The sequence below is a fragment of the Streptomyces sp. 130 genome (genome assembly GCF_007096885.1).
Lineage (GTDB): Bacteria > Actinomycetota > Actinomycetes > Streptomycetales > Streptomycetaceae > Streptomyces.
Genome location: NZ_VJNO01000026.1, coordinates 1 through 57,671, shown reverse-complemented (window position 1 = coordinate 57,671; position 57,671 = coordinate 1). Strand labels below are relative to the sequence as shown.

At 73.5% G+C, this 57,671-nt stretch carries 36 protein-coding genes, 1 pseudogene and 1 riboswitch (1 of these 38 running past the window's edge); of the genes and pseudogenes, 20 read left to right on the top strand and 17 right to left on the bottom strand.

Annotation, left to right across the window (positions count from 1 at the left end; translation table 11 throughout):
* Positions 1 to 2,892: the 3' portion of a bifunctional nitrate reductase/sulfite reductase flavoprotein subunit alpha gene (locus FKN01_RS21585; protein ID WP_143623103.1), read on the top strand. It extends 1,161 nt beyond the left edge of the window; the window shows 2,892 of its 4,053 coding nt (coding positions 1,162–4,053); its start codon lies off the left edge, out of view; its stop codon occupies positions 2,890 to 2,892.
* 3 nt (positions 2,893 to 2,895) lie between these two features.
* Here the strand turns inward: FKN01_RS21585 and FKN01_RS21580 are convergent, their stop codons facing one another.
* Together FKN01_RS21580 and modA are read right to left on the bottom strand one after the other, a co-directional pair.
* Positions 2,896 to 4,803 carry an ABC transporter permease gene (locus FKN01_RS21580; RefSeq protein WP_143623101.1) on the bottom strand — a complete coding sequence of 636 codons (1,908 nt, stop codon included), beginning with the start codon at positions 4,801 to 4,803 and terminating at the stop codon, positions 2,896 to 2,898.
* Positions 4,804 to 4,821: 18 nt separating this feature from the next.
* Positions 4,822 to 5,601 (bottom strand): molybdate ABC transporter substrate-binding protein, encoded by a 780-nt coding sequence (gene modA / locus FKN01_RS21575; protein WP_398932903.1) that lies wholly within the window; start codon positions 5,599 to 5,601, stop codon positions 4,822 to 4,824.
* A gap of 165 nt (positions 5,602 to 5,766) precedes the next feature.
* Between modA and cbiE the strand changes: the two genes are divergently transcribed.
* Positions 5,767 to 7,041: a precorrin-6y C5,15-methyltransferase (decarboxylating) subunit CbiE gene (gene cbiE, locus FKN01_RS21570; protein WP_143623099.1), complete on the top strand. Its 1,275-nt coding sequence runs from the start codon at positions 5,767 to 5,769 to the stop codon at positions 7,039 to 7,041.
* Positions 7,038 to 7,787 (top strand): precorrin-4 C(11)-methyltransferase, encoded by a 750-nt coding sequence (cobM, locus tag FKN01_RS21565; protein WP_143623097.1) that lies wholly within the window; start codon positions 7,038 to 7,040, stop codon positions 7,785 to 7,787. The genes cbiE and cobM overlap by 4 nt, the downstream gene beginning before the upstream one ends.
* Before the next feature lie 20 nt (positions 7,788 to 7,807).
* Here the strand turns inward: cobM and FKN01_RS21560 are convergent, their stop codons facing one another.
* Positions 7,808 to 8,923, bottom strand: coding sequence for a cobalt-precorrin-5B (C(1))-methyltransferase (locus FKN01_RS21560; RefSeq protein WP_143623095.1), 1,116 nt, complete (start codon positions 8,921 to 8,923; stop codon positions 7,808 to 7,810).
* 11 nt (positions 8,924 to 8,934) lie between these two features.
* Here FKN01_RS21560 and FKN01_RS21555 point away from each other — a divergent pair, with 11 nt between their 5' ends.
* Positions 8,935 to 9,684 (top strand): cobalt-precorrin-6A reductase, encoded by a 750-nt coding sequence (locus tag FKN01_RS21555; RefSeq protein WP_143623093.1) that lies wholly within the window; start codon positions 8,935 to 8,937, stop codon positions 9,682 to 9,684.
* Here FKN01_RS21555 and FKN01_RS21550 read toward each other — a convergent pair.
* Genes FKN01_RS21550 through cobG form a run of 3 tightly spaced genes read right to left on the bottom strand, consistent with a single transcriptional unit; the run spans position 9,669 to position 13,225 of the window.
* Positions 9,669 to 11,201, bottom strand: coding sequence for a precorrin-2 C(20)-methyltransferase (locus FKN01_RS21550; RefSeq protein ID WP_143623091.1), 1,533 nt, complete (start codon positions 11,199 to 11,201; stop codon positions 9,669 to 9,671). The two genes, FKN01_RS21555 and FKN01_RS21550, sit on opposite strands and share 16 nt — an antisense overlap.
* A complete protein-coding gene (locus FKN01_RS21545) occupies positions 11,198 to 11,824 on the bottom strand; it encodes a precorrin-8X methylmutase (RefSeq protein ID WP_143623089.1) in 627 nt (208 codons plus the stop codon). The genes FKN01_RS21550 and FKN01_RS21545 overlap by 4 nt, the downstream gene beginning before the upstream one ends.
* A 60-nt stretch (positions 11,825 to 11,884) precedes the next feature.
* Positions 11,885 to 13,225 carry a precorrin-3B synthase gene (gene cobG / locus FKN01_RS21540; protein ID WP_143623087.1) on the bottom strand — a complete coding sequence of 447 codons (1,341 nt, stop codon included), beginning with the start codon at positions 13,223 to 13,225 and terminating at the stop codon, positions 11,885 to 11,887.
* A gap of 140 nt (positions 13,226 to 13,365) precedes the next feature.
* Positions 13,366 to 13,442: riboswitch (cobalamin riboswitch) on the top strand.
* A gap of 84 nt (positions 13,443 to 13,526) precedes the next feature.
* Between cobG and cobN the strand changes: the two genes are divergently transcribed.
* A complete protein-coding gene (gene cobN / locus FKN01_RS21535) occupies positions 13,527 to 17,186 on the top strand; it encodes a cobaltochelatase subunit CobN (protein WP_143623085.1) in 3,660 nt (1,219 codons plus the stop codon).
* A 13-nt stretch (positions 17,187 to 17,199) separates the two neighbouring features.
* Here the strand turns inward: cobN and FKN01_RS21530 are convergent, their stop codons facing one another.
* The 4 genes from FKN01_RS21530 to FKN01_RS21515 form a co-directional block, all read right to left on the bottom strand.
* A complete protein-coding gene (locus tag FKN01_RS21530) occupies positions 17,200 to 17,895 on the bottom strand; it encodes a L,D-transpeptidase (RefSeq protein WP_143623083.1) in 696 nt (231 codons plus the stop codon).
* A gap of 100 nt (positions 17,896 to 17,995) precedes the next feature.
* Positions 17,996 to 20,491, bottom strand: a complete 2,496-nt coding sequence (locus tag FKN01_RS21525) for a SpaA isopeptide-forming pilin-related protein (protein ID WP_260696968.1) — start codon at positions 20,489 to 20,491, stop codon at positions 17,996 to 17,998.
* A gap of 143 nt (positions 20,492 to 20,634) precedes the next feature.
* On the bottom strand, positions 20,635 to 21,627 hold the full coding sequence (locus FKN01_RS21520) for a phosphotransferase family protein (RefSeq protein ID WP_143623080.1): 993 nt from the start codon (positions 21,625 to 21,627) through the stop codon (positions 20,635 to 20,637).
* 37 nt (positions 21,628 to 21,664) lie between these two features.
* On the bottom strand, positions 21,665 to 22,621 hold the full coding sequence (locus FKN01_RS21515; RefSeq protein WP_185992933.1) for a helix-turn-helix domain-containing protein: 957 nt from the start codon (positions 22,619 to 22,621) through the stop codon (positions 21,665 to 21,667).
* Between the two features lie 183 nt (positions 22,622 to 22,804).
* On the opposite strand from FKN01_RS21515, the gene FKN01_RS21510 reads away from it, so the two are divergent.
* The 3 genes and pseudogenes from FKN01_RS21510 to FKN01_RS21500 form a co-directional block, all read left to right on the top strand.
* Positions 22,805 to 23,251, top strand: a complete 447-nt coding sequence (locus tag FKN01_RS21510; RefSeq protein WP_143623078.1) for a peptidoglycan-binding domain-containing protein — start codon at positions 22,805 to 22,807, stop codon at positions 23,249 to 23,251.
* 34 nt (positions 23,252 to 23,285) lie between these two features.
* Positions 23,286 to 23,732 carry a peptidoglycan-binding protein gene (locus FKN01_RS21505; protein WP_143623077.1) on the top strand — a complete coding sequence of 149 codons (447 nt, stop codon included), beginning with the start codon at positions 23,286 to 23,288 and terminating at the stop codon, positions 23,730 to 23,732.
* Positions 23,733 to 23,824: 92 nt separating this feature from the next.
* Positions 23,825 to 24,034: pseudogene (locus tag FKN01_RS21500) on the top strand (ATP-binding protein); the annotation flags it as partial.
* Between the two features lie 26 nt (positions 24,035 to 24,060).
* On the opposite strand, the gene FKN01_RS21495 reads toward FKN01_RS21500, so the two are convergent.
* Positions 24,061 to 24,579 carry a hypothetical protein gene (locus FKN01_RS21495; protein WP_143623075.1) on the bottom strand — a complete coding sequence of 173 codons (519 nt, stop codon included), beginning with the start codon at positions 24,577 to 24,579 and terminating at the stop codon, positions 24,061 to 24,063.
* 155 nt (positions 24,580 to 24,734) lie between these two features.
* Between FKN01_RS21495 and FKN01_RS21490 the strand changes: the two genes are divergently transcribed.
* A complete protein-coding gene (locus FKN01_RS21490) occupies positions 24,735 to 25,274 on the top strand; it encodes a putative immunity protein (protein ID WP_143623073.1) in 540 nt (179 codons plus the stop codon).
* A gap of 19 nt (positions 25,275 to 25,293) precedes the next feature.
* Here the strand turns inward: FKN01_RS21490 and FKN01_RS21485 are convergent, their stop codons facing one another.
* Positions 25,294 to 26,706 carry a lamin tail domain-containing protein gene (locus FKN01_RS21485; RefSeq protein WP_143623071.1) on the bottom strand — a complete coding sequence of 471 codons (1,413 nt, stop codon included), beginning with the start codon at positions 26,704 to 26,706 and terminating at the stop codon, positions 25,294 to 25,296.
* 214 nt (positions 26,707 to 26,920) lie between these two features.
* On the bottom strand, positions 26,921 to 27,289 hold the full coding sequence (locus tag FKN01_RS21480) for a cupin domain-containing protein (RefSeq protein WP_143623069.1): 369 nt from the start codon (positions 27,287 to 27,289) through the stop codon (positions 26,921 to 26,923).
* A 74-nt stretch (positions 27,290 to 27,363) separates the two neighbouring features.
* Between FKN01_RS21480 and FKN01_RS21475 the strand changes: the two genes are divergently transcribed.
* Positions 27,364 to 27,837 (top strand): MarR family winged helix-turn-helix transcriptional regulator, encoded by a 474-nt coding sequence (locus FKN01_RS21475; protein WP_143623067.1) that lies wholly within the window; start codon positions 27,364 to 27,366, stop codon positions 27,835 to 27,837.
* Positions 27,838 to 27,976: 139 nt separating this feature from the next.
* Here the strand turns inward: FKN01_RS21475 and FKN01_RS21470 are convergent, their stop codons facing one another.
* The 4 genes from FKN01_RS21470 to FKN01_RS21455 all read right to left on the bottom strand — a co-directional run bounded on the left by FKN01_RS21470 (position 27,977) and on the right by FKN01_RS21455 (position 31,308).
* Positions 27,977 to 28,246, bottom strand: a complete 270-nt coding sequence (locus FKN01_RS21470) for a PqqD family protein (RefSeq protein WP_143623065.1) — start codon at positions 28,244 to 28,246, stop codon at positions 27,977 to 27,979.
* 354 nt (positions 28,247 to 28,600) lie between these two features.
* Positions 28,601 to 29,362, bottom strand: a complete 762-nt coding sequence (locus FKN01_RS21465; RefSeq protein WP_143623063.1) for a thioesterase II family protein — start codon at positions 29,360 to 29,362, stop codon at positions 28,601 to 28,603.
* 80 nt (positions 29,363 to 29,442) lie between these two features.
* Positions 29,443 to 29,676, bottom strand: a complete 234-nt coding sequence (locus tag FKN01_RS21460) for an acyl-CoA carboxylase epsilon subunit (RefSeq protein WP_143623062.1) — start codon at positions 29,674 to 29,676, stop codon at positions 29,443 to 29,445.
* 21 nt (positions 29,677 to 29,697) lie between these two features.
* Complete coding sequence (locus tag FKN01_RS21455; protein WP_143623060.1) at positions 29,698 to 31,308, bottom strand: acyl-CoA carboxylase subunit beta; 1,611 nt, start codon at positions 31,306 to 31,308, stop codon at positions 29,698 to 29,700.
* 517 nt (positions 31,309 to 31,825) lie between these two features.
* Between FKN01_RS21455 and FKN01_RS21450 the strand changes: the two genes are divergently transcribed.
* The 10 genes from FKN01_RS21450 to FKN01_RS21405 all read left to right on the top strand — a co-directional run.
* The gene (locus FKN01_RS21450) at positions 31,826 to 32,692 is read left to right on the top strand and encodes an ACP S-malonyltransferase (RefSeq protein WP_143623171.1); all 867 of its coding nucleotides are present in this window, start codon (positions 31,826 to 31,828) and stop codon (positions 32,690 to 32,692) included.
* 116 nt (positions 32,693 to 32,808) lie between these two features.
* On the top strand, positions 32,809 to 33,672 hold the full coding sequence (locus FKN01_RS21445; RefSeq protein ID WP_260696967.1) for a sugar phosphate isomerase/epimerase: 864 nt from the start codon (positions 32,809 to 32,811) through the stop codon (positions 33,670 to 33,672).
* Positions 33,673 to 33,721: 49 nt separating this feature from the next.
* Positions 33,722 to 34,951: a cytochrome P450 gene (locus FKN01_RS21440; protein WP_143623056.1), complete on the top strand. Its 1,230-nt coding sequence runs from the start codon at positions 33,722 to 33,724 to the stop codon at positions 34,949 to 34,951.
* A gap of 11 nt (positions 34,952 to 34,962) precedes the next feature.
* On the top strand, positions 34,963 to 35,157 hold the full coding sequence (locus FKN01_RS21435; RefSeq protein WP_143623053.1) for a ferredoxin: 195 nt from the start codon (positions 34,963 to 34,965) through the stop codon (positions 35,155 to 35,157).
* Between the two features lie 152 nt (positions 35,158 to 35,309).
* Positions 35,310 to 36,845: an AMP-binding protein gene (locus tag FKN01_RS21430; protein WP_143623051.1), complete on the top strand. Its 1,536-nt coding sequence runs from the start codon at positions 35,310 to 35,312 to the stop codon at positions 36,843 to 36,845.
* The gene (locus tag FKN01_RS21425) at positions 36,842 to 38,104 is read left to right on the top strand and encodes a type III PLP-dependent enzyme (RefSeq protein WP_143623049.1); all 1,263 of its coding nucleotides are present in this window, start codon (positions 36,842 to 36,844) and stop codon (positions 38,102 to 38,104) included. Before FKN01_RS21430 ends, FKN01_RS21425 begins: the two co-directional genes overlap by 4 nt.
* On the top strand, positions 38,101 to 38,601 hold the full coding sequence (locus tag FKN01_RS21420) for a cobalamin B12-binding domain-containing protein (RefSeq protein ID WP_143623047.1): 501 nt from the start codon (positions 38,101 to 38,103) through the stop codon (positions 38,599 to 38,601). The genes FKN01_RS21425 and FKN01_RS21420 overlap by 4 nt, the downstream gene beginning before the upstream one ends.
* A complete protein-coding gene (locus FKN01_RS21415; RefSeq protein WP_143623045.1) occupies positions 38,598 to 39,956 on the top strand; it encodes a methylaspartate mutase in 1,359 nt (452 codons plus the stop codon). Before FKN01_RS21420 ends, FKN01_RS21415 begins: the two co-directional genes overlap by 4 nt.
* Positions 39,957 to 40,066: 110 nt before the next feature.
* Positions 40,067 to 56,350: a type I polyketide synthase gene (locus FKN01_RS21410; protein WP_143623043.1), complete on the top strand. Its 16,284-nt coding sequence runs from the start codon at positions 40,067 to 40,069 to the stop codon at positions 56,348 to 56,350.
* Positions 56,351 to 56,354: 4 nt separating this feature from the next.
* The coding region (locus FKN01_RS21405) for a beta-ketoacyl synthase N-terminal-like domain-containing protein (RefSeq protein WP_313906169.1) at positions 56,355 to 57,671 on the top strand (1,317 nt) is incomplete at its 3' end.

Sequence of the window (57,671 nt, the reverse complement as noted above, 5' to 3'; positions counted from 1 at the left end):
CGCAAGGACGAGTGCGGCCGGGGGACGGTCGAGATGTTCCAGCGGATGGCGGCCGGCGACATCAAGGCGTGCTGGATCATCTGCACCAACCCCGTCGCCTCCGTCGCCAACCGCCGTACCGTCATCGAGGCCCTGGAGGCCGCCGAGCTCGTCATCACCCAGGACGTGTTCGCCGACACCGAGACCAACGCCTACGCCGACGTCGTCCTGCCCGGCGCCCTGTGGAGCGAGACGGAGGGCGTACTCGTCAACAGCGAACGCAACCTCACCCTCGCCCGCCCGGCCGTCGAGCCCCCCGGCGAAGCCCTCGCGGACTGGCGGATCATCGCCCGTATCGCCTGCGCCATGGGATACGAGGACGCCTTCACGTACGACAGCGCCGAGGAGGTCTTCGAGGAGATCAAGCGCGCCGCCAACCCCCGCACCGGCTACGACCTCCGGGGCGTGACGTACGAACGGCTGCGCACCGCCCCCGTCCAGTGGCCCGCCCCCACCCCGGACGGCCCGGACCGCAACCCCATCCGCTATCTCGCCCCGGACGGCGGCGGACCGGTCTTCCCGACCCCGACCGGACGCGCCCGCTTCTTCGCCCGCCCCCACGTCCCGGCGGCCGAGATGCCGGACGACGACTACCCCTTCCTGCTCAACACCGGCCGCGTCCAGCACCAGTGGCACACCCTCACCAAGACCGGCAAGGTCGCCAAGCTCAACCGGCTCGACCCCGGACCGTTCGTGGAGGTGCACCCCGAGGACGCGGCACGCCTGCGCCTCGCGGACGGCGACCCGGTGGAGGTCGAGTCCCGGCGCGGGCGGGCCGTGCTGCCGGCCGTGGTCACCGACCGGGTGGCCCCGGGCTGCTGCTTCGCGCCCTTCCACTGGAACGACCTGTTCGGCGAATACCTCAGCGTCAACGCGGTGACCGGCGACGCCGTGGACCCGGTCTCCCACCAGCCGGAGTTCAAGGTGTGCGCGGTGACGCTGACGAAGGTGGCGGCGCCGCCGCCTTCCGCCGCGGATGTGCCCGCGACCGCCGCCGTCTTCGGCCTGGACACCACCCCGCCCCCGGTCCTCGCCGAGCACGAGCGCCAGTACCTCGTCGGCTTCCTCGCCGGGCTGCCCCTGGGCGCCCCCGGCGTCCCCGTCCTCCCGCCCGGCGCGCCCTTCAGCGCCGAGCACGCGCGCTGGGTGAACGGCGTCCTGGCCGGCATGTACTCGCGCACCGGGCCGCCCGCCGAGGACCCCGCGCCCGCCCCCGCCGCCGAGGCCCCCGGCCGCGAGGTCGTCGTGCTGTGGGCCTCGCAGACCGGCAACGCCGAGGAGTTCGCCGTCGCCACCGCCGACCGGCTCACCGCCACGGGCCACCGCACCCGGCTCCTCGGCATGGACCAGGCGGACCCGCGCGCCCTGCCGCCGGCCGCCGACCTCCTCCTGATCACCAGCACCTTCGGGGACGGCGACGCGCCGGACAACGGCTCCCGCTTCTGGGAGGCCCTGACGGCGGCGGACCTCCCGCCCCTGGACGGCAGGCGGTACGCCGTCCTGGCCTTCGGCGACTCCTCCTACGACGACTTCTGCGGGCACGGGCGCAGGCTGGACCGGCGGCTGGACGAGCTGGGGGCCGTCCGCCTCGCCCCGCGCACCGACTGCGAACCCGACTACGAACCGTCCGCGCTGAGCTGGCTCGACCAGGTCCTGGCCGGGCTCACCGCCCCGCCCGCCGCCCCGGCCCCCGCGCCGGCGCCCGCGCCCCCGCCCGCCCCGGCCCGGGCCCCCAGGCCCGCCCCCGTCACCGCCCGGCTGGCCGGCAACCGGCTGCTCGGCCGGCCCGGCTCCGGCAAGGAGGTCCGCCGGTTCACCTTCGACACCGGCGGGACCGGGACCGCCCTCGACTACGCGGCCGGGGACGCGCTCGGCGTCCACGCCGCCAACCACCCGGACCTGGTGGCCGAATGGCTCTCCGTGACCGGCCTCGACCCCGACACCGGGATCGAGGTCTCCGGCGCCGGCGGTCTCCGGCTCGGCGACGCGCTCCGCACCCACCTGGACATCACCCGCCTGACCCCCGCCCTCCTCGGCTTCGTCACCGAACGCACCGGCGACCGGGACCTGAAGAAGATGCTGCGGCCCGACAACAAGGGCGAGCTGGCCCGCTGGTCCTGGGGCCGCCAGGCCGTCGACGTCCTCGCCGAATACCCGGTCAAGGCCACCCCCGAGGAGTGGGCCGGCGTCCTCAAGCCGCTCCAGCCCCGCCTGTACTCGATATCGTCCAGCCCGCTCACCGACCCCGGCCGCCTCTCCCTGACGGTCTCCGTCGTCCGCTACGAGAACCCCAACGGCCGCCCGCGCGCCGGGGTCTGCTCGCCCTTCCTCGCGGACGCCGAGCCCGACACCCGCGTCCCGGTCTTCGTCCGCCGGGCCCCGCACTTCCGGCCACCGGCCCGCCCCGACGCACCGATGGTCATGGTCGGCCCCGGGACCGGCGTCGCCCCCTTCATCGGCTTCCTGGAGGAGCGCCGCGCCCGCCGCGACCCGGGCCCCAACTGGCTGCTCTTCGGGGAGCAGCACCGGGCCACCGACTTCTTCTACGAGGAGGAGCTGACGTCCTTCCTCGCGGACTCCACCCTCACCCGCCTGGACACCGCCTTCTCGCGCGACCAGCGCGCCAAGGTCTACGTCCAGGACCGGATGCGCGAGCACGGCGCGAAGCTGTGGTCCTGGCTGCGCGACGGCGCCCACTTCTACGTGTGCGGCGACGCGGCCCGGATGGCGAAGGACGTCGACCGGGCGCTGCGCGACATCGCGGTCGCGCACGGCGGGCTCGACCCGGAGGCCGCCGCCCTGTACGTGAAGCAGCTCGCCGCCGACAAGCGGTACGTGCGGGACGTCTACTGAGGCTCAGAGCGCCACGAGCGTCACTTCGGTGGCCTTGACGCTGGTCCACACCCGCGCCCCGTCCGCCAGGGACAGCTCGGCGGCGGCCTGCGGGGTGATCTCGGCGACCAGGTCGGGCGCCCGCTCCGACCCCACCAGCACCCGGAGCCGGCTCCCGCCCGCCGTGATCTCGCGCACCGTCCCAGGCCACACGTTGCGCGGGCTGCCGGCCGGCTTCTCCCGGTGCACGGCGACGGCCTCGGGCGCGATCACCGCGAGCGCGGGCACCCCGGCGGGCAGCGGGTCGGCCGCGACGAGGCGACCGCCGCCCGGGAGCTCCAGGCCGTCGGCGGTGGCGGTGCCGGGCCAGGCGTTGCGGCCGAGCATCCGGGCGACCCAGGGGGAGCGCGGGTGCCGGGTCACCTCGGCGGGCGGGGCGTCCTGGAGCGCGCGGCCGGCCTCCAGGACGAGGACCCGGTCGGCGAGCGCGACGGCCTCCACCGGGTCGTGCGTGACGATGAGGCAGACACCGCCGAACCCGTCGAGATGGCGGCGCAGCGTGTGCCGGACCCGGGACCGGGTCGTCTGGTCGAGCGCGGCGAGCGGTTCGTCGAGCAGCAGCAGGCGCGGACGGGCGGCCAGCGCGCGGGCCAGCGCGACGCGCTGTGCCTGGCCGCCGGAGACCTGGGCGGGGCGGTGCGCGGCCAGCTGCCCGACCCCGAGCCGGTCCAGCCACTCCTGCGCGGTGCGCCGGGCCTCGGCGCGCGGCACGCCCCGGGCGCGCAGCCCGTAGGCGGTGTTGGCGAGGGTGCTCAGGTGCGGGAACAGCGCGCCGTCCTGCGGGACCCAGGCGACGCCCCGGCGGTGGGCGGGCAGGGCGGTGACGTCGGTGCCGCCCAGCAGGAGCCGGGCGTGGGCGCGCGGGGTGAGGCCGAGCAGGGCGCGCAGCAGGGTCGTCTTGCCGGCGCCGTTGGGGCCGACGACGGCGATGGTGGTGCCGGCCTCCGCGTCGAGGGTCAGCTCGTTGAAGCCGGTGACCTCGGCGTGCAGCGGCCAGCTCTCCCGTACGGCCGGGGGCGCGACGGGGGAGGGGGCGTCCGCCGCCGGTTCGTCCGCCACGGCCTCCCGCCGGGTGCGCTCCGGCGGCGTCCCCGTCCACCGCCCCCGCAGCGCGAGCAGCACCGCCATGGCGATGACGAGCAGCAGCAGGGACACCGAGGTCGCCGCCTCCGGGTCGTCCTGGAGCAGCAGGTAGACCTGGAGGGGCAGGGTCTGCGTGGTGCCGGGGAGGTTGCCCGCGAAGGTGATGGTCGCGCCGAACTCGCCGAGCGCCCGGGCCCAGGTCAGGGCCGCTCCGGCGGCCAGTCCGGGGGCCACCATCGGCAGGGTGACCGTGAAGAACACCCGTACCGGCGAAGCCCCCAGGGAGGCCGCGGTCTCCTCGTAACGGGGCCGCAGCCCGCCGAGCGCGCCCTCAAGGCTGATGACCAGGAACGGCATGGCGACGAAGGTCGCCGCGAGCACCGCGCCGGAGGTGTGGAACGGCAGCGTGATCCCGAACCAGTCCTCCAGCCACGGCCCCAGCAGCCCCCGGCGGCCGAAGCCGAGGAGCAGCGCGACCCCGCCGACCGTGGGCGGCAGCACCATCGGCAGCAGCACCAGCGAGCGGACGAAGACCTTGCCGGGGAAGTCGACCCGGGCCAGCAGCCAGGCCAGCGGCACACCCAGGACGAGGGAGAGGAGCAGCGCCCAGCCGGAGACGATCAGCGACAGCGTCAGCGCCCTGGTCGTGCCCTCGCCGGTGAGGTGGGTGCCCAGCTCGCCCCACGAGGTCCTGGCCAGGATGCCGGCCAGCGGCAGCAGCAGGAACGCGACGGCCAGGAGCGCGGGGAGGGCCAGCACGAGCGGCGCGCGGCCACGGGGTCGGTTCATCGGCGTTCCTTGTCCACGCTACGGCTGCTGGAAGCCCGCACCGGTCAGGATCTTTTGTGCCTCGGGCGAGGACAGCCACTTTACGAACGCCTCGGCCGCCGCGGCGTGCTCGCTGGTCCTCAGGGTCGCCGCCGGGTACGAGGCGACGGCGTTCTGCTCGTCCGGGATGTCGACCGAGCCGACCTTGCCCGCGGCCGAGGCGACATCGGTGCGGTAGACCAGCCCGGCGTCCGCCTCGCCCAGCTCGACCTTGCTGAGCACCGCGCGCACGTTGGGCTCCTGCGAGACCGGTTTCACGGTGATCCTCTGCGCGTCCAGGATCTGCCTGCTGTACCGCCCCACCGGCACCTCGGGCGCGGCGAGGACCACCTTCAGCCGCTTGTCCGCGAGGTCCTCGAGGCTCTCGACCTTCTCCGGGTTGCCCTTGCCGGTGGCGATGACGAGACGGTTCTTCGCGATGACGACCGGTGTGCCGGTGTCCGACTTCAGCCCGTCCATCGTCTTCGTGTCGGCCGTGACCAGCGCGTCGGCGGGGGCACCCTGCCCGACCTGCGCGGCCAGCTCCTGCGACCCGGCGAAGGAGAACGTCACCTCGGTGCCCGGGTGCTCCTTCTCGTACGCCGCGCCCGCCTCCTCGAACACATCGGTGAGCGAGGACGCGGCAAGGACGGTGAGGCGGGTGCTCGTGTCTTCGGTGCCGTCGCCGCCGCACGCGGTGAGGGGGGTGAGCAGGCCCACGACGACGAGGGCGGCGGCGGCGCGCCGCTGAGTGGAAGCAGGAGTCATGGAGAACAGCATGTGCCAAAGCGTAGGGGTGATCACATGGCATTTACAGCTTTCCATCGGAAAACACATGGCAGGTGCGGCTCCGCCTGGAGGAAGCTCCCAGCCGCCTCCGGGCCGCCCGTGACCGGCCAGTAGAGTGCGGGTGCGCGCAAGCCCCCGAGACCCGAGGTACCGTCCGTGACCCCCGAGCACCCCCGTCCGCCCGCAGTCACCGTGGTCGGGATCGGCGCCGACGGCTGGGCCGGGCTCACCGGACCGGCGCGTGCGGCACTGACGGACGCCCAGGTCCTCATCGGCGCCGACCGGCAACTCGGCCTCCTGCCACCCGAGTGCGCGGGCACCCGCGTGCCCTGGCCCTCACCCCTGCGCCCCGCCGTCCCCGGTCTGCTCGCCGCGCACGCGGGCCGCCGCATCGCCGTCCTCGCCAGCGGCGACCCCATGTTCTACGGGATCGGCCGGGCCCTCACCGAAGTCCTGGGCGCCGGACGGCCGCACGTCCTGCCGCACCCCTCCTCCGTCTCCTACGCCTGCGCCCGGATCGGCTGGCCGGTGGAGGACACCGAGGTCGTCACCCTCGTCGGCCGCCCCGCCGCCCGGCTGGCCGCCGCCCTGCACGACGGACGCCGGCTCCTCGTCCTCAGCGCCGACGCCACCACCCCGGCCACCGTCGCCGCACTGCTGCGCGACCACGGCTTCGGCCCCAGCCGCATGCGGGTCCTGGAACAGCTCGGCGGCGAGGACGAGGCGTGCGCCGAGGGCACGGCGGACACCTGGGACCACCCCGCAGGGGACCCGCTCAACGTCGTCGCCGTCGAGTGCCGGGCCGCCCCGGGGGCGCTGCGCCTCGGCGCCGTACCGGGCCTGCCGGACGAGGCGTACGACCACGACGGGCAGCTGACGAAGCGTCACGTCCGGGCCGTCACGCTCGGCGTGCTCGCCCCCGCCCCCGGCGAACTCCTCTGGGACATCGGCGGCGGCTCCGGCTCCGTCGCGATCGAGTGGATGCGCGTCCACCCGTCCTGCCGGGCCGTCACCGTCGAACGCGACCCCGTCCGCGCGGCGCGCATCGCGGCCAACGCCGACCGGCTCGGCGTGCCCGGCCTCCGCGTCGTCACCGGCCGCGCGCCCGGCGTCCTGGCCAAACTGCCCGCTCCGGACGCCGTGTTCATCGGCGGCGGCCTCACCGCCCCCGGCCTCCTCGACACCTGCCTCGCCGCGCTCCCGCCCGGCGGCCGGCTGGTCGCCAACACGGTCACCCTGGAGTCCGAGGCGCTGCTCGCGGCCCGGCACAAGGCGCACGGCGGTGAGCTGGTCCGCCTCGCCGTGTCGCACGCCGTGCCCGTCGGCACGTTCACCGGCTGGCGCCAGGCCATGCCCGTCACCCAGTGGTCCGTACGCAAGCCCACGGACCCCGCAACGGCCCCCGCACAACCCTCAGGAGACGACAGATGACCGTGTACTTCATCGGCGCGGGCCCCGGCGCCGCCGACCTGATCACGGTGCGCGGCGCGCGCACGCTCGCCGCCTGCCGGGTGTGCCTGTACGCGGGCAGCCTGGTGCCCCGCGAACTCCTGGCCGAGTGCCCGGACGACGCCCGCCTGGTGGACACCGCGCAGCTCGACATCGACGCCATCACCGCCGAACTCGTCGCCGCGCACCGGGCCGGCCACGACGTGGCGCGGCTGCACTCCGGCGACCCCTCGGTGTTCAGCGCGGTCAACGAGCAGATGCGGCGCCTGGACGAGGCCGGCGTGCCGTACGAGGTGGTCCCGGGCGTGCCCGCGTTCGCCGCCGCCGCGGCGGCCCTCAAGCGCGAGCTGACCGTGCCGACCGTCGGCCAGACCGTCATCCTGACCCGGATCGCCCAGCGGGCCACCGCCATGCCGGAGGGCGAGGACCTGGCCACCCTCGGCCGCAGCGGCGCGCTGATCGTCCTGCACCTCGCGGCCCGCTACGTGGAACGCGTCGTCGAGGAGCTGCTGCCGCACTACGGGGCGGACTGCCCGGCCGCCGTCGTCGCGATGGCCTCACGCCCCGACGAACTCGTCCTGCGCGGCACCCTGGACGACATCGCCGCACAGGTGAAGGCCCAGGGAGTCATCCGCACCGCCGTGATCATGGTCGGCCGCACCCTGGGCGCCGAGCAGTTCCACGACAGCCACCTCTACTCGCCCGCCCGCGACCGCCACACCTGCTGACCGCGGCCCGCCCGGGCGGGTCAGCGTACGGGGCTGCGCCCGACCACGGTCCCCGCCCGGTCGATGCAGATCACGTCCACCGCCACCGGCGCGCCCCGCAGCACCGACAGCGCCTGGTCCCGCGCGGCAACGGCCACCAGATCGCCCAGCGGCACCCCGCCCGCCTGGCACAACCGCAGCGCGGCCAGACCGGTGTTGGCGACGGCGATCTCGGCGGCCAGGGCCTCGCCGGCACCGCCGCGCCGGGCCAGCTCCGCCAGGTACGCCCTGTCGACCTGGGAGCGCCCCGAGTGGAGGTCCAGATGGCCGGCGGCGAGCTTCGACAGCTTGGCGAACCCGCCGCACACGGTGAGCCGGTCCACCGGGTGGCGGCGCACGTATTTGAGGACCGCGCCCGCGAAGTCCCCCATGTCCAGCAGCGCGATCTCCGGCAGCCCGTACTCGGCGACCACCGTCCTCTCCGAGGTGGAGCCCGTGCACCCGGCGACATGGGTGTGCCCCGCCGCGCGCGCCACGTCCACGCCCCGGCGGATCGAGTCGATCCACGCCGAGCAGGAGTACGGCACCACGACCCCGGTCGTGCCGAGGATCGACAGGCCGCCCAGGATGCCCAGGCGCGGGTTCCAGGTGGAGCGGGCGATCTCCTCGCCGTGGTCCACGCCGATCGTCACCTCGACGTCCCCGGACCCGCCGTGCGCCGCAGCGACCCGCGCGAGGTGGTCCCGGATCATCTGACGCGGCACCGGGTTCACCGCCGGTTCGCCGACGTCCAGCGGCAGCCCCGGCAGCGTCACCGTGCCCACCCCGGGCCCGGCCCGGAACACCACGCCCGAGCCCGGCGGCAGCGCCCGCACGCTCACCCGCACCAGGGCGCCGTGCGTCACGTCGGGGTCGTCGCCCGCGTCCTTGACCACGCCCGCCGTCGCCCGCCCGTCGCCCAGCTCCTCCACGGCCAGCGCGAACGCCGGGGTCTGGCCCCGGGGCAGCGTGATCGTCACCGGGTCCGGGAAGTCCCCGCTCAGCAGCGCCGTGTACGCGGCCGTCGCGGCGGCCGTCGCGCAGGCACCGGTCGTCCAGCCGGGCCGCAGACCGGTGTGCTTGAGTTGGGCGCCGCGCCCGCCTTTCGCCTCACTCATGGATGGTCCCCGTGCACGTACTGATTCTGGGCGGGACGACGGAGGCCCGCCGTCTCGCCGAGCTGCTGGTGGCCCAGCTGCCCGCCGGAAGCAGGGTCACCAGCTCCCTCGCGGGCCGGGTGGCCCGGCCGAAGCCGCCGCCCGGAGAGGTCCGGGTCGGCGGCTTCGGCGGAGCCGACGGGCTGGCGGACTGGCTCCGCTCGCACCGGGTGCGCGCGCTCATCGACGCCACCCATCCTTTCGCCGGGACGATCACCTTCAACGCGGCCGCCGCAGCCGCCGCGGCCCATGTTCCCCTGCTCATGCTGCGCCGGCCCGGCTGGGTGCCCGGTGCCGGTGACGACTGGCACCCGGCCGGCTCCCTGGCCGAGGCGGCCGGGGCGCTGCCCGCGCTGGGGCGGCGCGTCTTCCTCACCACGGGCCGCATGGGGCTCGCCGCCTTCGCGGACCTGGACGACCTGTGGTTCCTGGCGCGGTCCGTGGACGCCCCGCAGCCGCCGCACCCGGCCCGGATGGAGGTCCTGCTCGACCGGGGCCCCTTCACCCTGGAGGGCGAGCGCGAGCTGATCCGCCGCCACCGGATCGACGTCCTCGTCACCAAGGACAGCGGCGGCGCCGCGACGGCCCCCAAGCTGACCGCCGCCCGCGAGGCCGGCATCCCCGTGGTCGTGGTCCGCCGGCCACCGGTCCCCGAGGGAGGCGCGGTGGCCGGCTCCCCGGAAGCCGCCCTGGCCTGGCTGACGGATCAGCTCTCCGGGTAGCGGCGCGGCGTCCACACGATCTGCGTGCCGTCGCCCCGCCGCCCCCACCGGGTCTGCGAGGACCCGACGATCAGGATCGTGCGCATGTCCACCTCGGCCGGATCGAGGTCGCCGAGGCGCACCGTCCGTACGCTCTCGCCCGGCCCGCCGACGTCCCGGCCGAGGACCACCGGCGTGTCGGGGGAGCGGTGTTCGAGGAGCAGGTCCCGCGCCTTCCCGACCTGCCAGGTCCGGCTCCGCGAACCGGGGTTGTACAGCGCGAGCACCAGGTCCGCCGAGGCGGCGGCGGACAGCCGGCGCGCGATGACCTCCCACGGCTTGAGCCGGTCCGACAGCGAGATCGCCGCGTAGTCGTGGCCCAGCGGCGCACCCGCCCGGGCCGCCGCCGCGTTCGCCGCCGTCACCCCCGGCAGCACCCGCACCGGCACCTCCGCGTACTCCTCGCGCGACGCGACTTCGAGGACCGCCGTCGCCATCGCGAAGACCCCCGGGTCGCCGCCGGACACCACGGCGACCCGCCGCCCGCGCCGGGCCAGGTCGAGCGCGAACTCCGCCCGCTCCGACTCCACCTTGTTGTCCGAGCCGTGCCGGACCTGCCCGGGCCGGACCGGCACCCGGGCCAGATAGGTCGTGTAGCCGACCAGGTCGTCCGCCTCGGCCAGCGCCCCGCGCGTCTCGGGCGTCAGCCACAGCGGCCCGGCCGGGCCGGTGCCGACGACCGCCACCTCACCGTCGCCCGGGGAGCGCTCCGGGCGGGCGTCGATCCGGCTCGGCAGCACGGCGACCGCGAAGTACGGCACCGAGTCCGCGTCCGTGTCCGCGAGCACGCCCAGCCGCTCCCCGGCCATCGTGGCGCGTTCCACATAGCGGGCCTCGGGCAGCCGGCCCGACGCCTCGAACGCGCGGCGCACGGCGGGGAACGTCCGGCCGAGCTTCATCACGACGGCGGCGTCGGTCGCGGCCAGCCGGGCGGTCAGCTCCTCCTCGGGCAGGGTGCCCGGCAGGATCGTCAGGACCTCCTCGCCCTCCGCGAGCGGGGTCCCGAGCCGCGCGGCGGCGGCGCTGACCGAGGTCACCCCGGGGATCACCTCGGCCGGGTAGCGGTCGGCCAGCCGCTTGTGCATGTGCATGTACGAGCCGTAGAACATCGGGTCGCCCTCGGCGAGCACGGCGACCGTGCGCCCCGCGTCCAGGTGGTCCGCGAGCCGGGCCGCCGCCTCGGTGTAGAAGTCCTCCATCGCGCCCCGGTAGCCGCCCGGGTGGTCCGTGGTCTCCGTGGTGACCGGATAGACCAGGGCCTCCTCGATGTGGTCGGCGCGCAGGTGCTCCGCCGCGATGGACCGGGCGATGGACCGGCCGTGCCGGGCGCTGTGGTAGGCGACGACGTCCGCCTCGGCGATGGCCTCCACCGCGCGCAGGGTCATCAGCGCCGGGTCGCCGGGGCCGAGCCCGACCCCGTAGAGCCGGCCCGTCCGCCGCTCGCCCGGCCGGCCCGTCGTCTGCTGGCTCACGGTCATTCTTCCTCGCTGGCGATGGCGTTGAGCGCGGCGGCGGCGATGGCGCTCCCGCCGCGCCGGCCGCGCACGATCAGGTGGTCGAGCCCCGACGGGTGGGCGGCCAGGGCGTCCTTGGACTCGGCGGCGCCGACGAACCCGACCGGCACACCGATGACGGCGGCGGGGCGCGGGGCCCCCTCCTCGATCATCTCCAGCAGCCGGAACAGGGCGGTCGGCGCGTTCCCGACGGCCACGACCGCCCCGTCGAGGCGGTCCCGCCACAGCTCCAGGGCCGCCGCCGAGCGGGTCGTGCCCAGCTCCGCCGCGAGCCCGGGCACCGCCGGGTCGGACAGGGTGCACACCACCTCGTTGTCCGCGGGCAGCCGCTTGCGGGTGACCCCGCTGGCGACCATGGCCACGTCGCAGAGGATGGGCGCGCCGGCCCGCAGCGCCGCGCGGGCGCGGGCGACCGCGCCGGGCGTGTAGCCGAGGTCGCGTACGAGGTCGACCATCCCGCAGGCGTGGATCATCCGGACCGCGACCTGGCTCACGTCCGCGGGCAGCCCGGCGAGGTCCGCCTCCGCCCGGATGGTGGCGAAGGACTGGCGATAGATGGCCGGTCCGTCCTTCTCGTACTCGTACACAGTGGTGTCGCTCTCTTCAGCAGGCGGGAAACTCGGGTGGGAAAAGCTGTCGTGTGCCGTTCAGGGACGGGTTCTGCGGGCCGCCGCCACGGCGTCGGCCAGCGCGGCGGGGTCGCCGGCGACGCGCGCCGGGGCCCCGGGCCGTCCGTCCCGTACGACGGACACCCGGTAGCCGCCGTCCGGGCCGGCGACGACGTCGACCCACGCACCGCGCGGGTGCCCGCAGCGCCGTTCGCACCCGGACCAGTGGACGGGCAGGGCGCCCGGACGCGAGGCGTCCGGCAGCGCTGACGCGGCGTCACCCCGCACATCCGCACGGGACTTCGCGCATCCCGGCCGCCCGATGCACGCCCCCGTCCCGGACCACGGCGAGCGGTCCCCGACGACGAGGCCCACCGCCTCCAGCGCGTCGAGCGCCTCGGACGCCTCCTCGCGCCGGACGCCGGGCACGACGACTCCGCGCCACGGGGTGAGCCGCAGTTCGCCGGCGCCGTGGTCCCGGGCGAAATCCGTCAGCGCCCGCCACCGCACCGCGTCCGCCCGCCCGAGCGGCAGCCCGACGGACAGCGCGGCCGTGCCGCCGGCCCCCGTCACCACACCGAGCGCCGGGGGCGCCCCGCCCGGCACCGGCACGGTCGCCCGGGCGACCGGCAGCCCGGCCGCGCCCAGCTGCCGTACCACCTCGTCGAACAACGGCCCGGCACCCCCGGGCAGCTCGGCGACCCGCCACGCACCGGAACCGGAATCGGCTGCCATGGACAGGAACACCGTCGCCGCCAGCAGCGCGGCACGCGGCGCCTCGTCACCCGGAATCCGGGCCACCGCGTCCAGCGCCCCGATCCGCAGCTCCGCGTCCCCGTCCGCCCGCGCCCGCAGCGTCACATCCGCGCCCAGCGCGTCCGCATCGCCGCGCCCGTCGTCCAGCGCGAACAGGAACCGGCCCGACAGGCCGGCCGCCTCCGCGCTCGCGCACACCAGCGCGTCCAGCGCGGACAGCCACGGGCGGACGTCCCGCTCGCCGCGCCCGTCGAGCCCGGACAGCGGGGAGGCCACCACATTGCGGACGCGCTCATGCCGCGCGGAGGGCAAAAGCCCCATTTCGTACATGCGAGAAGCCAGTTCGCCCCCGCACTCCGCACCCAGACCGCGCAGCTGCACATTGCCGCGCGAAGTGAGATGCAGCTCACCATCGCCCAGCCGTCCGGCCAACTCCCGCAGCCCGTCCGCCTGGTCCGCGCCGAGCACACCACCGGGCACCCGCACCCGCGCCAACGCCCCGTCGTCGGCCCGGTGCAGGCGCAGCGCACCGGGGCAGGCGTCGCCGCGCGACCGGAAACGGGCGTCGTCGGGCTGGGCGAAATGGGGGGCTGGGGGAGGCATGGCGGCGAGCATACCGACCATCTCATCCGATCTGTACGACCCGTCTTCCGATCCGTATGACCCGTCGGGCAGCCCGGCCCGTACTATGCCTGCGGGGCCCGTCTTCACGGACGGACCCCGGCGGGCCCGCGGGTCCGCCGTCGCCACAGACGGCGACAGGGGAGGAAGCCCGGTGCGATTCCGGCGCGGTCCCGCCACTGTGAGCCCGGCCCCACCAGGCCGGGCGAGTCAGGAACTCCCTTCCCCGCACGTTCGGCAGGTCCGAGCAGGGGATCTCGACACCGCCCGGGGCGTGGACACCCCGAGGAAGGCCAGACGCCGCATGATCCTGCTCCTGTCGACGTCCGACACCGACCTGCTCAGCGCCCGCGCCTCGGACGGACCGGTCCGCTACCGGTACGCGAACCCCTCCCGCCTCCCGCTCCAGGACCTGCCCGCCCTCCTGGAGGGCACCGACCTCGTCGTCGTCCGGCTCCTCGGCGGAATCCGCGCCTGGCAGGACGGCCTCGACCAGGTCCTCGCCACCGGCCGCCCCGTCGTCGTCCTCACCGGCGAACAGGCCCCCGACGCCCAGCTGATGGCCGCATCCACCGTGCCCATCGGGATCGCCGCCGAGGCCCACGCCTACCTCGCGCACGGCGGCCCCGCCAATCTGGACCAGCTCGCCCGCTTCCTCTCCGACACCGTCCTGCTCACCGGCCACGGCTTCGAACCGCCCGCCGCCGCACCCTCCTGGGGCCCGCTGGAGCGCACACCCCGGACGCCCGAGGACGCCGCCCCCACCGTGGCGGTGCTCTACTACCGCGCCCACCACATGAGCGGCAACACCGCCTTCGTCGAGACCCTGTGCGCTGCCGTCGAGGCCCAGGGCGCCCGCGCCCTCCCGCTGTACGTCGCCTCGCTGCGCACCCCCGAACCCGCGCTCATCGAGACCCTGCGCGGCGCCGACGCGATCGTCACCACCGTCCTCGCGGCAGGCGGCACCCGGCCCGCCGAGGCGTCGGCCGGCGGCGACGACGAGTCCTGGGACGCGGGCGCGCTCACCGCGCTCGACGTGCCGATCCTCCAGGCGCTCTGCCTCACCGGCTCCCGCGCCGACTGGGAGGACAACGACGAGGGCGTGTCCCCGCTGGACGCCGCCAGCCAGATCGCGGTGCCCGAGTTCGACGGCCGCCTGATCACCGTCCCGTTCTCCTTCAAGGAGATCGACGAGGACGGCCTGCCCGCCTACGTCGCCGACGAAGAACGCGCCGCCCGCGTGGCCGGCACCGCCGTACGCCACGCCCGGCTGCGCCACATCCCGAACGCCCGGAAGCGGATCGCCCTCGTGCTGTCCGCGTACCCGACCAAGCACTCCCGTATCGGCAACGCCGTCGGACTCGACACCCCCGCCAGCGCGGTCGCCCTGCTGCGCCGGCTGCGCGAGGAGGGCTACGACTTCGGCACGGAGGAGGTCCCCGGCCTCGCGTCCGGCGACGGCGACGAGCTGATCCACGCCCTCATCGAGGCGGGCGGCCACGACCAGGCCTGGCTCACCGAGGACCAGCTCGCCCGCAACCCGGTCCGCATCCCCGCCGCCGACTACCGCCGCTGGTACGCCACCCTCCCCGCCACACTCCGCGAGGCCGTCGAGGAGCACTGGGGCCCGCCGCCCGGCGAGATGTTCGTGGACCGCTCCCGCAACCCGGAGGGCGACATCGTGCTCGCGGCCCTGCGCCGGGGCAACCTGCTCATCCTCATCCAGCCGCCGCGCGGCTTCGGCGAGAACCCGATCGCGATCTACCACGACCCGGACCTGCCGCCCTCGCACCACTACCTGGCCGCCTACCGCTGGATCGCCGCCCGCGCCGACGACAACGGCTTCGGCGCCGACGCGATGGTCCACCTCGGCAAACACGGCAACCTGGAGTGGCTGCCCGGCAAGAACGCGGGCCTGTCCGCCGCCTGCGGCCCCGACGCGGCGCTCGGCGACCTCCCGCTGATCTACCCGTTCCTCGTCAACGACCCCGGCGAGGGCACCCAGGCCAAGCGCCGGGCGCACGCCACACTCGTGGACCACCTGGTGCCGCCGATGGCCCGGGCCGACAGCTACGGCGACATCGCCCGCCTCGAACAACTCCTGGACGAGCACGCCCAGATCGCCGCCATGGACCCGGCCAAGCTGCCGGCCGTCCGCGCCCAGATCTGGACCCTGATCCAGGCCGCGAAGCTCGACCACGACCTGGGCGTCGAGGACCGCCCGGAGGACGAGGGCTTCGACGACTTCATCATGCATCTGGACGGCTGGCTCTGCGAGATCAAGGACGTCCAGATCCGCGACGGCCTGCACGTCCTCGGCGCCGCGCCGGCCGGGGCCGCCCGGGTCAACCTGATCCTGGCCATCCTCCGGGCCCGCCAGATCTGGGGCGGCACGACGTCCCTGCCGGGCCTGCGCGAGGCGTTGGGCCTCGACGAGTCGGCGGCGACCCGCACGGACGCGGACGCGGTGGAGGAACAGGCGCGGGCCCTGGTCCAGGCGATGGAGGACGCGAACTGGGAGCGCTCGGCCGTGGCCGCGGTCGCCACATCCGTTCCCGGTTCGCCGGCAGAGGGCTCCGCCCCGGACCCCGCCGCTCAATCGCCGCAGGGGCTTGATTCCGTCGCCGCCATCCTCGACTTCGCCGCCGAAGAGGTCGCCCCCCGCCTGGCCCGGACCACCGACGAACTGGACCACTGCGTTCGCGCCCTCGACGGGCGCTTCGTGCCCGCGGGCCCCTCCGGCTCACCCCTCCGGGGACTCGTCAACGTCCTCCCGACCGGCCGCAACTTCTACTCCGTGGACCCCAAGGCCGTCCCCTCCCGCCTCGCCTGGGAGACCGGCCAGGCCCTGGCCGACTCGCTCCTGGACCGCTACCGCAAGGACAACGGCGACTGGCCGGAATCCGTGGGCCTCTCGCTCTGGGGAACGAGCGCCATGCGCACCGCCGGCGACGACGTCGCCGAGGCGTTCGCCCTGCTCGGCGTCCGCCCGGTCTGGGACGACGCCTCGCGCCGCGTCACCGGCCTGGAGGCGATCCCGGCCGCCGAGCTCGGCCGCCCCCGCATCGACGTCACCCTGCGCATCAGCGGCTTCTTCCGCGACGCGTTCCCGCACACCATCGGCCTGCTGGACGACGCGGTCCGGCTGGCCGCCTCGCTCGACGAACCGGCCGGGCTCAACCACGTACGGGCGCACGCGCAGGCGGACCTCGCCGAGCACGGGGACGAGCGCCGGGCCACCACCCGGATCTTCGGCTCGCGCCCCGGCACGTACGGCGCCGGGCTGCTCCAGCTCATCGACTCGCGCGACTGGCGCACCGACGCCGACCTCGCCGAGGTCTACACGACCTGGGGCGGCTACGCCTACGGCCGGGACCTGGACGGCTGCCCGGCCAGGGAGGAGATGGAGACCGCGTACAAGCGCATCGCGGTCGCCGCGAAGAACACCGACACCCGCGAGCACGACATCGCGGACTCCGACGACTACTTCCAGTACCACGGGGGAATGGTCGCCACGGTCCGCGCGCTGAGGGGGACCGCCCCGGAGGCGTACATCGGGGACTCGACCCGCCCCGAGACGGTCCGCACCCGCACGCTGACCGAGGAGACGTCCCGCGTCTTCCGCGCCCGGGTCGTCAACCCGAAGTGGATCGAGGCGATGCGCCGCCACGGTTACAAGGGCGCCTTCGAGCTGGCCGCGACCGTCGACTACCTCTTCGGCTACGACGCCACGACGGGCGTGGTCGCGGACTGGATGTACGACAAGCTGACCGAGGCCTATGTCCTGGACCCGGCGAACCGCGCGTTCCTCGAACAGGCCAACCCGTGGGCCCTGCACGGCATCGCGGAACGACTCCTGGAAGCCGAGTCGCGCGGCATGTGGGCCAAGCCCGACCCGGCGGTGCTCGAAGCGCTGCGCCAGGTGTTCCTGGAGACGGAAGGAAACCTGGAGGGCGAGGACTGACCGGGCACGGCCCTCAGTCGGCGGTGCCGGGCTTCACACCCCACACGTAGACGACGTCGTCCAGCGCGAGCAGGTCCCACAGCTTCGCCGCGTCGTCCACCGTGAGGTTGACGCAGCCCGCCGACCCGCCGCCGTCGTACAGGTCGCCCGGGTGTCCGTGCAGCGCCTGGCCGCCGTCGAAGAACTGCGAGTACGGCATGGGGGCGTCGTCGTAGATGTCGGAGACGTGGTCGCGGTCGCGCCAGTAGATGGTGTGCCGGCCGGGCCGCGTCTCCTCCGCGTCGCGGCCGGTGCGGATGGGCACGGGTGCGAAGACGACGTCCTTCCCCTTCTGCACCCACAGCAACTGGCGGTCCATGTCGACGCAGGTCACGCGCCCGGTCTCGACGGGGCAGTCGCCGGCGGCGTTCGGATTCGGCGTGGCCTCGACCACGAGCATCGCCCGGTACGTGCCGAGGTCGGCGAACCCGTCGGGATGCGGGCGGCCCCGCTCGGTCTGGAAGGACCGGATGGCCCGGCAGTCGGCGTCGGACTGACGGCCGTCCACGGGCCGTCCGAGGTGCCGCTCCAGCTGTCGCTGGTACGGCCCGGCCGGCGCGGTGCACGCGGAGTCGCGGCCGGGAGACGCGGCCGAGGGGGCCGCGGTGCACAGCAGCGCCATCGCCGCCGTGGCGAGGGCGGCACCGGTGAGGCGGTGGGGACGGGACACGGCCGGACCTCCTGCGTATTCAACGGGAACGGTGTACTGACGAGCCAATCAGCGGGACCGCCCGGCCGCCCACGAGTGGGCGGCCGGGCGGGTGACCGCGTCAGCCGCGAGCGGCCTTGTGCGTGTCGTCCTTGCAGTCCTTGCCCTTGCACGGCTCACCGCGGTCGTTGGCCAGCTCCACGGTGACGCCCTCCTCGCTGTTCTCCTCCGTCACCTCGAACGGCCCGGAGACGGGGTTCGCCGGCAGGACGTACCCCTCCGGGACGGCGATCTCACGGAGGTAGTACTCACCGAGCGGCAGGTCGTCGAAGGTGCACTGCCCGTCCTGGTCCGTGGAGCAGCCCGCGTCCGCGAGGGTGTCGGGGTTCGCCCCGCCCGTCTGGAGCCCGGGCACGTCGTTGCTCTCGCGCCACAGCTCGAATACGGCCCCGGGCAGCGGCTCCCCGTTCTTCGCGTCCGTCTTGTCCAGCGTCAGCGAACCGGTCACCGGCGGGACGGGGGTCTCGGTGTTGACTGCCTCGGCCTGGACGCCGTCCTCCGCGTTGTCCTCGGTGAGGACCAGCGGCCCGAAGACGTTGGGGTCGGGCAGCTCGTAGCCGGCCGGGGCCGCCGTCTCGCGCCAGTAGTAGGTGCCCGCGATCGTGGTCGCGGTGCAGACGCCGTTCGCCGGGGTGGTGCAGTCGGTGACGAAGGTGTCGGGGTTGATGCCGATCGTCTGGAGGCCGGGCACGTCGTTGGTCTCGCGCCACAGCTCGAAGTCGGCTCCGGCGAGCGGGGCTCCGGTCTCGGCGTCGGTCTTGTGTACGCGGACCTCGCCGGTCACCGGGGGTACGGGGGTCCGGCTGTTGACGGCCTCGGTCTGGACGCCGTCCTCCGCGTTGTCCTCGGTGAGGACCAGCGGCCCGAAGACGTTGGGGTCGGGCAGCTCGTAGCCGTCCGGGGCCGCCGTCTCGCGCCAGTAGTACGTACCCACGGTCGTCGTCTCGGAGCAGACGCCGTTCGCCGGGGTGGTGCAGTTCGAGACGAGGGTGTCGGGGTCGGTGCCGTCGGTCTGGAGGCCGGGCACGTCGTTGGTCTCGCGCCACAGCTCGAAGTCGGCTCCGGCGAGCGGGGCCCCGGTCTCGGCGTCGGTCTTGTGTACGCGGACCTCGCCGGTCACCGGCGGTACGGGGGTCCGGCTGTTGACGGCCTCGGTCTGGACGCCGTCCTCCGCGTTGTCCTCGGTGAGGACCAGCGGCCCGAAGACGTTGGGGTCGGGCAGCTCGTAGCCGTCCGGGGCCGCCGTCTCGCGCCAGTAGTACGTACCCACGGTCGTCGTCTCGGAGCAGACGCCGTTCGCCGGGGTGGTGCAGTTCGAGACGAGGGTGTCGGGGTCGGCGCCGTCGGTCTGGAGGCCGGGCACGTCGTTGGTCTCGCGCCACAGCTCGAAACCGGCTCCGGCGAGCGGGTCACCGGTCTCGGCGTCGGTCTTCAGCACGCTCACATCGCCCGTCACCGGCTGCGGACCACCGCAGTCCGGGAGGTCGCCGTCGAACGGGTAGGCGTGGAACTCCACCCCCGCGCTCTCGCTGGTGTGGGTCAGCGACCCGGTCGTGAAGAACCTGCCGTTCATCCCGGGCAGGCTCACCGTGGTCATGGACGCCTGCTCGCCCACCAGGACACTGCCCTGGAACTGCCCGGACCCCTCGAAGGAGGCCGTGGTGGCGTCGGGCAGGTTCCACAGCAGCCGCTCGCGGTACTGGCCCAGCGTGTCGCTCCCGCTGGTGGTGTTGATGACGCGGTTCTCACCGATCACATTGACCAGGATCGTCGCGTCGTCGGGGATGCCCGTGAACTCGATGGACTGGCTTCCGTTGGGGGAGTTCGGGTTGACCAGGTCGAAGTCGACGTTGAACACCTGGAGCTGCGACGTGCCGTCTCCGGTGAACAGCGTCCGGTAGCCCTCGTTGACCGCGGTCCCGGTGGGCGTCCGGGGCGCACCGTCCGGCCGCGCGTAGCACTGGCTGGCCGCCGTGAGCTCGTCGCGCAGGCCCACGTACGGGGCCGTCGCGTCGTCGTCCTGGACGGTCGTCCCGCTGACGGCCCCGGACAGCGTGCCCGCGTAGCGCACGGTGCCCACCTCGTCGACGAGACCGCCCGTCGTGTCCAGGATCTGCCCGGCGGCGATGGTCACATCCCCGCCGGCGGCCAGGAAGTCCGAGTCGACGGGCGGCGCGACGCGCGACCCGACCCCGACGATCCCGAGGTTGTACAGCCCGCCCGTGTCCGCGTCCTTGTCCTGGTCGAAGTCGTCCAGCACGACGACCCGGCCCTCGGCCTCCGCCGCACGCCCCCGGACGAGGAAGTCGTCGCCCACGAAGATGTTGATCGCGTCGTCCCGGCCGGCGATGTCCCCGTTGTTGACGTCGGGGAACGGGTCCGGGCAGTCACCCGGCACGCACGGCCCGAGTCCGCCGGGCAGGGTGGCCGCGGCGGCGGGCGTGGCGCCTACGCCCAGGGTGACGGCGGGAACGACGGCCGCCAGGACGGCACAGGCCGCACCCGTGGTGCGGGCGCGTGAGCGCAGCGCGGCTAGGCGCTGGGGCATGGGTTTCATACCGGCATCCTGAGCGGACCCGGCGCCACCCCCGGGCGCGCGACACGGGGAGTTGCGCTGTCCAGCGGGAAGGGGTCACCCGGACGATGGGGGCGGGGCCGAGCGACCCCACCCCGCACACCGGACCCCGGGCCGGTTCCGCGTCAGTGGGTGGCCAACCGGGTGGCGAGGTCGCGGATCTCGCCGTAGGTCTCGGCCAGCCGGTCGGCCATGCCCAGCCGGTGGAATTCGAGCAGCAGCGCGGTCGCGTGCCTCGCCTCGTAGACCAGTGCGCGCCACCGGGCGCCCTCGGTCCGGCCCACCCGGCCGTAGCTCCCCCAGAAGGCGTCGCGTTCGCCGCCCGGCTTGCGCAGCGCCAGGTAGACCGGCCAGTCCGCTTCCGGGTCGCCCCACCAGAGCCTGTCGCAGTCGAAGACACCCGTGATCAACGGTTCCGGCGCCCCTTCGGCCAGCATGGTGTTCCCCACCCAGAGGTCTCCGTGCAGCAGGCGCGGCTCGGTGACCTCGTCGAGTACGGCGCGCTCACGGTCGGCCAGCCGGACCAGCCTCGTGATGTCAGCGGCATCGAGGCCGGCGTCGGTGAGGTCCGCGCTCGCGCGCTCGAACCAGGTGCACAGCGCGTCGCTCCACCGCTCGTGCACCGGACCGGCGACCCGGCCGAAACCCGGGCCGCGCACACCGTGCACGGTGCGCGTGATGGCGCCCAGCTGACGGAAGTACGCGCCCCGCGCGGGTTCCGGGTACCCGGCGAGCGCCTCTCCGGCGGGCACCCCGGACAGAAACGTCTGGAACATGTAGTCGCGCCCGATCACCCCATGGGTGAAATCGATCGCGAGAGTACGCGGCAGCAGTTCCGCCACCGGCGCCAGGTACGGAACCCCGGCGTGCTCGTTGCGCATCATCTCGGGATCGGCCCTGGCCTGACGGCCCGGCTCCGGCGCGACGCGCAGGACGACGGGCCGTTCCCCGTCCAGCTCGATCCGATACGTGTTGTTGTAGTAGCCACCGGTGAGTTCGACGGCCGACAGCACGGCCGCACCCCCGCCGAAGGCCGCCCGCACGACGGCCTCGACCTCGGCCGCGCTCAGGGCCTGCTGGAATTCTCCGGGACTCCGGTCGATCGGTGCGTAGTCCATGACCCGTCGACCCTATCCGCCGCGCCGCACCGGCGGCTCAGCCGGACCGCCGGTCCCGCCAGTCCCGGGGCGACACCCCGTACGCCTCCTTGAACACCCGGCTGAAGTGCGTGGCGTTCACGAACCCCCAGCTCCGCCCGATCGCCGCGACGGTCCGCGACCGCCCGGCGGGCCCGGCCAGCTCCCGCCGGCACGCTTCGAGCCGCCGGGCCCGTATCCAGTCCCCGAGGCTGATACCCGCCCGGGACAGCACGGTGTACAGATGCCGTACGGAGATGCCGTGCGCGGCGGCGATGCGTGCCGCCGACAGGTCGTGGTCGGCCAGGTGCTCCCGGATGTAGTGCGTGATCCGCAGCCCGAGCGTCGCCTCCATCGGGTCCTTCGCCGGCGCGATGCCCCCGTGCCGGGAGACCAGGACCGCGCGCAGCAGCTCCACGCTGGGCGCCAGCACCGCGTCGGCACGGTCGCTGCGGTGCAGCTCGTCGCTCCGGGCGAGCTGCGCGAAGTACGTGTACGCCAGCCGCGCGAGCGGGTCCCCGGCGCCGAACGTGAGCGTGGTGGTGTCCCGGATCAGCCGGTCCGGCAGCGCGAGCACGGAGAGCGGCAGCCGCAGGAAGTGGTGGTCGACCCCTTCGTCGAAGAGCAGGGTGTACGGGGCGTTCGACCGGAAGACCGCGAACTCACCGGGTCCGAGGACGCATTCCCGCCCGTGCTGCGCGCCCATGCTGGTGCCCGTCACCTGAAGACTGAGGAAGAGCGAGGGCTCCTCGTCCTTCCGCACCAGCTGTTCGGTCCGCCGCAGCGTCACCGCCGTCGAGCGGGCCGAAGACACTCGCAGCGCTCCGACCGCCTTCACGTCCATCCGGGCCCGGATCTCCCCGTCGGGTGCCCGGTGATCGATGTCCACCGGCACCACGGAGTCCCACACCGCGCGCCGGATGATCTCCTCGCGGTCCTGCGGCGGTATGTACGCGGTGTCCAGCGCCGGACTCATGCGCGCCCCCTCGACATGAACGATCCGAGAAGAGTGTGAATTACACCCACCCGCGGTGCAACGGCTGTGACAGGCGGGGGACGTGATGCGGACGCACGGGAGACAAAGCACTCCGCGCACACGGCAAAGTCCCGCCCCGCCAAGGGCCTTAGGGTCCAACCACCGTCAACGAGGGGGGTACCCATGTCCAGAGGGACGATCAGAAAACTCAGGGCCGCCGGCGTCGTGACCGCGATGGTCACCGGCCTTCTCGGAGGCGTCGCGGTCGCGCCTAGCTCCGCCGTGTCCTGGGAGTGCGACCGCGGCCTCTGGGAGTCGAGGGGAGGCGGCGACTACATCAAGATTCCCCACGAGTGGGAGCCGATCAAGGTCAACGCGAACTGCTACGTGCACCAGGGTGCCCGTGGCGGTGAGGTCGACGCGATCCAGCGCGCGCTGGTCAAGTGCTACAGCCAGAGCATCGCGATTGACGGCGTGTTCGGCGACAAGACCTTCGCAGCCCTCAAGAGAGCCCAGCGGGCGGCCGGCGTGACCGCCGACGGCAAGTACGGGCCCAAGACCCGCGACGCGATCAAGTGGCCCCTTTACAACGAGCCGACCGGCAAGTTCAAGCGCTGCACGAGGCGATGACCGGCCGTGACTGCGACGATCGTAGGAGGAACTCATGACAGGTGGTATCCGGCGGCTCAAGTCGTCGGGCGTGGTGACGCTCGCCCTGGGAGCGCTGCTGGGAGGCGCGCTCGTCTGGGCCCCGACGGCGGCGGCGGTGGCGCCTTCGTGCACCGGCAGTGAGTCGACGTACGACGGCAAGTACATCGTCTCGATTCCTCATGGCTTCGACACGGCCGCCGACCGGTTCACCACCGCGTGCACACTGCACCAGGGAGCTACCGGATATGGAGTGAGGGCACTCCAGCGCAACATGAACTACTGCTACAAGACAGGCCTGGAAGTGGACGGCAAGTTCGGCGCCGCCACCTTTGCCGCCGTGAAGTCCGTGCAGCGCAGGGTGGGCGTGACCGTGGATGGCAAGTATGGGCCGCAGACCATGAAGGCCATGAAGTGGGCGCACTGGCTGGAGTCGACGGCCCAGTTCGTCTACTGCTCGTAGTACAAGGCCCGTGACGGCCCTGCCGGTCGGCTTCGGACCGGCAGGGCTCTCGCGCGTACAAACGCTGCCTGTACTGCTTCGCCGTGGCGAGTCCGGCCGGTCCGACCGCGCGGATCGAGGTGACCGACACCCGGGGCGAACGCGTCCCGCCCCGCCCCGGCGCGATCCCGGAAGCCGGCCTCGCGGACGACGGGCGCGGCCTGCTGCTGGTCGAGGGCCTGGCCACGCGCCGGGGCTGGTACGCGAGGACGCGGGCGCCGGGGAAGACGGTGTGGGCGGAGTACGACGTGACGAGGTCGTGACCGGACCGGCCGGCGGCCCCGGCTGGTCACCACACGTCGATGGACCAGACGTCACCCCTTCGGTGTCCGGAGGGGTCCGGTTCGCCGGACCCGTACGGGTCAGGGTCGGCGACGACGTGGATGCGGGCCCCGGATGCGGACACGCGGTAGCAGTCCATGTCACGCGACGTGTTCTGCGTGTCGAGCGCGATCGTGCGGCCCAGGGCCAGGACGGCTGCCCGCAGCTCCCCGAAGGGGACTCTGGGCGCGAACTTCCCGTATTCCCGCGAGAGCGTGGACGGCACGGTGTTCGGAGACCGGTCGTACAGCAGCCGTTGGATGCTCACGCCGAAGCCGAAGCACGACATCTGCCCGGGGTGCCCCGGCAGGTCCGGCGAGAAGTTGATCTCCACGAGCCCGTAGTCCCGCCGCAGCATGCCGCCACCGGGAACATCGAGGTAAGCCGGCCCCAGGGCGGCTTCCCAGGATTCCGGGCTCCCTCCGAGGCCGGCTCCCAGAACCTCACCGCCTACGGCGACGTGAGCGCAGAAGTTCGTGGCGGACACGCGTCGGCCCCTCCGATCATCCGGCCGGGACACCAGTGGCCGGCCTCCGTGATCGTACAGAGCGGCCTTCGCGAGGACGCTCAGGAAGAGAGCGTGCGGGAGGCGCCTCGGAGCCGTACGGCCTCACGCGGGGGCGACGTGCGACGATCGGTCGGATGACGGGTGTGAGCGGGGATTTCGAGCTGTCCATGGCCGAGTTGCGTGTCGTGGCGCAGTACGCCACCGAGGCGGCGGAGTGCGTCCTGCCGGTGTTCGAGGACGCACATCCCGGTGATGCGCGGCCCCGGGCCGCCATCGTGGCGGCCCGGGAGTTCATCGACGGCGCGCCCAGGACCCGGCTCCAGCGCGTCGCCTCGATGGACGCCCACCGCGCCGCGAAGGACGCGGCGACCGAGGCCGCACGGCTGGCCGCGCAGGCGGCGGGCGACGCCGCGTCCGCCGCCTACCTGCACCCCCTCGCGAAGGCCCACCAGGTCGGCCACATCCTCCGGGCCGCCGCGAACGCGGCCCGCATCGCGGAGATCCGTGCGGGAGACGATCCGCGGGCGGGGGAGCGGGCGGTCGAGAGGGCCCGGGAACGGGCCACCCCCGTCCTGATCGACGTCCTCCGCCGCTACCCGCCCGCCCCCGGCGGCAGGAGCCGTGCCGCGTGGCTCATGGCCTCGCTGGACGCCTCCCTGCGCCGGGCGCCGTAACGCGTGCCCGCGCCTCCCCTCAGCAGCTGACGCTGCCCCGGCGCAGCGCGTGCCCGCCGTCGTTCGCGTCGTCCGACCAGTACACCGGCTTCGAGCCCGACACGCACTCGCCGGCGCCGGCCAGCGCGAAGCCCTCGTTGTTGTAGTTCGCCATGCCGCTGGGGCGGGCGTACACGGCGGCCGGGGTGAACGTGCCCGCAGCGCCGACCGTCAGGGTGGTGTGGCGGCCGTCGCAGGTGTCGTCGCAGACCGCCCAGAGGCGGGACGCCTGGGGCTCCCACTGGAGCTCCATCACACCGGACATGCCGCTGCTGAAGGAGGCCACCCGGGTGTACGCACCGGAGTCCGCCAGGACGTACCCGTAGACCATGCCGGTGCCCTCGACGCCGACGAGGAACACCCCGCCGCTGTGCGCGCCGTAGCGGGACGGGTCGTACGCCGCGCCCGTCGACGCGTCCTTGAAGCCGGCGGCCGTCAGCGACGCGTCCGGGACCCAGGCGATCGCTTCCAGGCCCAGGTTGGAGCCGGTCGAGGGGATGTCCGAGGTGAGGTTCCACTCCTTGGCGGCCGTGAGCGAGGAGCCCGAACCGCTCACGTCGTACCGCAGCACCGACAGCCGGCTCGTGCCCGAGGCGTCCCCGTTGCGCTCGCTCGCGACGAAGATGCCGCCGGCGACCGCCGTGACCCCCTCACCGTCCGGGCTGCCGGAGCCGCCCGGGAAGCGCAGGGTCTTGCCCGACGACCAGGCGTTCGCGGTGTCCGGCTTCCAGCCGCCGGAGCCGTTCCGGACCAGGCGCCACAGCTTGCCGCTGTTCTGCGCCGCCCACAGCACCTCGCCGTCCTGGTAGAGCCCGCTCAGGTCCTCGCCGAACACGTTCGAGCCGTCCGCGGTGGCGACCGCGCTGCCGCCGGGCCAGGCCGCGGGAGCCGTCGAGCCCTCATCCGAACCGCAGTCGTTGGCGGCGCCCAGCGTCACCGAGTCCGCCTGCTCGAAGGACCCCGTGCCGTCGGCGCAGCGCGACCAGGACGGGTCCGAGTGGTCGCTCCAGGAGAAGCCGTCCACCTGCGTCTTGCCGTCCGCCAGATACAGCCTGGCCTCGTCCGACGAACCCAGCCCGAACTCGTCGCTGACGTCGAACGCCCGGAAGCCGCCCGGCGCGAGCTTCGTCCCGGAGGGGATCTTGAACGTGTGGTCCTTGTCGTCGTCCTTCAGGATCCAGCCCGACACGTCGACCGACGAGGTGCCCTTGTTGTAGAGCTCGACCGAGTCGTCGACGTCGCCGGTGGTCACCACCTCGTTGATGCGCACGTCGTCGGCCGGGGCCGCGTGCGCTGCCGGTACTCCGGTCAGCGCCCCGGCGGCCAGCAGGGGCGCGGCGACGAGGAAACGGGCGAGGGCGCGGGGCCGTCGGCGGGGGAGCGGTGCAGTCACGGAGTCCGTCCTGGGGTCGTCGGATTCGGGTCGCCCGACGTTCTCGGCCCCGGCCGAACGGAATGCCGTCCGCCGGAAGGACGGCCCGGGAACGCCGGGCGAACTCTGCGCGCCCGTCACCTCGGAGGCCGGCCCCGGGAGCGGTCCGGTACGCGAAAAACGCAGCCCGGCCTGTGGACGGGGGTGCCACCGGCCGAGCTGCGTGTCTGTGGGGTCAGGCGGCCCAGGGGGGCGTGACCTTGGTCCCGTCAGGGGTGATGGCCTGTCCACCGGCCACCATGGCGACCAGGGCCTGCGTGTCCTCGAGCGCCTTCAGCCGGCGGGTGGCGCCACCCGGAACGATGACCGCCTGACCGGCCTTCACCGTCTCGGCCTCGTCGCCGATGGTCACCTCGAAGGCGCCGGAGAGCGGCATCCAGATCTGCTCGCGGTCGATCTCGTGCACGGGCGTCGCGTTGTCGGCGGCCATCTCGACACGCCAGGTGCAGAGCTCCGTGCTGCCCTGACTGGGCGCGGCCAGGCCGAACATGGCCGCCGCGGCGGTGCGGGTGGTGCGCGCGTCGGTTTCGGATACTACGTACATTCCACTCCCCTGTAGAAAGTTGCTTTACTCGGCGGGAGTAAAGCGACTGTACACACCTGTGTCAACATGGGCGGATGGAGACCAACGACCCTCTGGAGCGGACCGAGCTCAGCTTTCTCCTCGGCATGGCGTTCCAGCTGGTGCTTTCCGAATTCGTGCGCAGGCTGGACGCGGCGGGGTACGACGACCTGCGCCCCATGCACGGGCTGGCCTTCCAGGCGCTCTACGGCCCCGGGCTGACGAGCACCGAGCTGGCCGAGCGGCTCGGGGTCACCAAGCAGGCGGCCGGCCAGCTGGTCGACGAGCTGGAGAAGGGCGGCTACGTGCAGCGGCGTCCCCACCCCGCAGGGGGGCGGCGCAAGCTGGTGGTTCTCACCGAGCGGGCGCTGGAGCACCTGATCGTGGCCGGGGGAATCCTGCGGGAGGTCGAGCTGGAACTGCAGACGCGGCTGCGGAAGAGCGGACTCGCGGTGCCTCGTGCCGAGTTGGCGGCGCTCGTCCGTGCGCTGGCGGGTGAGGAGATCCCGCCCCTGCGTCCTGTCTGGTGACCCCTCGGTCTTGGAGCTGCCTGGGCCACTCGTGACGTGAGCGGGTAAAGTGATTTTACTCAGTTGGGCGGGGTGACGCGCGTCGGCGTGCCGGCGTCCGCGTCGCCCCTGCCGCGACCCTCGAACCGAGCCCCGATGCTCAGGGCTCGTCGCGGACCAGGCCGGCGTCCCGCAACTCGCTGACCCAGATGTCCATGTCCGTACGGGTGTTCTCCGGGTCCGTGCACCACAGCTCGGCCAGCATCTCGGCGGCCGGGCCGAGTTCGCCGTTGTGCTGGCGCAGCGCGATCCACATGGCCGCGGCGACGGGACTGCACCGGTAGCCGGCGCCGTCCGCCTCGGTGACGAATTCGAGGTATCCGTCCTCGGTGACGCGTGAGGTGACGCCGCGCTCTGGTCGTACCGGCACTCTGGCCTCCGTAGTCGATAGCCGGTCAGTGACGGCCAACCGGGGAGGAGGCGTGACCGTGTACACGGGGCGAAGATCGGTGTCTGTCCGGACGGCGCAGCCCTTGGGGGCGGGCTGCCCGATGCTGCGATTAGACGTTAGTCTAGTACGACCGTCTAGATTCTGGTGAGCAAAGCGCAACTCTGTCCGGAATGCATTGCCCCATACAGGAAGCGGCCTGCCCCGGAACGAATCCGGGGCAGGCCGGAGCGGGTCCGGGAAGGGGACGCCGGGCACCGGCGCCCCGCGCGGAGCCCACCTGCCGGGTGACCGGGACCGGCGGACGCATGGCCCGCCGGCCCCGGTCACCCGGGATCATCCGACCGCCGACGCGTTGGTGCGGGCGCGGATCAGGTCGAGGATCGCGGCCACGTGGGAGTCGAGGAAGAAGTGGCCGCCGGAGAACACCTTCAGCTCGAACGAGGCCGTGGTGTGCTCGCGCCACGCTTCCGCCTCGTCGACGGTCACCTGCTGGTCCGCGTCACCGACGAGTGCCACGACGTCCAGCCCGAGCGGCGGCCCCGGCCGGAAGCGGTAGGTCTCCGCGGCCTTGTAGTCGCTGCGGACGGCGGGGAGGACCATCCGCAGGAGCTCGGGATCGCCCAGCACCGCGGAATCCGTGCCGCTCAGCTGGGCGATGTCGGCGATGAGACGGTCGTCCGTCGCCTGGTGCACGCGCTCGTCGCGCACCCGGGAGGGCGCCCGGCGGCCGGAGGCGAAAAGCGTGACCGGCGACGTCCCCGCGGCCTCCAGTCTGCGGGCCACCTCGAACGCGAGCGTGGCCCCCATGCTGTGGCCGAACAGAGTCAGCGGCAGGTCCCGCCAGGAGTCCAGCTCCCCGACGACGAGATCGGCCAGCTTCTCGATGTCGTCGACGCAGGGTTCGTGCCTGCGGTCCTGACGGCCGGGGTACTGGATGGCGAGCACGTCGATCGCCGGGGACAGGGCACGCGACACCGGGAAGTAGTAGGTGGCCGATCCGCCCGCGTGGGGGAAGCAGACCAGGCGGGTACGGGCCTCGGGAGCCGGGTGGAAGCGCCGGATCCAGAGGCCGGTCTCCCGTGATTCGTCCGTCATCAGTGCTGTACGTCCTTCTGCTGTGGCTGGGGTCGTAGCGGCCGGAGGGCCAGGAGCGGGACAGGGGGCCGGGCCCCGCCTCACCGCGCCGCCCAGCTTCCGGGCGGCCGGTAACGAAGCGGTGCGCTCCACCGGGCCGTCGTGGCCCGGCGGGTGTCGGGGCCGGCCGTCCGGGCCCGGCGCAGGCTCAGCAGCGCGGCCGTCACGGCCGCGATCTCCTCGGCGGACGGCGCACCGCCGAGGAAGCGCAGCGCCGGTCCGGTGCGGTCCGGGTCCGCGGCGCCCGGCGCGGGGGAGCGGGGGGCAGTGGTCATGGTCGGTCGGTCCTCACGGTCTCAGGTCGGGGGGTTGCCGTGCTTGCGGGCCGGTACGTGCGCGTCCTTGGTCCGCAGCATCGCCAGGGAACGCACCAGCACCGCACGGGTCTCGGCCGGATCGATCACGTCGTCGACCAGGCCGCGTTCAGCCGCGTAGTACGGGTGCATCAGCTCCTGCTGGTACTCCTTGATCCGCAGCTCGCGGGCTGCCGCGGGGTCCGGCGCGGTGGCGATCTCCCGGCGGAAGACGATGTTCGCGGCGCCCTCCGCGCCCATCACCGCGATCTCGTTCGTCGGCCATGCGAAGGACAGGTCGGTGCCGATGGAACGCGAGTCCATCACGATGTACGCCCCGCCGTACGCCTTGCGCAGGATGACCTGGATCCGGGGGACGGTCGCGTCGCAGTAGGCGTAGAGCAGCTTCGCGCCGTGCCGGATGATGCCCTGGTGCTCCTGGTCGGTGCCCGGCAGGAAGCCCGGCACGTCGACCAGGGTGACCAGCGGAATGCTGAACGCGTCGCAGGTCTGGACGAACCGGGCCGCCTTCTCCGACGCGTGGATGTCCAGCACCCCCGCCTGCGAGGCCGGCTGGTTCGCCACGATGCCGACCGTGTGGCCGTCCAGCCGGGCCAGCGCGCAGATGATGTTGGTGGCCCACTGCGCGTGGACCTCGAAGAAGTCCTCGTCGTCGACGATTTCCCGGATCACCGCGCGCATGTCGTACGACTGGCTGGCCTGTTGCGGCACCAGATCCAGCAGTCCCTCGCACCGCCGGTCCGCGGGGTCCCCGGTCGGCGCCTCCGGCGGGAGCTCGCGGTTGTTCGCGGGCAGCAGCGAGAGCAGGTGCCTGACCTCGTCGAGGCACTCCGCCTCGTCGTCGTAGATGAAACCGGCCGCGCCGGAGACCGTCGCGTGGACCCGCGCCCCGCCGAGCTCCTCGTGGGTCACGCGTTCGTTGGTGACGGCCTGGACCACATCGGGCCCGGTGATGTACATCTGCGAGATGTCCCGCACCATGAAGACGAAATCGGTGAGTGCCGGAGAGTAGGTGGCACCGCCCGCGCAGGGGCCGAGGATCACGCTGATCTGCGGGATCACCCCGGACGCCCGGACATTGCGGCGGAAGATCCCGCCGTACCCGGCGAGCGCCGTCACACCCTCCTGGATGCGGGCACCGGCGCCGTCGCTCAGCCCCACCAGCGGCGCGCCCGCCGAGATCGCCAGGTCCATCACCTTGTGGATCTTCTGCGCGTGCGCCTCGCCCAGCGAGCCGCCGAAGACCCGGAAGTCATGCGCGTAAGCGAACACCGTACGGCCGTGCACCTGGCCCCAGCCGGTGATCACCCCGTCCCCGCTCGGCCGCCGGTGCTCCAGGCCGAACCCTGAGGACCGGTGCCGGCGCAGTGGCTCCACCTCCTGGAACGTACCCGGGTCGAAGAGCAGTTCCAGACGCTCGGGCGCGGTCAGCTTGCCCCGGGCATGCTGCTGTTCCGTCGAGCGCGGACCCATGCCCTCGCGCGCCGCCTTCTTCAGCTCCGCCGCCTGAGCGACCAGCGAGCGCAGGTCCGGCCGCCGCTCCGCGGGAATGTCACCACCGCTGTCCGACGGGGCGTCCTGAATGACTGTCATGGTCCCACCCATCCACAGGTAGACGGTGCGCGGTGGCTGCTCGCACCGGCGCAGGATTCGGCTAACCGTCCCTCATCGAAGGCCCGCTGCGATCCCCGCGCCCGCCCCTAAGTTGTCCGGAACCCCCCTAACCTCACCGTTCCGGATCCGGGCACTTCCCGGGCCACGCGAGTCGTCACCACCCATCCGCCCCGGCCGGGACCGGCACCCTTAGGGGCTCTACGGGGTGTCGCACGGTGGAAACGAAGTGCCTTTGCGTCACACGGGGGCGGCGCACCGGCAGCCCGGCACGACCAGGTGTCAAGGGAATTCGGACCCGCGAACCTTAGGGGTTTTGGCGGCAGCGGGCAGACCCCAGCCTGGGTCCCGACCGGTTCGGACACGAAGCGCCCACGGGCTGATCGCTTCTGAACGACGTGCTGAAGGGCAGGACACCATGAGACAGGACTTCCGCACCGGCGGTGCGCTGGTCTTCCCCGGTATGAGCCCCACGAGCTTTCCGCATTCAGCCAAGTTCATGCTGATCAACCCGGTGGCACGGCGGCTCGTCGCCGAGGCCGACGACGCGCTCGGCTACTCGCTCATCGACCGCTACCGCGACGCGGAGGGCGACTACAGCGAGTACGCGCAAGTCGCGTTTCTCGTCAACTGCCTGGCACTCGCCACCTGGGCGCAGGACCGGTTCGACCCGGAGCCCGCGCTCTGCGTCGGCCCCAGCTTCGGCGCGAAGGCCGCGGCGGCCCACACCGGAGTCCTGGACTTCGCCGACGCGGTGCGCCTGACCGCCGGCTGGGCCAGGCTGCTGGAGTCCTGGTTCGCCGAGAACCACCAGGACGTCGTCACGCACTCCTTCACCCGCGTCCCGCGCCCCGAACTCGACCGGGTGCTCGCCGAACTCGACGAGCGCGGTGAGTGGTACGAGATCGCCTGCCACGTCGACGAGGACTTCTACCTGGTGTCGCTGCGCGAGACCGTGCTGGAGTGGCTCGGCAAGCGGCTGCGCTCGGTCGGCGGGCTGCCGCTGTACACGATGCGCCCGCCCATGCACGCGAGCGTCTTCGAGCCTCTGCGCCGGCGGGCCGAGGAGGAACTCTTCGCCCCGCTGACCTTCCACGACCCCCGGATACCGGTCGTCGCCGACCAGGACGGCGCCCTGCTGACCACCGGCGACCAGGTCCGCACCATGCTGCTGGACAGCTTCGTCCGTCCGGTCCGCTGGCCCGCCGTCGTCGAAGCCCTGCGGGAACACGGCGTCCACAAGCTGTACGTCGCCGGGCAGGACAGCCTCTTCGGCCGCGTTCCCGTCACCACCCAGAACTTCGACGTCGTCGCGGTGGACCCGAGGACAGCCCTCCAGCCCGTCCGACGGAACCTCGCCGCCTGAGCACAGCCCCGGCCCACCCGGCCCGACACACACCCGGCGGGACGCGCCCAGGCCGGCGCCGCGCCCCTGCCGTCTCCACCAGGACCGGCCGCGGACTCATGAGCGAGAGGTACACCATGACCCTTCTGACCAGGACCGACCTGGGTTTCGCCTATCTGCAGCTGACCGGGTCGGCCTGGCAGGAGCCCGTCCGGCACACCCTGGAGGAGCGCCTGGCGGCGCTGGCCGAGAACAACTGCGTCTCGATGGGCATGAGCGTCGAGGAGCTGGAGGCGTTCCTGGCCGACCACTCGGCGGACAAGCTGCGCGGCCTGCTCACCGAGTACGGCGTCCGGCTGCACGAGCTGGAGGTCCTGTTCGGGTGGAACGCCGGTCCGGAGGAGAGCGGCCCCGCCCTGGAGTCGGAGAACCGCCTGTTCGAACTGGCCGTCCTGGCCGGCATCCCCATGGTCAAGTCCTGCGCCGTCTACCCGCCGGGCGTGGAGATGCCCCCCACCGAGGTCCTCGCCGAGCGCTTCGGCGCGATGTGCGACCGAGCCGCCGCACGCGGGCTGAAGATCTCCCTTGAGGCCATGGCCGTGATGCCCGGCTTCACCTACCAGGTCGCCTCCGACATCATCGTCGCCGCCGACCGTCCCAACGCCGGTCTGCTCGTCGACATGTGGCACCTCTTCCGCGACCCGACGGGCGTCGGCTCCATCGACCAGCTCACCGGCGCGCAGATCGCGGGCGTGGAATTCGCGGACGCCCCGCGCACTCCGTCGCCCGACGTCATGAACGAGGTCCTCAGCGGGCGCCTGCTGCCCGGCGACGGTGACTGCGACATCACCGGGCTGCTGCGCACCCTGGACGCCAAGGGCGTCGACGTCACCCCGTCCGTCGAGGTCCTCTCCGCCGACCTGCGGGCGCTCCCGCTCAGCGAGAACATCGCCCGCACCGCCGCCGCCGTAAGCGCCTCCCTCGAAAAGGCCCGCGGCTGAGAGCGCCGCCCCCTACCCACCGAGCGCAGAGACCTCTGGAGAAGGAACCATGTCCGATCTCGTCGACGCGTGCCCGCACGCCCAGCCCCGCCCGTTCCCCCTGGAGCGCACCGGCTGCCCCCTGGACCCGGCACCGGAGTACGCGGTGCTGCGGGAGACCGAGCCGGTCTCCCGGGTCAAGCTCAAGTTCAACGGCCGTGAGGCCTGGCTCCTCACCCGCTACGAGGACGTCCGGCAGATGCTGGTCGACCCGCGGTTCAGCTCCAACATGGCCGACCCCGGCTACCCGCTCCAGTTCCACTTCCCCATGGAGCTCCTCGGCAAGGTCAAGCCGGCCCTGCTCCACATGGACCCGCCGGAGCACACCGCGCACCGCATGATGCTCATGCCGGAACTCAGCGTGAAGCGCGTCGAGGCGATGCGGCCACGCACCCAGGAGATCGTCGACGAGTGCATCGACGCGATGCTGGAGCGGGGCGGACCGGTGGACCTGGTGTCCATGCTGTCGATGCCCGTGCCCTCCATCGGGATGTGCGAGCTGACCGGCGTACCGCACGAGTCGCGCGACCTGTTCCACCGCTGGGTCACCCTCCTCGTCACCCAGGGCAGCGCCGAGGAGCACGCCTCCGCCAACGCCGAGGTCGAGGTCCTGCTCTACGAGCTGATCGCCGAACGGCAGAAGAACCCCGGCGACGACCTCATCAGCAGCCTGATCCAGCGCAACGACAAGAAGAAGGAGCTGGAGCCGTCCGACATCAGCGCCCTCGTACGGGCCATGATCGCCGCCGGTCACGAGAGCACCGTCAACGGCATCACCGTCGGCACCCTGGTCCTCCTCCAGCACCCCGAGCAGGCCGACTGGCTGCGCGCGCACCCCGAGCTGTCGGGCCAGGCCGTCGACGAGCTGTCGCGCTACTCCAGCATCTCCGACCACGGCACCGTCCGGGTCGCCCTTGAGGACGCCGAGATCGGCGGCCAGCTGATCCGCAAGGGGGAGGGCGTCATCTGCTCGCTCTCCGCCTCCAACCACGACCCGGCGGTCTTCAAGAACCCCAACACCCTCGACCTGACCCGCCGCGAGGCACGGCACAACGTGGCCTTCGGCTTCGGACGCCACCAGTGCGCGGGCCAGATGCTCGTCCGCATGCAGCTGGAGGTCGTGTTCACGACCCTGCTGCGGCGCATTCCCGGACTGCGCCTCGACGCGGCCCTGGACGAACTGCCCTTCAAGGCCAACGCCCTCATCGACGGCCTGCACGAGCTGCCGGTGACCTGGTAAAGGAGATTTCCATGCGTGTGATCGTCGACAAAGAGCGCTGCGTCGCCGCCGGTTCCTGTGTGATCACGTCCCCCGCCGTCTTCGACCAGAACGACGACGACGGCAAGGTCGTCCTGCTGATCGAGACGCCGGACGAAAGGCTGCGCGAGGAAGTCGCGGAGTCCGTCAACGTCTGCCCGGTCGGGGCACTGAGCATCGCCGACTAGGCACCGCCCCCCCCGGGACCCCGGGGCACGGGCCCGCCCCTCCGGGCCCGTGCCCCGGCCTGACTCGTACCTCCCCACGCCCCTGAGAGCCGGCCCCCACGCGCGACGACGCGGCCGGCTCGCCACCCACTCCCGAAAGCGACGTTGGAACCGTGGAGAATCCGAACACCACTAGCGCGCCGACGGCGCACGGGAACGGCGGGACGGTCCATTCCCTGCTCGACGAGGCGGTCGCGGACACCCCGGACGGACAGTGCCTGCACGACGCCGACGGCCGGGTGACGTACCGCCGGATGGCCGAACTCAGCCACGGCTTCGCCGCCTGGCTCACCGAACACGGCGCGGTACGCGGTGACCGGCTGCTCGTGCAGCTCCCCAGCCGGCGCGAACTGGTGGCCATGGTCTACGGGGCCTCGCGCGCCGGTGTGATCCTGGTGCCGCTCAACCCCGCGATGAAGGAGTACCACCTCCGGTCCGTCATCGAGGACGCCGAACCCTCCCTGATCATCGGCGCGGGCACCACCACCGAGGTGCTCGGCCGCGCCGCGTCCCTCCCCGTGCACGACCTCGCGGAGATCTGGCCGCACGTGGAGGAGGCCGCCGGGCGGCCGGCGCCCGCACCCCTGGACATCAGAGACGACGACATCGCGTTCCTCGTCTACACCTCCGGCAGCACCGCGGCGCCCAAGGCCGTGGTGTGCCCGCACGCGCAGGTCACCTTCGCCTCCCGCGCCATCCAGCGGGTTCTCGGTTACCGGCCCAACGACGTCGTCTTCTGCCGCTTCCCGATCTCCTGGGACTACGGCCTGTACAAGGTGCTGCTCGCCTGCCTGGGACGCTCCGAACTGGTACTGGACGGCGGCGAGTCCGATCTCGTACTGCTGCGGCGGATGCGCGAGACCGGCGCCACCGTGGTCCCCATCGTGCCGTCACTGGCCACGATGATCGGCACCCTCGCCGCGCGCGACACCCAGGACCCGCCGCCGGTACGGATGTTCACCAACACCGGCGCCGCGCTTCCCGACCACGCGGTCGAGGCCCTGCGCGCGGCGTTCCCCGGGGTGCGGGTGGTCCGCCAGTTCGGGCAGACCGAGTGCAAACGCGTCAGCATCATGCCGCCGGACCAGGAGCACGAGCGCCCGAGGTCGGTGGGCCTGCCGCTGCCCGGCACCACCGTCCTGATCCTGGACGCGCAGGGCCGGCCCCTGCCGGCCGGGGAGACCGGCGAGATCGTCGCCGTGGGACCGCACGTCATGCCCGGCTACTGGCGCCGCCCCGAACTCTCGGCGCGCACCTTCCGCACCGACCCGGAGACCGGGGCGCTGCGGCTGCACACCGGCGACTACGGCCGGCTCGACGAGGACGGATACCTCTACTTCGAGGGCCGCCGCGACGACATGTTCAAGCGCAAGGGCATCCGGATGAGCACGGTGGAGATCGAGGCCGCCGCCATGGACATCCCCGGCGTCCGCACCGCCACGGCGCTGCCGCCCACCGACAGCCGCGACCTGGTCATCTTCGCCGAGACCGAACTGCCGCCGCACACCGTGCTGAAGGAGCTGGCCGAGCGCCTGGAGCCGGCCAAGGTGCCCGCCCTGTGCCGGGTGCTGGCCGAGCTGCCGCTGAGCCTGCACGGGAAGAACGCCCGGCAGGTGCTGGCCGAGATGATCGACGGGGAAGGACGATGAGCCGCTACCAGGCACTGGCCGAACGCTTCGGCACCCCGCTGTACGTGTACGACCTCGACGAGGTCGACGCGGCACGGCAGCAGCTGTTCGAGGCCCTGCCCGAGGAGTTCACCCTCTTCTACGCACTCAAGGCCAACCCCCACCCGGACCTGGTCCGGGCCCTGCGGGAGGGGGAAGGCCGGCACTGCCGGCCAGAGATCAGCTCCACCGGCGAGCTGGAGGCCGCCCTCGCGGCCGGATTCCGCGGCGCGGACTGCCTCTACACCGGCCCCGGCAAGACGCCGGGTGAGCTGGACGAGGCGATCCGGCTGGGAGTCCGCGTCTTCTCCACCGACTCGGTCTCCGACGTCCGCCACGTGGCCGACGCCGCCCTGGCGCACGGCACCACCGCCGACTGCCTGCTGCGCGTCAACAGCGCGACCGCCAGCGCCACCAGCAGCATCCGGATGACCGGCACCCCCTCCCAGTTCGGCTTCGACAGCGAGACGCTGGCCGACGTCCTCCCCGAGCTGCGCGCGATCGAGGGTGTCCGCATCACCGGGATGCACTTCTTCCCGCTGAGCAACGCCAAGGACGAGGAGAGCCTCGTCGGCGAGTTCCGGCACACCATCGAGCTGGCCGCCCGCCTCCAGGACGAACTCGGCCTCCCCCTGCGCTTCCTCGACATCGGCGGCGGATTCACCGTGCCGTACGCCGTTCCAGGAGTCCGGGGCGCCTACCCCAAGCTGCGCGGCGAGCTCGCCGCCGCACTGGACACCCACTTCCCCGGGTGGCGGACCGAGGGCCCCGAGATCGCCTGCGAGTCGGGCCGCTACCTCATCGGGGCGAGCGGCACCCTGGTCGCCTCCGTCAGCAACGTCAAGATCAGCCGGGGCCGCAAGTTCGTCATCCTCGACGCGGGCATCAACACCTTCGGCGGAATGTCGGGCCTCGGCCGGCTGCTGCCGGTCGCCGTCGGGACCGACGCGGGGGAGTGCGTCGAATCCGCCAGTCTGGTGGGCCCGCTGTGCACCCCCGGTGACATCCTAGGCCGGGAGATCGACCTCCCGGCACTGGCCCCGGGCGATCTGGTGACCATCCCCAACGCCGGCGCCTACGGGCCGACCGCCAGTCTGCTGTTGTTCCTGGGCCGCCCGGCCCCCACCGAGGTGGTGGTGCGGGGCGACTCGGTGCTGTCCGTTTCGCGGATCGAGCACAGCCGCGCCTACGCGGCCGTGGACCCGATGCCCGCGCCCACCGCCGCGGGAGGGACCGAGTGAGCGCCGGCCTGACGCCCGGTGCCACGGACACCGTCAGCGCCGCGGACACCCGGCGCGGCACCGTGGTCGTCACGACCGTGGCCTCCGACTCGCACACCTGGAACCTCGTCTTCCTCCAGCTGCTCATCGAGGAGCTGGGCTACGAGGTGATCAACCTGGGCCCGTGCACCCCGGACCACGTCCTCGTGGAGGCCTGCCGGGAGACCGCCCCCGACCTGGTGGTGATCAGCAGCGTCAACGGGCACGGCCACCAGGACGGGCTCCGTGCCATCGAGGCGCTGCGCGCCTGCGACGAGCTGGCCTCGACCCCGGTGGCCATCGGCGGCAAGCTCGGTGTCGCCGGGCAGCAGAGCGAAGCGGCGATCGGCGCGCTGCTGTCCGCCGGGTTCGACGCCGTCTTCGACGACGCCTCCACCACCCTGACGGAGTTCACCCGCTTCGTCGGCGCGCTTCCGGCGGGCCCCCGCGCCCTGGGGCGTACCGAGGTCGTGGCGTGAGACCGGGCGCGCACCCGCTCCGGCGGACGGCCGAGGGCGCGCGCCCGGTGGACTTCGGAGCCTTCGTCCGAGCGAGAAGCCGCACAGGCGTCCTGGTGGTGCAGCCCCGCATGGGCTTCAGCGACCCCGTCACCATGCGCGCGGGACTGGCCGCCACCAGGGCCGCCGACGCGGCGACGGTCGGCACGATCACCCTCGACAGCTACACGAGGGTCGGAGAACTGGCGTCCGTGGAGAACGCGCTCGAAGCCGGGACCGGACTCAACGGCTATCCCATCGTCACCTATGACCGGGCCGTGACCGGGCAGGTCCTCGCGGGCATCAGGGACGACGCGTTCCCGGTCCAGGTCCGGCACGGATCGGCTGTTCCCGGGGACATCTTCGCCGCGCTGCGCGGCACCTGGATCAATGCCACCGAGGGAGGCCCGGTCTCCTACTGCCTCCCCTACGGACGCACTCCGCTGGACGAGTCGGTACGGAACTGGGTCCGCTGCACCGAGGATTTCGCGCGGCTGCGGGAATCGGGAGTGGAACCGCATCTGGAGACGTTCGGCGGCTGCATGCTCGGTCAATTGTGCCCACCGAGCCAACTGGTGGCGATGAGCGTGCTCGAAGCGCTCTTCTTCTGCCAGCACGGTATCCGCAGCGTGTCGCTCAGCTATGCCCAGCAGACCCACCCGGGACAGGACCGGGAAGCGGTCGCGGCGCTGCGGCGGCTCTGCGGCGAACTGCTTCCGACCACCAATTGGCACGTGGTCATCTACGCCTACATGGGCGTGTACCCGACCACGGACGAGGGCGCCTATCTGCTGCTCGACGAGGCGGCACGGCTCGCTGTCGCCTCCGGCTCGGAGCGCCTCATCGTGAAGACGGTGGCGGAGTCACGCCGCATCCCCACCGTCGCCGAGAACGTCGCCGCCCTGGAGGCGGCGGCCCGGACCGCGCGGACGGCGGCGCCCGAACGCCCACCCTCCACCGAGTCCGACTCACAGACGTATGCGGAGGCCAGGGCGCTGATCGAGGGCGTACTCGAACTGTCCCCGGACATCGGGCACGCCTTCGAACTCGCCTTCAGACAGGGGGCCCTTGACATCCCCTACTGCCTGCACCCGGACAACCACGGCCGGGCCCGCAGCTACATCGACGGCGACGGCCGGCTGCGGTGGGCGGGCATCGGGAGACTGCCGCTGGCCGGCCTGGTCGGCCCGGCCCGCTCCAGAGACGTGACCTCTTCGGGCCTGATCGCCGACCTTTCCTACGTACAACGGGCGTTCGACAGAAGAGCGGTGGAATCCCACGGAATCCGGGGCCGCGACCGCGCGGAAATCGCCCTGCCGGATTCCGGTTTCTCTTAGGGGGGCTCTAGGGGCTGTGCGCGGCCCCTCGCCTTCATAGCGTGACCCGCAGTGGTGCGGTTCCTTGGTGAATTCAGTCCGGCGACGGGCGACAATTGTGTGGAGTGCAGATGACTGAGTCCGGAAACTTCGTCTCTGGCACCGACGGTGTGCCGGACGGGGGCACAGAGCGGCAGGCCGCACTCGTGCGTGAGCTGGAATCCCTCCCCACCTCGGAGCAGACCCGGGTCCTGCTGGACCTGGTGCGCGAGAACACCGCGGCCGTCCTGCGGCAGACCCGGCCGGAGACCACGCAGCCCGTGGACCAGGCCCGCGCCTTCCGCGAGCTGGGGCTGGACTCCGTGGCACTGGTGGCCCTGCACGCCCGGCTGACGGCGGCCACCGGCCTCGCGCTGCCCCCTACCGTCGTCTTCGACCACCCCTCACCGGCCGCACTCGCCGCCCATCTGCGCACCGAGGCCCTGGGGCTGCCCGACCTGCCCGACCCGGTCGTCGCGCCGGGCCACGACAGCGACGATCCGATCGCGGTCGTCGGCATCGGCTGCCGCTACCCCGGTGACGTGTCGTCGCCCGACGACCTGTGGCGGCTGGTCGCCGAAGGCACCCACATCCGCGACGACTTCCCCGCCGACCGCGGCTGGGACCTCGACCGACTCTTCGACGACGACCCCGCGACCCCCGGCACCACCTATGCCCGGCACGGCGGATTCCTCTCCGGCGCCGCCGAGTTCGACGCCGAGTTCTTCTCCATCAGCCCCCGCGAAGCCCTCGCCATGGACCCGCAGCAGCGTCTGGTGCTGGAGACCGTGTGGGAGGCCCTGGAACGGGCCGGGATCGACGCCCAGACCCTGCGCTCCAGCCGGACCGGCGTCTTCGTCGCCGCGGAGCCCCAGGAATACGCGATGCGCCTGCACGAGGCACCCGACGGCCTCGACGGCTATCTGCTCAGCGGCAACGCGCCCAGCGTGGTGTCCGGCCGGGTCGCCTACACGCTCGGTCTGGAAGGCCCCGCGCTGACCGTCGACACCGCCTGCTCCGGTTCGCTGGTCGGCCTCCACCTCGCCGTCCAGTCGCTGCGGCGCGGCGAGTGCACCCTCGCCCTGGCCGGCGGGGTCGCCGTCATGGGGAGCCCCGGGGTGTTCACCGCGTTCAGCCGGCAGCGCGGTCTCGCGGCCGACGGCACGGTCAAGGCGTTCGCCGCGGCGGCGGACGGCACCGCGTTCGCCGAAGGCGCCGGCGTGTTCGTCCTGGAACGCCTCTCCGAGGCGCGCGCCAACAACCACCCGGTCCTCGCCGTCATACGCGGCACGGCCATCAACCAGGACGGCGCGTCCAACGGCCTGACCGCACCGAGCGGCCGGGCCCAGCGCCAGGTCATCCGCCAGGCACTCGCGGACGCCGGACTCACCGCCGGTGAGGTCGACGCCGTCGAGGCGCACGGCACCGGCACGACGCTCGGCGACCCCATCGAGGCCCAGGCGCTGCTCGCCACCTACGGACAGGAACGCACCACGGGACCGGCCTGGCTCGGGTCGGTGAAGTCCAACATCGGGCACACCCAGGCGGCGGCGGGCTCGGCCGGGCTGATCAAGATGATCATGGCCATGCGTCACGGTCTGCTGCCCGCCACACTGCACGTGGACGCGCCCTCGCCCAACGTCGACTGGACGGCGGGAGAGGTCCGGCTGCTGACCGAACCCGTGCCGTGGGAGCCGGGCGAGCGCCCCCGCCGGGCCGCCGTCTCCTCCTTCGGCGTCAGCGGCACCAACGCCCACATCGTCGTGGAGGAGCCGCCGGCCCGGGACGAGCAGGACGGGATCGCGGACTCCGACACCCCGGACGAGGACGGCAGACCCCTCCCGGCGGCCCTCTCCGCGAAGAGCGACGCCGCCCTGCGCGACCAGGCGCGCCGCCTGCTGACACACATCGAGAACACCCCGGGCGTCCGGCCGCTCGACCTCGCCCACTCCCTCGCGACCACCCGCTCCGCGCTTCCCCACCGTGCCGTGGTGCTCGCCGGGGACCGCGCGGGCCTCCTCGACGGACTGCGCGCCGTGGCGGACGGCCGCGACACCCCCGAAGTGACCACCTCGGTCGCCACCAGCGGCTCCACGGCCTTCCTCTTCACCGGCCAGGGCAGCCAGCGCCTGGCCATGGGGCGCCGCCTGTACGACGCCTACCCCGTCTACGCCAAGGCCCTCGACAACGCCATCGGCTATCTCGACCTCCAGCTCGACCGCTCCCTGTGGGACGTCCTGTTCGCCGACGAGGACACCCCCGAGGCGGCCCTGCTGGACCGGACCATGTACGCCCAGGCGGCGCTCTTCGCCGTCGAGGTCGCCCTGTTCAGGCTCCTGGAGTCCTGGGGCGTCCGGCCCGACTACGTGGCCGGGCACTCCATCGGTGAGCTGACCGCCGCCCATGTCGCCGGAGTGCTCTCGCTCGACGACGCCGCCACCCTCGTCGCCGCACGCGGCCGGCTGATGCAGGCCCTGCCCGAGGGCGGCGCCATGATCGCCGTGGAGGCCGCCGAGGAGACGGTGGCGCCGCTCCTCACGGACTGCCGCGACACCGTCTCCATCGCCGCGGTCAACGGCCCCCGCTCGGTCGTCCTGTCCGGTGACGAGGGCACCGTCACCGCCCTCGCCGGCCGGCTGGAGGCCGACGGCCACCGCACCAAGCGGCTCCGGGTCAGCCACGCGTTCCACTCCCCGCTCATGGCGCCGATGCTCGACGAGTTCCGGCAGGTCGCCCGGATCCTCTCCTACCGCGCGCCGAAGCTCCCCGTGGTCTCCGCCCTCACCGGCCGGCTCGCCACCGCCGCCGAACTCACCGACCCCGAGCACTGGGTGCGGCACATCTGCGCCCCCGTACGCTTCCACGACGCCCTCACCTCGCTCACCGAACGGGACGTCGCCACCTTCCTCGAACTCGGCCCCGACCCGGTGCTCTGCGCCATGGGCCGCGCCGGTGCCGGCCCGTCCGCCGTCTTCACCCCGCTCCTGCGGCGCGGGCACGACGAACCGCGGCAGGTGCTCGGCGCCCTGGCCGTCGCCCACACCCGCGGCACCCGCGTCGACTGGCACGCCTTCTTCGCCGGGACCGGCGCCCGCCGCGTCGACCTGCCCACCTACGCCTTCCAGCGCGAGCGGTACTGGCTGAGCGCCCCCGGCGCCGCCCAGGACGCGACCGCCCTCGGCCAGATGGCCGCCGACCACCCCCTGCTGGGCGCGGTGGTCGGGCTCGCGGACACCGGCGGCGCCGTCCTCACCGGACGGGTCTCCCTGCGCTCGCACCCCTGGCTCGCCGACCACGTGATCGACGGCCACGTCCTGCTGCCCGGCACCGCGTTCGTCGACCTCGCGGTCCGGGCCGGGGAACAGACCGGCTGCGAACACCTCGACGAGCTCGTCATGGCGGCCCCGCTCACCCTGCCCGCCACGGGCGGCGTGGCCCTCCAGATCGTCGTGGACGCCCCCGACCCCGCCGGGCTGCGCGCCCTCACCTTCTACTCCCGCGACGAGGACGCCCCCGCCGACGCCCCCTGGCTCCGTCACGCCACCGGCCGCCTCGCCCCCCGGGGCCCCGCCGGGCAGCCGGCCGAGGACTTCGCGGCGGGCACCTGGCCGCCCCCCGGCGCCGAGCCCGTCGACATCACCGGCCTCTACGGGGACCTGGCCGCGCAGGGCTACGGATACGGACCCGCCTTCCACGGGCTGCGAGCCGTCTGGAGGACCGGACCGGACCAGGTGTGCGCGGAGGTCCGGCTGCCCGACACGGCCGGGGACCCCGCCTCCGCCTACGGGCTCCACCCCGCGCTCCTCGACGCGGTCCTGCACGCCACCGACTTCGCCGCGGCACCCACCGGCACCCCGGACGGCCGCGTCCTGCTGCCCTTCGCCTGGACCGGGGTCACCCTGCACGCCGCCGGTGCCACCACGCTGCGGGCCCGCGTCACCGCGACCGGCACCGACGAGGTCGCCATCGAGCTGGCCGATGCCGACGGCGCCCCGGTGGCCTCCGTCGGCTCGTTCCTCGTACGGCCCGTCGCCACCGGCCAACTGGCCGCCACCGCCCACCCCGACGCGCTCCACCACATCCGGTGGACCCCGCTGCCGGCCCCCGCCGCCACCGAGCCGGACCCCGAAGCCCGCCTCCACATCTGCCCGGAACCCTCGGGGTCCGACATCGCGGCCGAAGTCCGTACCGTCCTCGGCACCACGCTCACGGCCGTACGGGAGTGGCTTGCCGACGAGCGCTCCGCCACAGCCCGGCTCACCGTCCTCACCAGGGGGGCCGTCGCCGCCACCGAGGGCGAGCCGGCCGCACTGGCCCAGGCGCCCGTCTGGGGCCTGGTGCGCTCGGCCCAGGCCGAACACCCCGGCCGGCTGCTCCTGCTCGACACCGACGGCTCCCTCGGCACGGACGAACTGCTGCGCCTCACGGCCGGTACGGACGAGCCCGAAATCGCCCTGCGTGACGGCCGGTTGTACGTACCTCGGCTGACCCGGACCACACAGGCACCGGACCCCGCCGGCCCCTGGCGCACCGACGGCACCGTCCTGATCACCGGCGGCACCGGCGGTGTCGGCGCCACGGTCGCCCGGCACCTGGTCGCCGCGCACGGGGTACGCGGACTGCTGCTCACCGGCCGCCGGGGCGCGGACGCCCCGGGCGCCGAGGAGCTCCGGGCCGAGCTGACCGCGCTGGGTGCCGAGGTCGTGATCGCCGCCTGCGACGCCGCCGACCGCGACGCGATGGCCGGCGCCCTGGCCGCCGTACCGGAAGGGCTGCCGCTGAGCGCCGTGGTGCACGCGGCGGGGGTGCTGGACGACGCCCTGGTCGACTCCCTCGACGACGCCCGCCTGGACACCGTCCTGCGGCCCAAGGCCGACGGGGCCTGGAACCTCCACGAACTCACCCGCGACAGCGACCTGTCGGCGTTCGTCCTGTTCTCCTCCACCGCCACCGTCCTGGACGGCGCGGGCCAGGGCAACTACGCCGCCGCCAACGTCTTCCTCGACGCGCTGGCCACCCACCGCGCCGCCCTCGGACTTCCCGCGACCTCGCTGGCCTGGGGGCTGTGGACCGGCACCGGCGGCATGGGCGAAGGCCTCGACGAAGCCGCGCTGCGGCGCATCGAACGCCTCGGCCTCCAGCCCCTGTCCGTCGCGGAGAACCTCGCGCTGCTCGACCGTGCGACCGCCACCCCGGGCCACCCGGCCGTCCTGCCCGTACGGCTGAACCTGCGCACGCTCAACGCCCGCGCCGGTGACGTCCCGCCGCTGCTCCGCGGCCTGGTCCGCGCACCGCGCCGCGCGGTGGGAGGCGGCGGGGTCAGCGTCGAGCGGTCCCTCGCGCGCAGCCTGGCCGGTCTGACCCGGGCGCAGCGCGGCGAGGCCCTCCTCGATCTGGTCCGTACGCAGGTGGCCGCGGTCCTCGGACACGACGGACCCGAGCGGGTCGTCACCACGCGGGCCTTCAACGAGATGGGCTTCGACTCCCTGGCTGCCGTCGAACTCCGCAACCGCCTCGGCTCCGCCACGGGCCTGCCCCTGACGGCCACCCTCGTCTTCGACTACCCCTCGCCCGGTGCCCTCGCCGACCACCTGGCCTCCCGGCTCGGCGGCGACGCGGAACGGCAGACCGCCCTGCCCGCCCGGGCCACCGCCGCCGTCTCCGACGACCCCATCGCCATCGTCTCCATGGCCTGCCGCTACCCCGGCGGGGTGACCTCGCCCGAGGAGCTGTGGCAGCTCGTGGCGGAGGGACGCGATGTCGTCTCGGCCTTCCCCACCGACCGCGGCTGGGCCGCCGACATCCACGACACCGTCCCCGGCACACCCGGCAAGAGCCTCACCGACCAGGGCGGCTTCCTCTACGACGCGGCCGGCTTCGACGCCGAGTTCTTCGGCATCAGCCCCCGCGAGGCGCAGGCCATGGACCCCCAGCAGCGACTGCTGCTGGAGATCGCCTGGGAGACCGTCGAACGCGCGGGCATCGACCCGCACACCCTGCGCGGCAGCGACACCGGTGTCTTCGCCGGTGTGATGTACCACGACTGGGGACTGCGGCTCGGCCCGCTGCCCGAGCACGTGGCCGGCTACCACGGCAACGGCAGCCTCGCCAGCGTGGTGTCCGGACGGGTCGCCTACACCCTGGGCGTCGAAGGCCCCGCCGTCACCGTCGACACCGCCTGCTCGTCCTCCCTCGTCGCCCTGCACTGGGCCGCCGAGGCCCTGCGCCGCGGCGATTGCGGCCTAGCCCTCGCGGGCGGCGTCACCGTCATGTCCACCCCCGACACGTTCGTCGACATGAGCCGGCAGCGCGGCCTGGCCGCGGACGGGCGGTGCAAGTCGTTCGGCAGCGGCGCCGACGGCACCGGCTGGGGCGAGGGCGTCGGCATGCTCCTGCTGGAGCGGCTCTCCGACGCCGAGCGCAACGGCCACCGCGTCCTCGGCATCGTCCGCGGCTCGGCGGTGAACTCCGACGGGGCCTCCAACGGCCTCACCGCACCCAACGGACCGGCCCAGCAGCGCGTCATCCGCCGCGCCCTGAGCGTCGCCGGCCTGACCCCGGCCGAGGTCGACGCCGTCGAGGGCCATGGCACCGGCACCGTCCTCGGCGACCCGATCGAGGCCCAGGCGCTGCTGGCGACCTACGGCCAGGAGCGCCCGGCGGACGGCACCCCCCTGCTGCTCGGCTCCATCAAGTCCAACATGGGCCACACCCAGGCCGCGGCCGGTGTGGCGGGCATCATCAAGATGGTGCAGGCCATGCGGCACGGCACCCTGCCCGCGACCCTGCACGCCGACGAGCCGTCGCCGCAGGTGGACTGGGAGTCCGGCGCCGTCGCCCTGCTGACCGCACCCGCCACCTGGCCCGCGCACGGCCGGCCGCGTCGCGCCGGGGTGTCGTCCTTCGGCATCAGCGGCACCAACGCCCACGTGATCATCGAGGAGCCCCCCGCCGGCGCCACCACGCCGGACGAGCCCGAGCCGGCCGCGTCCGCCCATGACCTGATCACCTGGCCGCTCTCGGCGAGGACCCCGGAGGCGCTGAACGCCCAGGCGACGCGGCTGCTCGACCACCTCGCGTCCGTCCCCGACGACGCCCTCGCCGCGACCGGCCACGCCCTCGCGACGACCCGCGCCGCCCTGGACCACCGGGCCGTGGCGCTCGGTGCCGACCGCGGTGAACTCGCCGCGTCCCTGGAGGCGCTGGCCTCCGGAGCCGGACCGGTCCGGGACGCGGTCAGTGAGGGCAAGGTCGCCTTCCTCTTCACCGGGCAGGGCGCGCAGCGCCTCGGGATGGGCCGTGAACTGTACGAGTCGTACCCGGAGTTCGCGGAGGCGTTCGACGCCGTCGTGGCGGAGCTGGACGTCCGGCTGGGGCGTTCCCTGCGCGAGGTGGTGTGGGGTGAGGACGCCGGTCTGCTGAACGGGACGATGTTCGCCCAGGCCGGGCTGTTCGCGGTCGAGACGGCGTTGTTCCGGCTGCTGGAGTCCTGGGGCGTCCGCCCGGACTTCCTGGTGGGCCACTCCGTCGGTGAGATCGCCGCCGCCCATGTGTCCGGTGCCCTGTCCCTCGCCGACGCGGCCGAACTCGTCGTCGCACGCGGCCGGCTGATGCAGGCCCTGCCGTCCGGCGGGTCGATGGTGGCGGTGGAGGCGACGGAGGCGGAGGTCCTTCCGCTGCTGAACGCCGAGGTGGGTGTCGCCGCGGTGAACGGCCCCCGTGCCGTGGTCGTCTCGGGCACGGAGGCGGCGGTCCGCGCCCTCGTGGCGCCGTTCGCGGAACAGGGCCGCAGGACGAGCACGCTCCGGGTGTCGCACGCCTTCCACTCGCCTCTGATGGAGCCGATGCTGGCCGAGTTCGGCACCGTGGTGGCCGGGCTGTCGACCGGGGCGGCGTCGATTCCCGTGGTGTCGGCCGTCTCCGGGGACCTGGCGCCGCAATGGGGCGCGGGGGACTACTGGGTGCGGCACGTCCGTGAAGCGGTGCGTTTCGCCGACGCGATCCGATTCCTCGAGGCCCGCGGCGTCACCTCGTACATCGAGATCGGCCCGGACGCCGTGCTCAGCGGCATGGCGCAGGACTGCGTCCAGGACCCGGACCAGACGGCCTTCATCCCCGCGCTGCGACGGAACCGGCCCGAGGCCCGCGAAGTCCTGACCGCCGCGGGCCGGGCCCACACGCGCGGGATCACCGTCGACCGGAACCTCTTCTTCGGTCCCCGCGGCACCGGCCCGGGCCCGGACCTGCCCACCTACGCCTTCCAGCACCGGCGCTACTGGCTCGACGCGGCCGCCGCCCCCGGCGACCTCGACGCGGCCGGTCTGGAAGCGGTCGCCCACCCCCTGCTGAGCGCCGCCGTGGCGACGCCGGACGACGGAGGCGTCGTCCTCACCGGACGGCTCGCCACCGGCACCCAGCCGTGGCTCGCCGACCACGGCGTGCTGGGCAGCGTGCTGCTGCCGGGCACCGGTTTCGTCGAGCTGGCTGTCCGGGCGGGCGACCACGTCGGCTGCGGCCGGATCGAGGAACTGCTCCTCGAAGCCCCGCTGACCTTGCCCGCCCGGGGCGGCGTCGCCCTGCGCGTCGTCGTCGGCGCCGCGGACCCCTCCGGGGCCCGTACGGTCGGCATCCACTCCCGCGCTTCCTCGGACCCCGACGCCCCCTGGACCCGGCACGCCCACGGCACCTTGACCCGCGAAGCGCCCGAAGCCGCCTTCGACCTCACCCAGTGGCCGCCGGCCGGCGCCGCCCCGGTCGACGTCGAGTCCGCCTACGACCGGCTGAGCGAGCGCGGCTACGCCTACGGCCCCGCCTTCCGGGGCCTGCGCGCGGCGTGGCGGCGCGGCGACGACGTGTTCGCCGAGGTCGCGCTCGACGGCCCCGCCCGCGACGAGGCGGCGGACTTCGGCCTGCACCCCGCCCTCCTCGACGCGGCCATGCACGCCGACCTGCTGACGGACCCGTCCGGCGACGCGGCCACCCTGCTGCCCTTCTCCTGGAACGGCGTCACCCTGCACGCCGCCGGGACCCCCTCGCTCCGCGTCCACATCCAGCGGATACGCGGCGACGAGGTGTCAGCCATCATGGTCGCCGACGAGTCCGGCGCACCGGTGGCCACCGTCGAATCGCTCGTCTCCCGCCCCGTCTCGCCCCAGCAGCTGGCGGCAGCCTCCGGCGCGCCGTCCCCGGCTCTCCACCGGATCGTCTGGCAGCGGGCGGAGCCGGTCGCCGAAGATCTCGGCCGCACCGCCGCGTACAGCGTCCTGCACTGCCCGGCGGCACCCGACGGCCAGGACGTCCCGGACGCCGTACGCACCCTCACCCGCCACGTGCTCGGTGAGATACGCGACCGGCTCGCCGGCCCCGAAGCGGGCACCGCACCCCTCGTCGTCGTCACCCGGCGCGCCGTGCCCGTGCGCCCCGGCGAGGACGTGGACCCGGTCCAGGCCCCGGTGTGGGGACTGGTCCGCGCCGCGCAGGCGGAGAACCCCGGCCGGTTCCACCTCCTGGACACCGAGGACGAGGCCGGCGCGACGGAGTCCGCCCTCGCCGCCGTGATCGCGTCCGGCGAACCCGAATCCGCGGTGCGCGGCGGTGAGTCGTGGATACCGCGCCTGGTACGCGCCACCGAACCGGAGACCGTACGGCCCGCCCCCTGGGACACCGACGGCACGGTGCTGGTCACCGGAGGCACCAGCGGCCTCGGCGCACTCGTCGCCCGCCGTCTCGTCACCGAGCACGGCGTGCGCCACCTCCTCCTGGCCGGCCGGCGCGGCATGGACACGCCCGGTGCCGAGGCACTGGCCACCGAACTGACGGGCCTCGGCGCCCAGGTCCGGATCGCCGCCTGCGACGTGGCCGACCGCGAAGCCCTGGCCGCCCTGCTCGCCGGGATCGATGCCGGACACCCGCTGCGCGGCGTCGTCCACGCGGCGGCGGTCGCGGACGGCGGTCTGGTCGGCAGCCTCACCCCCGAACGCTTCGACGCCGTCCTTAGGCCCAAGGCCGAGGGAGCCTGGCACCTCCACGAACTGACCAGGGACGCCGGTCTCACCGCGTTCGTCATGTTCTCCTCGGCCGGCGGCCTCGTCCTCGCCGCGGGCCAGGCCGACTACGCGGCGGCCAACGTCTTCCTGGACGCGCTCGCCACCCACCGCCGGGCGGCAGGGCTCCCCGCGACATCGGTCGCCTTCGGGATGTGGGACGTCAGCACCGGGCTCGGCGGCGACCTCACCGAAGCCGACCTGGAGCGGATGCGCCGCCTGGGCCTGCCGGCTCTCGACGCGGACCGGGGCCTGGAGCTCTTCGACGCCGCTCTGGTCACCGAGGACGCCGTCACCGTTCCCCTCACCGTCGACCCGGCCGCGCTCGCCGCCCGCAGCGACGAACTGCCCGCCCTGCTGCGGGGCCGCGGCCGTGCTCGTGCCCGCCGTACCGTCCGGGCGGCGGCCACCGCCGCCTCCGCCCTGGACCGCCGGCTGGCCGGTGCGACGACCCCGGACGAGCGGGCCCGCATCCTGCTCGACGCGGTCCGCACCCAGGTGGCCTCCGTCCTCGGCCAGCCCTCCGCCGAGGCCGTCGGACCCGACACCGCCTTCCGGGACCAGGGATTCGACTCCCTGGCCGCGGTGGAGCTGCGCAACCTGCTCGCCGGTTCCACCGGGCTGCGACTGCCCGCGACCCTGGTCTTCGACTACCCCAACTCCCGCGCGGTGGCGGGGTATCTCGACACCCTGCTCACCGGCACGACCACCACGGCGGCCCCCGTCGCCGCCCCGCGCGCCGCCCTGGACGACGACCCGATCGCGGTGGTGGCGATCAGCTGCCGCTTCCCCGGAGGCGTGCGCTCCCCGGAGGACCTGTGGGACCTCGTCGCCGACGGCGTCGACGCCATCGGGGACTTCCCCGCCGACCGAGGCTGGGACGCGGACGCCCTCTACGACCCCGAGCCCGGAACCCCCGGCCGCACCTATGTGCGCGAGGGCGGGTTCCTCTACGACGCGGCGGAGTTCGATCCCGAGTTCTTCGGCATCATGCCCCGCGAGGCCCTGGCGATGGACCCGCAGCAGCGGCTGCTGCTCCAGGCGGCCTGGGAGACCTTCGAACGGGCCGGCATCGACCCGGAGACGCTGCGCGGCAGCCAGACGGGCGTGTACGCCGGTGTGATGTACCACGAGTACGGCAGCCGGGTCACCGAGGTCCCCGACGACCTGGCCGGATACCTCGGCAACGGCAGCGCGGGCAGCATCGCCTCCGGCCGTGTGGCCTACGCGCTGGGCCTCGAAGGGCCCGCCGTCACGGTCGACACCGCGTGCTCCTCCTCCCTGGTCGGCCTCCACATGGCCTGCCAGGCGCTGCGTACCGGCGAGATCGACCTCGCGCTGGCGGGTGGCGTCACCGTCATGCCGACCCCGGAGATCTTCGTGGACTTCAGCCGGCAGCGCGGACTGGCGGCCGACGGACGCTCCAAGGCGTTCGCGGGCGCGGCGGACGGCACGAGCTGGGCCGAAGGCGTCGGCCTCCTGCTGGTGGAGCGCCTCTCCGACGCCCGCCGCAACGGGCACCCCGTCCTCGCCCTGGTCCGGGGCAGCGCCATCAACCAGGACGGCGCCTCCAACGGACTGACCGCCCCGAACGGCCCGTCCCAGCAGCGGGTCATCCACAAGGCCCTGTCGGCCGCGGGCCTCGCCCCGGCCGATGTGGACGCCGTGGAGGGCCACGGGACCGGCACCCGGCTGGGCGACCCGATCGAGGCGCAGGCCCTGCTGGCCGCGTACGGCCAGGGCCGCCCCGACGACCGCCCGCTCTGGCTCGGCTCCGTCAAGTCGAACATCGGGCACGCCCAGGCCGCCGCCGGTGTCAGTGGCGTCATCAAGATGGTGATGGCGCTGCGCAACGGGCTGCTTCCGCGCACCCTGCACGTCGACGAGCCGTCGCCGCAGGTGGACTGGGAGGCCGGCGGCGTACGGCTGCTGACCGAGCCGGTCGCCTGGGAGGCGCAGGACCGGCCCCGGCGCGCGGGGATCTCCTCCTTCGGGCTCAGCGGTACGAACGCGCACGTGATCATCGAGGAGGCGCCGGCGGTGGAGGACGGTGAACCGGACGGCCTCGTCGCCGCCCCGCCGCCCGTCGTGCCGCTGCCGCTGTCCGCGCGGAGTGCGGTGGCGCTCAGAAACCAGGCGGCCCGTCTCCTCGCCCACGTCGAGGCACACCCCGACGAGTCGCCGATGGATCTCGGCTTCTCGCTCGCGACGACGCGCGCGGTGCTGGACCACCGCGCGGTGGTGCTGGCCGCGGACCGCGAGACGGCGACGCGCGCGCTGGCCGACCTGGCGGCGGGCCGGGAAAGCGCGGACGCCGTCACGTCGGCGCGCTCCTCCTCCGCCGAGGGCCTGACCGCGTTCCTGTTCACCGGGCAGGGCGCGCAGCGGCTGGGGATGGGACGGGAGCTGTACGAGACGTTCCCGGTGTTCGCCGAGGCGTTCGACGCGGCGGTCACCGAGCTGGACGCCCGGCTGGGCCGTTCCCTGCGCGAGGTGGTGTGGGGCCGGGACACGGATCTGCTGAACGGCACGATGTTCGCCCAGGCGGCGCTGTTCGCGGTCGAGACCGCGCTGTTCCGCCTCGTGGAGTCGTGGGGCGTACGGGCCGACGTGGTCGCGGGGCACTCGATCGGTGAGATCGCCGCCGCGCACGTGGCAGGCGTGCTGTCGCTGACGGACGCCGCCGCACTCGTCGCCGCACGCGGCCGGCTGATGCAGGAGCTTCCCGCCGGCGGCGTGATGGTGGCGGTGGCGGCGACGGAGGCGGAGGTGCTTCCGCTGCTGAGCGACGAGGTGGGGCTGGCGGCGGTGAACGGCCCCTCGGCGGTCGTGGTGTCGGGGGCGGAGCGGGCGACGCTGGCGGTCGCCGGGCACTTCGGGGCGCTGGGGCGCCGGACGAAGCGGCTGGCCGTGTCGCACGCCTTCCACTCGCCGCTCATGGAACCCATGCTCGACGCCTTCCGCGAAGTCGCCGAGACACTCTCGTACACCGCGCCCTCGATACGCGTCGTGTCCCATGTGACGGGAACCGAGGCGACCGCGGAGCAGCTGACCTCGCCCGACTACTGGGTACGCCATGTCCGTGAGGCCGTACGGTTCGCCGACGGTGTCGCCCACCTCGCGGACCAGGGCGTGACCCGCTTCGTGGAACTCGGCCCCGACGCGGTGCTCTGCGCACTCACCGAGGCCGTCGCACCCGACACGTCCGAGACCCTGGCCGTGCCCGTCCTGCGCAAGGGCCGGCCCGAGGTCTCCACCCTTCTCGCCGCCCTCGCCCGGCTGCACGTCGCCGGGCCCCGCGTCGGCTGGGACCGCCTCCTCGACGGTCGCGGCGCGCGCAGGGTCGAGCTGCCCACGTACGCCTTCGGCAGGACCAGGTACTGGCTGGACGCCCCCGAACAGATCGGCGGCGATGTGACGGGCCTCGGACAGACCGCGGCCGCGCATCCGCTGCTCAGCGCCGTGGTCGCCTCCCCGGAGGCCGGCGGCGTCGTGCTCACCGGGCGCCTTTCCGTCCGCACCCACCCCTGGCTCGCCGACCACGACGTCCTCGGGACCGTGCTGCTGCCCGGCACCGGCTACATCGAACTGGCCATCCGGGCCGGTGAAGAGGTCGGCTGCGAGGTGGTGGAGGAACTCACCATCGAGGCACTCATGCCGCTCCCGCCGCACGGCGGACTCGCCGTCCAGGTCGTCGTCGACGCCCCGGACGCGGGCGGGCGCTGCTCACTCGCCGTCTACTCCCGGCGCGACGACGCCCCGGCCGGCGCTCCCTGGAGCAAGCACGCCAGCGGCGTACTCGCCCCGGGGGCCGGACAGGCGGCCCCCGCCGGCACCTTCGCCCCCGCCCCGGCCGACTGGCCGCCCACGGGTGCGACCGAGGTCGACATCTCCGGCGTGTACGACTACCTCACCGGCCAGGGTTACGGCTACGGACCCATGTTCAGGGGCCTGCGCGGCATCTGGTCCCGGGGCAAGGAGACGTTCGCCGAGGTCTCCCTGCCGGAGGACTCCCTGGACGTCGGGAAGGAATTCCGGCTTCACCCTTCCATCCTCGACGCGGCGCTGAGCGCCACCGACTTCATGGACGGCCGACGCCCCCAGGACGTCGGCGGCACCCAGCTGCCGTTCGCCTGGTCCGGCGTCACCCTGCACGCCGCCGGCTCCTCACGCCTGCGGGTGCGTATCACCGCCGTCGAATCCCACCGGTCGCAAGGGTCCGACGCGGTACGGCTCGAACTCACCGACCCCACGGGCACCCCGGTCGCCACGATCGAATCGCTCGTGGTCCGTCCCGTCACCGCGGCCAAGGTCAACGCGGCGGCAGCGGCGGGCGGCGGCGAACACGAGGCCGTCTTCCAGCTGGTCACCCAGCAACTGCCCCTCGGCGCGGCCGTCGCCTCGGCCACGGACCGCTGGGCCGTGCTCGGCGGCACCCCCGCCGCCTTCCCCGGCACCGCCTACAGCGACCTGTCCGCACTCGGCGCCGCGCTGACGGACGGGGCCCCGGCTCCCGACGTCGTCCTGCTGCCCGTACCGGAGGCCACGGACCACGACGACGTCCCGGCGGCCGTCCGTGCCGTCACCGGCCAGGTCCTCGACACGCTCCAGTCCTGGCTGGCGGACGAGCGGTACGCCCGCTCCCGCCTCATGGTCGTCACCCGTGGCGCCCTTCCCGCGGAGGAGGGCGACATCGCGGTCGACCTCGTCCAGGCACCGGTCTGGGGGCTGCTGCGGGCAGCCCAGGAGGAGTACCCCGGCCGCCTCGTCCTCGTCGACACCGACGGCGGCGACAAGGCCCGCGAGTCGCTGTCCGCCGTGGCCGCGTCCGGGGAACCCGAGGCGGTCCTGCGCGGCGCCGAGGTCCGCGTACCCCGGCTGGCCAGGGTCCCGGCGAAGACACCCGCCGCGGCCCTGCCCTGGGACGCCGAGGGAACCGTGCTGATCACCGGAGGCACCAGCGGCCTCGGCGCCGTCGTCGCCCGCCACCTGGTCGAACGGCACGGCGTGCGCCATCTCCTGCTCGCCGGACGCCGAGGCCAGGACGCGCCCGGCGCCACCGAACTCCGTGACGCTCTGCACGGCCTCGGTGCCCGCGTCACCCTCGCGGCCTGCGACACGTCCGACCGTGCGGCGGTCGACGCCATGCTGACCGCCGTACCGGCCGCACATCCGCTGACGGCGGTGGTCCACGCGGCAGCGGTCATGGACAACGCCCTGCTGGCCGCCCTCACCCCGGCACAGGTCGACACCGTGATGCGGCCCAAGGTGGACGCGGCCTGGAACCTGCACGAGGCGACACGCGAACTGGACCTGAAGGCGTTCATCCTCTTCTCCTCCTGCGCCGGACTCGTCGTCGGCATCGGGCAGGGCAACTACGCCGCCGCCAACCGCTTCCTGGACGCCCTGGCCACCCATCGACGGGCATCCGGACTCCCGGCGACCTCCCTGGCGTTCGGCCTGTGGGAGACGAAGACCGGGCTCGGCGGCGGCGTCACCCACGCCGATCTGCGGCGCATGCGCACCATGGGCATGCCGGCCCTGCCGACCACCGAAGGGCTCGCCCTCCTCGACGAAGCCCTGGAAATCGACCGGCCGGTACTCGTACCGCTCCGGGTGGAACGCGACCGCCAGGCCGCGACCGAGCCGCCACACCTGCTGAAGGACGTGCTCGGCGCACCGGAACGGCCCGCCGCCCGCAAGGAGGTACGGGCACCCGCCGTCACCGCGGTGGCCGCGCCCGCCGCCGAACTCACCCTGGAACAGCGGCTGTCCGGCATGAGGGCGGCCGAACGCCGCCGCACGGTGCTCGACGTCGTACGCGAACAGGTCGCCGGAGTCAGCCACAGCGACTCCAGCACCATCGACGTCTCCAAGGGCTTCACGGAGCTCGGCCTCGACTCGCTCGCCGCCATCGATCTCCGCAACCGGCTCCAGAAGGCCACCGGCCTCCGACTGCCGGCCACCCTCATGTTCGACTACCCCAGCCCGTCGGTGCTGGCCGACTTCATCCTGGACGAACTTCCGCCGGGACCGGACGAGAACACCCCCGACGAGCCCGCCGACGCCGCACCCGCGCCGAACGACGCGTCCATCCGGCAGGCCCTCGCGGACATCCCGGTCGACGCACTGAGGAGCTCCGGCCTGCTGGACGCGCTCCTCGACCTGGCGGCCCGACCCGCGACACCCGCACCCACCACCGACTCCGGCACGCGCGCCCCGCACGACGAGACCGCACAGGCCGGCGAAGCGATCAGGACCATGGACGTCGACGACCTGGTGCGCGCAGCGCTCGCGTCCGCCGACCCGACCCGGAACCCGAGCGAGGGCTGAGGACATCATGGAAGCATCTGTAGAGCAGCTGGTCGCGGCCCTCCGCACGACCATGGTCGAGAACGAACGTCTCCGCGCGGCCAACGACCGTCTCACCGCCGACGCCACCGAGCCGATTGCGATCGTGGGTATGGCGTGTCGTTATCCGGGTGGGGTGGGTTCTCCGGATGAGTTGTGGGATCTGGTGGTGGAGGGCCGGGACGGTGTGTCGGGGTTTCCGGTGGACCGTGGGTGGGACGTGGAGAAGATCTACGATCCGGAGCCGGGGAAGCCGGATCGTACGGTGACGCGTGAGGGTGGGTTTCTGTACGACGCGGCTGATTTTGATGCCGGGGTGTTCGGGATCTCGCCGCGTGAGGCGTTGGGGATGGACCCGCAGCAGCGGTTGTTGCTGGAGGCGTCCTGGGAGGCGGTGGAGAGTGCGGGGATCGATCCCCTCTCCCTGAAGGGCAGCCGTACCGGCGTCTTCGCCGGCGTCATGTACCACGACTACGGGCCGGGCACGAGCGACGGCAGCCTGGTCACCGGCCGGGTGGCCTTCACCCTGGGCCTTGAAGGCCCCGCGGTCACCGTCGACACCGCCTGCTCCTCCTCTCTCGTCGCCCTCCACTGGGCCGGCCAGGCGCTGCGCCGGGGCGACTGCTCGATGGCGCTGGTGGGCGGCGTGACGGTGATGACGACGCCGGACATGTTCCTCTACTTCAGCCATCAGCGGGGCATGGCGGCGGACGGCCGCTGCAAGTCCTTCTCGGCCGACGCGGACGGCACCGGCTGCTCGGAGGGCGTCGGGGTCCTCGTGGTGGAACGGCTCTCGGACGCCCGCCGAAACGGTCACCCGGTCCTTGCGGTGATCCGGGGCAGCGCCATCAACCAGGACGGCGCCTCCAGCGGGATGACCACCCCCAACGGTCCCTCGCAGCAGCGCGTGATCCGGGCGGCGCTGGAGAACGCCGGGCTCACGACCACGGACGTTGACCTGGTGGAGGCGCACGGCACGGGCACCCGACTGGGCGACCCGATCGAGGCACAGGCACTTCTGGCGACGTACGGCAAGGGTCGTCCGGAGGGCGACCCGATCTGGCTGGGTTCGCTGAAGTCGAACCTGGGCCACACCCAGGCCGCGGCCGGTGTCGGTGGCGTGATCAAGGCCGTGCAGGCCATCCGGCACGGAATACTTCCGAAGTCCCTCCACTCGGAGACGCGTTCGCCGCACGTCGACTGGGATGCGGGTGCGGTGGAGCTGCTGACGGAGTCGCGGGCGTGGCCGGTGCGGGATCGTCCGCGGCGTGCGGGTGTGTCGTCGTTCGGTCTGAGTGGGACG

What these genes read in the sequence shown, in the direction of transcription:
- FKN01_RS21580 (WP_143623101.1), bottom strand. Translation starts at nt 4,803, where the DNA reads ATGAACCGACCCCGTGGCCGCGCGCCGCTCGTGCTGGCCCTCCCCGCG.
- modA (WP_398932903.1), bottom strand. Translation starts at nt 5,601, where the DNA reads ATGCTGTTCTCCATGACTCCTGCTTCCACTCAGCGGCGCGCCGCCGCC.
- cobM (WP_143623097.1), top strand. Translation starts at nt 7,038, where the DNA reads ATGACCGTGTACTTCATCGGCGCGGGCCCCGGCGCCGCCGACCTGATC.
- FKN01_RS21560 (WP_143623095.1), bottom strand. Translation starts at nt 8,923, where the DNA reads ATGAGTGAGGCGAAAGGCGGGCGCGGCGCCCAACTCAAGCACACCGGT.
- FKN01_RS21550 (WP_143623091.1), bottom strand. Translation starts at nt 11,201, where the DNA reads ATGACCGTGAGCCAGCAGACGACGGGCCGGCCGGGCGAGCGGCGGACG.
- cobG (WP_143623087.1), bottom strand. Translation starts at nt 13,225, where the DNA reads ATGGTCGGTATGCTCGCCGCCATGCCTCCCCCAGCCCCCCATTTCGCC.
- cobN (WP_143623085.1), top strand. Translation starts at nt 13,527, where the DNA reads ATGATCCTGCTCCTGTCGACGTCCGACACCGACCTGCTCAGCGCCCGC.
- FKN01_RS21525 (WP_260696968.1), bottom strand. Translation starts at nt 20,491, where the DNA reads ATGAAACCCATGCCCCAGCGCCTAGCCGCGCTGCGCTCACGCGCCCGC.
- FKN01_RS21520 (WP_143623080.1), bottom strand. Translation starts at nt 21,627, where the DNA reads ATGGACTACGCACCGATCGACCGGAGTCCCGGAGAATTCCAGCAGGCC.
- FKN01_RS21515 (WP_185992933.1), bottom strand. Translation starts at nt 22,621, where the DNA reads ATGAGTCCGGCGCTGGACACCGCGTACATACCGCCGCAGGACCGCGAG.
- FKN01_RS21510 (WP_143623078.1), top strand. Translation starts at nt 22,805, where the DNA reads ATGTCCAGAGGGACGATCAGAAAACTCAGGGCCGCCGGCGTCGTGACC.
- FKN01_RS21505 (WP_143623077.1), top strand. Translation starts at nt 23,286, where the DNA reads ATGACAGGTGGTATCCGGCGGCTCAAGTCGTCGGGCGTGGTGACGCTC.
- FKN01_RS21490 (WP_143623073.1), top strand. Translation starts at nt 24,735, where the DNA reads ATGACGGGTGTGAGCGGGGATTTCGAGCTGTCCATGGCCGAGTTGCGT.
- FKN01_RS21480 (WP_143623069.1), bottom strand. Translation starts at nt 27,289, where the DNA reads ATGTACGTAGTATCCGAAACCGACGCGCGCACCACCCGCACCGCCGCG.
- FKN01_RS21475 (WP_143623067.1), top strand. Translation starts at nt 27,364, where the DNA reads ATGGAGACCAACGACCCTCTGGAGCGGACCGAGCTCAGCTTTCTCCTC.
- FKN01_RS21465 (WP_143623063.1), bottom strand. Translation starts at nt 29,362, where the DNA reads ATGACGGACGAATCACGGGAGACCGGCCTCTGGATCCGGCGCTTCCAC.
- FKN01_RS21460 (WP_143623062.1), bottom strand. Translation starts at nt 29,676, where the DNA reads ATGACCACTGCCCCCCGCTCCCCCGCGCCGGGCGCCGCGGACCCGGAC.
- FKN01_RS21455 (WP_143623060.1), bottom strand. Translation starts at nt 31,308, where the DNA reads ATGACAGTCATTCAGGACGCCCCGTCGGACAGCGGTGGTGACATTCCC.
- FKN01_RS21450 (WP_143623171.1), top strand. Translation starts at nt 31,826, where the DNA reads ATGCTGATCAACCCGGTGGCACGGCGGCTCGTCGCCGAGGCCGACGAC.
- FKN01_RS21445 (WP_260696967.1), top strand. Translation starts at nt 32,809, where the DNA reads ATGACCCTTCTGACCAGGACCGACCTGGGTTTCGCCTATCTGCAGCTG.
- FKN01_RS21440 (WP_143623056.1), top strand. Translation starts at nt 33,722, where the DNA reads ATGTCCGATCTCGTCGACGCGTGCCCGCACGCCCAGCCCCGCCCGTTC.
- FKN01_RS21435 (WP_143623053.1), top strand. Translation starts at nt 34,963, where the DNA reads ATGCGTGTGATCGTCGACAAAGAGCGCTGCGTCGCCGCCGGTTCCTGT.
- FKN01_RS21425 (WP_143623049.1), top strand. Translation starts at nt 36,842, where the DNA reads ATGAGCCGCTACCAGGCACTGGCCGAACGCTTCGGCACCCCGCTGTAC.
- FKN01_RS21410 (WP_143623043.1), top strand. Translation starts at nt 40,067, where the DNA reads ATGACTGAGTCCGGAAACTTCGTCTCTGGCACCGACGGTGTGCCGGAC.